The sequence below is a fragment of the Rheinheimera marina genome (assembly GCF_042654345.1).
Lineage (GTDB): Bacteria > Pseudomonadota > Gammaproteobacteria > Enterobacterales > Alteromonadaceae > Pararheinheimera > Pararheinheimera marina.
In genome coordinates, this window is record NZ_JBHSGB010000005.1 from 1 (window position 1) to 55640 (window position 55640).

Genomic DNA, 55640 nt, shown 5'->3' on the forward strand with positions numbered 1-55640 from the left:
TCACTAAATTTTGATGTTTTCATATGCAGAATCTCCTGCGTTTATCGTACGAGAAAATTCTACTTTTGACGTCAGTTAATTTAAGGGATGATTACCGTCTATGAGTGTACCCAAAAACAGCGGGAGTTCAGAAAACCCAGTGGCCATGTCTCAGTGGAAATTACCGGGGCTAAGATTTTTTCTGCTGGCTTTACTGATGGTCTTGGGGGCAGTTAATAGCTTGCTGGACGCACTGCAGACCATCAGGATGGCGAATTTGCAGCCAGGGCAATTTCTCTCTGTTGCAGCTATAGGGCTACTGACTGTGTTGCCCGCGGTTATAGCGAACATTGTCGCGTCAAAGCACCATTTTAAATGTTATGGCTGGTCTGTTTATCAGTTAGCTGCCGATGCAGTGCTTGCAACTGGCGTATTCGCTTGGGGTTTGATGCTGTTTGGCGACCGGACAATTTATCAGGATGGGGCGTCTCATCTTTATGTTGTAACCTGGCCACTATTGCTTGGCGTGATTGCGGTCGCTCTCTATCTGGCTTGTTTACTTGTTCAACTATGTTGCTGGGTAGGGAAGAGGCGCTCGCCACCGATCTAGCCTTTATGACGGTGAAAACAAATTTGTTGGTGTAACAAGATTGGTAGCTCTTCACCGACGACGGATCGTGCCTGGAGCCATCGAGGCTGATTAACAATGGCTTTTTCTTTTGTACTCATTAAGTTAATGTAAAACCTTTGTAGATAAAATCGCTGCAGGGGCACGGGGCAAGACCTGACCCCATTCAGAAGAGCTGAGATGGAAAAGAAACCGCTTTATCGCAAGGTCAATACCAGAACACATGGCGTGCGCCACAAGGTGGGTGGAGACTTTCGCCATGACCGCCGGTCTGACAACTACGACGTAATCGGTATGGCCAGCAAAGTGCAGCGTGGCCTGGATTACACGCCGTTGTATAAGTTTTTGTTGTCCAAGGTTGGGCAAAGCTGGGCCCCTGTATACCGTGAGGCCGTCGCCCGGTTGGATAAAGAAGAGCCGATATTCTGGTTAGTCAGCCGGACACTGGACGACGGCGAGGATCTGGTTCGCGTAGGCGAAAGCTCTTATTTTAATGGGCTTTATATTGACGATAAAGGCGTCCTTCAGGTGGTAGCGCCAGAGGTCACCGCAGACAGTCTGGAGCCCAGCTGTAACTGCTGTACTCACACCTTAAATGGCGTGGTGTTTAGCAAAAAATTTGCGGGTTAATGCTGGCTGCCAGAAGCTGGGCTTTTGCTTCGCAGCAACATCTGCCGGGCTGAAATCAACAATATGCAAGGAGAACGCGACATGAAGGAACTCAAAAATTGGTGGAACTCTGTGCCGAAAAACCAAAAAGTTGGCTTGGTGCTGTTGGGGGCTTTTATCGCGGCTGTGGTGATTATGGCCTTTGGCGTGCAAATTGGCGCCTCGTTGGGCAAAGCAGTTTAGCCGTAAAGGTCCACTTGGCTGGGCACTTCAGCTTCGACACAATGGAGTAAAGAAAATTAAATACGCATGGATCCTGGTTTATTTGGCCGCATTGGTCTGGTCGGGCATTTCGCCGAAAGACCAATTCACCTGGTTTTTGGAAGTGGTGCCGGCGCTGATTGGCGGTGTTGTACTGGCGGCGACTTACAGTAGCTTTCGTCTGACACCTCTGCTTTATTTTTTTATTTTGCTGCATTGCCTGGTGCTGACGGTCGGTGGCCATTACACCTATGCCGAAGTGCCTTTTTTTGACGGTTTGTTTGGCGCCGAGCGCAATAACTACGACAAAGTCGGCCACTTCTTCCAGGGTTTTGTGCCTGCACTGCTGGCGCGGGAACTATTAATCCGCAAGGCTGTGGTGCAAGGCGCAGCGTGGCGCAACTACATCATTGTGTCGGTTTGCCTTGCCTTCAGTGCCTTTTATGAATTGATTGAATGGTGGGTGGCGCTGGCAACAGGTGAAGACGCCGAAGCCTTTTTGGGCACTCAGGGCTATGTATGGGACACCCAATCAGATATGGCGTTAGCGCTGCTTGGGGCCATTTGCGCTTTAGTGGTGCTCTCTGCTGCGCATAACAAACAGCTGCAGACACTGGCAAACCGCAGCGCCGCTTAACAGGCGCGCTGATTACTGTTTCAGGCAAAGGAGAACCCCATGGCTGTCGACGCAATAACAGAGCGCCCTTTGGCTGTGGTAGACCAACTATTGGCGCAGTATCAGCCGCAGATTGGTGATATTTTCCCTGGCTATCGAAACCATGTGTACCGGATGGTGCATTTATGCCTGGCGTGTGCCAACTACAGCACAGACGAGGTTGAAAAAATTCAGATTGCCGGGGTGTTCCATGATATCGGGCTTTGGACTGCGCAAACGCTGGATTATTTACCACCTTCGGCACAGGTTGCCGCTGATTACTTACGCAGCATTGGCAAAGCCGACTGGGTCGATGAAGTGTGCGCCATGATTGAGTTGCACCATGCGGTGCGACCGCGCGCTACCAGCCATAGCCGGCTGGTCGAGAATTTTCGCCGCGCCGACATTGCCGATTTTTCGCTGGGGCTTTTTGCGATGGGGTTGCCGCGCGGCAAAATTTCAGCGCTAAAAGCGACCTACCCAAACCAGGGCTTTCATTGGTTTTTACTAAAACGCGGCCTGACCTGGACTTTAAAGCACCCGTTAAACCCTTTACCTATGTTTCGCTGGTAGTCATTCACCACGAATCTTAAGTGACTATCTGGAGTGATTGTCGATGGATTTAATGCTGGCCAATTTAATCACCATCAGCTTTTTTGTCGGCGCCATCACCGTAGAGCGGCAGCTCTGTTTGATCAAACCAAAGCCGTCCTGCTGGGCTACGATTGCCCTGGTTGCAGGCTTGCTGCTGGCACTGTTGAGCTGTGGCGTTTTGCTCGCTTCGCTGTTGGCTGCAACCTTAGCTGAAATCTATGTAAATACCTTTAGCTACAAACTGATTCTGGTATCGCCGGTGTTGCTGTTTTATTGGAGCCGTAAGAGCTGGCAAGTGCAGCGGCAGCAGAGGGTAACGACCTGAGCAAAAGGAGAAATTGGATGAATATTAACGCGACATTGACCGGGGAACTGCTGATTCTATTTGCCCTGTGCATTGGACTTATCAGTTACCTGCTGGCCAAAGACAAAACCGACCGCCCGGGTTTGGCGGCTTTGTTAGGCGCTGTGGCGGGCTTAATGCCGCCTTTGGGGCTTATTTACCTGGCATTTTTGCTGTTTAAGCAGCCGCGGCATGCCGACGGCAATTCATAGTGTTGGTCATAGCGCTGGCCGATGAATTTGGTAAGAGGGATATCCCGATGTCAGAGCAAGCAATAATTGAGTTACTGCAGCAGCGGTTTAACCGCAAACCGCTGCCGGGGTTGACGCCCAACTGGGCTGAACTCAGCCAGCGTTTCGAGCAAAACGCTGGCAAGCTACAGGCGCTGCAGTGGATGCAGGACAGTGGCGGTGAGCCAGCGCTGATTGGGCTGGACGAGCAAAGCGGTGAGTACCTGATTGCCGATTGCAGCGCCGAAACCCCCAAAGGCCGCCGTAGCCTGTGTTATGACGACGCTGCACTGGCTGAGCGCAAAGAACATAAACCGGCCGGGTCGGCCGTGCAGCTGGCGGCTCAGTATGGCCTGACTTTGCTGACAGAGGCAGAGTACCAGCAACTGCAGCAGTTGGGGCCTTTGGATCAGAAAAGCTCCAGCTGGTTACTGACGCCGGCAGAAATACGAGCCGAAGGCGGCGCTATTTTTGGTGACTACCGCTATGGCCGGGTGTTTATTTACCACAATGGCGCGCAGTCGTATTACGCCGTGCGTGGGTTTCGTGCCATGCTAAGGCTTTAACAGGCCCAAGGAAGACGCAATGAAAGTGACACCTTACCTGCTATTTAATGGCCAATGCCTGCAAGCCCTGGAGTTTTACCAGCAGGTCTTTGGTGGTGAGCTGCAGTACACCCAGGTGGGGCAGTCCCCGATGGCGGCGATGTTCGGTGCTGATGCGCAGCATAAAGTACTGAATGGCCGTCTGGCGTCTGCAGTGCTGGATATCTCAGCGTCTGACTGGTTGCACCCCACGGAGCAGCCGGTGCAGGGCAATACTCTGAGTTTGTTTGTGTCGCAAGGAACTGCCGCGCAAAGCCGCACAATTTTTGCCAGGTTGGCAGAGCAGGGGCAAATTACCGAAGCGCTGAGCGAGCAGCCTTTTGGCCTTTATGGCGCCTGTATTGACCGTTTTGGTGTGCGTTGGATGGTGCATGCGGTGTCAGGCGTTTAAACTGGCGCATTAATTTGATTCGTTATGGGTATTCACAGATGAGCAGTACACAACCTAACAACCCTTTGCATGGCCTGACGTTGGAAGCCATTGTCAGCCGCTTAGTCGAGCATTATGGCTGGGAACAGCTGGCTGGCCTGATTAAGATTAACTGCTTCAAGGTCGACCCGTCCGTCAAATCCAGCCTGAAGTTTTTGCGCAAAACCCAATGGGCCCGCACTGAAGTGGAAGCCTTGTATGTACGGACCTTCAGCCAGGCCGCAGCCTCTCCCTGGGGCAACTAAGCACGCGCTGGCGTTTTTGCGCGCTGTGTCTGACAGGGTGAACGAACTATTCAGGAGGTGACTTATGTATCAGCTCTATGGCGCCGCAGGCTCTGGTTCTGTGGTGGTGGAAGCCGCACTTGAACTGATGCAACAGCCGTATCAGCTGGTGGATGCGCCCACCTGGGAAGGCGATCACCAGCGCGCCAAAGTGGCTCCGGTCAATCCGATGCAGCAAATCCCAGTGCTGGTGACGGCTTCGGGCGAGGTGCTGACCGAAAGTGGCGCCATTTTGTTGTGGCTGACTGAACAACACCCTCAAGCACAGCTGGCACCTTTGCCCGGTACTTTACAGCGGGCACAGTTTTTACGCTGGATGAGCTTTATTCCTGCAGCCATTTATTCGATGTATTGGGTGCGTGATGTACCACAGCGGCTGGTGGGGGAAGACCCTGCCGCGCAGCAAGGGGTGCTGGACAGAACCGCCGAACGTATTGCGTATTGCTGGCAGCAAATGGCCAGCCAGTTAAACCCGGGCCAATTTTTATTGGGTGATCAGCTGACAGTACTGGATTTGTATGTGGCAGTGGCCAGCCGCTGGACGCCCAGGCGCGAACGTTTTTATCAGGTGGCGCCGAACCTGGCGGATGTAGTGCGCCGGGTTGATGCGTTGCCGCAGTTGCAGTCACTGTGGGCACGTCGGTTTCCGTTCTAAGGTGTAAACCTTAGCTTTTGTTTTGTGTCTCCGGGTGTCGCTTGCAGCGCCCGGGGAGGACGATTTAGTTTTATGTCGATGGCGAGGATGTAATGGACGCTTTTGGGGTGTTGCAGTTCTGGACATTTTTAGCCGGGCTGATTGTGATTATTTTAATGCCGGGGCCAAACAGTTTGTTTGTGCTGAAAACCAGCATCAGCCAGGGCCCAGCCAAGGCCTGGCAGGCGCTGGCCGCGGTGTTGATTGGCGATGGGGTGTTGATCTTTTTATCTTACCTCGGCGTGGCGTCGCTGTTGGCTGCGTCACCGCAGGCTTTTACGCTGCTGCGTTATTTAGGCGCCGCCTATTTGTTGTACCTGGGTGTACAAATTCTGCTGAGCCTGCGCCGGGCAGCGCCAGAGCAGCAACAAGTGCTGCCAAAAGCCGGTTCTGTGTTTCGTAAATCACTGCTGCTGAGCCTGACCAACCCGAAGGCCATTTTGTTCTACCTGTCGTTTTTTATTCAGTTTATTGACGCCAGTTACAGCCCGGCCTGGGTGCCTTATCTGGCGCTGGCTGTGGTGCTGGAGCTGGTCAGTCTGGCGTATTTAACCCTGCTGATTTACGCCGGTGCGGCCATTGCGGGGTTCTTCCGCCATCAGCCAAAAGTCGGGCAGGCCGGTAACCTGGCATTGGGGCTGTTGTTTACTGGCTTCGCCGTGCGGCTGGTGATGGTGTAAGCACCTATGAGGCAACTCTGGACAGATTTGACACGGTTAAACCGGGCTGAACGGGCGTGGTTAGTGGGCTTCAGCCTGCTGGTGCTGGCGGCCACCTGTTATTTCAGTGCGACGGGCACGGACTGGAATTCGTCGTATTCCATTGTGCTGAACTGGCTGATTAGCCCAATAAGCGCCATCAGTGGCGTATTTTGTGTGGTGCTGGTGGCCAAGGGGCTTATTTCCAACTGGGTCTGGGGTTTGCTCAGCTGCGCCTGTTATGGCCTGGTGGCCTGGACCTCTGGCTATTACGGCGACTGGCTGCTGAACTGGTTTTATTTTGTGCCGTCGCAGTTTTTTGTCTGGTGGTGCTGGAAAACCCAACTGAACAGCGACACCCAACTGGTACGGATGCGTTCTTTAGGCAAACACAGCTTGTGGCTGACGCCGCTGGTGCTGCTCAGCATTGGCCTGACCGGCTGGTTTTTAACCCAGGTGGATGGCTTTTTAAGTACGGCGCTGGCGCGTAATTCGATGATTTATCAGCAGCTGGCTGGGTATACCGGTTTTGCACTGACAGGCCCCTTGCTGGACGCCAGTACCGTGGTGTTTCAGGTAGCGGCGCAGCTTTTGATGATCCGCTTTTTTGCCGCTCAGTGGACCTTTTGGTTGCTCACCAACTTACTGAACATTCTGGCCTGGTCTGTGGTGCTGCTGACCACGGCAGACAGTGCGCCTTATGCGGTGCCGACCTTGCTGATGTGGATCGCGTTTTTTATTAATTCAGTGTACGGTGCGATTAACTGGAGCAGAGGAGCTGTGCAGCAAAAATGAAGGTTGGGGTTTTTCCGGGAAAATTTTTACCACCACACCGTGGCCATTTAACCGCGATATTGCGTGCACACGCCATGTGTGATCGGCTTTACGTGGTGCTGAGTGAACATCAGACCGAAGACAAGCTGCTGTGCGAGCAGGCCGGTTGCTCCTATATTCCGGGTGTACTGCGCCAACGCTGGCTGGCGCAGGAGCTGGTGGGCTTAGGCATTCAGATTATCTTGCTGGACGAAAGCGCCATTCCTGCCTTTCCGCATGGCTGGGCTCAGTATGCCGCGCTCTTGACAGCGGCGGTACCTGAACCTGTTAGCGTGATTTTTGGTGGCGAAGAAAGTTACCGCCAGGGCCACAGCCAGTATTTCCCTGGCATCGATTACCAGTTGATTGACCCGCAGCGCACCCAATGGCCAATCAGCGGCACTGCCATCCGGCAGCAGCCGTATTTGCACTGGGACTATATTGCCGGCGCAGCGCGGCCATTTTTCGCCCGTAAAGTGCTGATCTCAGGCCCGGAAAGCTGTGGCAAAACCACCTTAACCCGCAAACTGGCCAAAGTGTATTGCACTTCCTGGTCGGAAGAGCTGGGCCGCGATTACCAGGAACAGGTGGTGGCGGGCAATGGCGACTTATTTAACCTGGAAGACTTTAACCGTATTGCCCATTTGCAGTACGAGCAGGACCAAAAGGCACTGCGTAGCGCCAACAAAGTGTGCTTTTTTGACACTGATGCGGTGGTGACGGCCTTTTTCAGCGAACAAATGCTTGGTGTGCTCGCCAGTCGAATTGAGAGTTTTATCGACCCGTCACAGTACGATTTAGTCATTCTGCTCAAACCCACAGTGCCTTGGGTGGCGGATGGCATGCGGGAGTTGGGTGACCCGGCGATTCGGCAGCAGGCTTTTGAGCAGTTGCTGGCCTTGTACCTGAAATACGGCTTTAAACCTGAACAGCTGTTGGTAGTCGAGTCGCCGGATTATCTGGAGCGGTTGGACGCCTGCATCGCTGCCGTAGAACAGCTGCTGTATGGAGAACAAGGCAAGCCATGAGTCAAGCCATCAGTGAACAGGCGATTGCCGACGCCACAGGCCACAGCTGGGCGTATTGGCGCGATTTATTGCAAAGCCAGCAGGCTGGCTTGCTGGATCATCAGGCGATCGTCCGTTTATTGCGCGGCCAGCCCGGAGTGTCGGATTGGTGGGCGCAAATGCTGACGGTGCGGTTTGAACAAAGCATTGGCCGCCGGGTGACAGGGCAGGATTGCACCGGCCAGTTTAAGTTGTCGGTCAATAAAACCCTGGCCGGCAGCATGGACCAAGCGCTGGAGCTGTGGCTTGGCCTGGTGCAAGCCCGTAGTGAGTTTAACCAGGTGCAGATCAGCAAGCCGCCTGCGGTCAGCCAAAGTGCGAAATGGCGCTACTGGCGCTGCGCTTTGGCCGACGGCAGCCGCCTGGTGGTGCTGTTTAGTCAAAAGACTGCTGACAAAGCGCAGCTGTCGGTGCAACACGAACAACTGAAAGCCGAAGCCGAACTCGAACCCTGGCGTCAGTATTGGAAAGACTTCACCAGCGCGCTTTAACCGGCTGAAACGGGCGCAGCAATATAGAACGGGCGCAGCAAGCTACGCCCCTACGATGATAAAAATGTGTGGGCTACCACCAACCAACAAATTGGTGTAGGGGGGGTACCCCGCCCAGATTACCAAATACAGAGATAACGAGAATGACAGATTTAACCCAAGGGCCTGTCCATAAACACCTGGTCAGCATGGGCTTGCCGATGATGATTGGCATGCTGGTGCATAGCCTGTATTTGTTTGTCGATTTGTATTTTGTGTCGGCGCTGGGTGCCAGTGCGGTTGCCGCGGTAGGCGCCGGGGCGGCGCTGATGTTTTTGGTGATGGCGTTCAGCCAGGTGCTGGGCGTTGGTACGGTCAGTCTGATGGCGGTAGCGATTGGTGCCAAACGGCGGCGTAAAGCACGCCAGTTGTATCAGCAAGGCTTAACGCTGGCACTTGGCATGACGGTGCTGACGGCTCTGCTTGGGTTTGTCGGTATTGGCCACTATATGCAGCTGTTGTCGGACGATCCGGAGGTTCAGCGTCAGGGCTATGCCTTTTTGCAGGCCTATTTGCCGGGCTTGTGTATGGCGTATTTATCGACGGTATTAGGCTCGGGCCTGCGCTCTTTAGGCATTGTGAAACCTGCCATGCTGGTGCAGCTGGCCTCTGTCGGCTGCAATATTGTGCTGGCGCCGGTGTTGATTGCTGGCTGGGGCACAGGGCTGCCGCTGGGGGTGGCGGGTGCTGGCTTGGCCAGCACACTGTCCGGTATGTTGGGGTTTTACCTGCTGTATCGGTTTGTGCGGCGTGAGCAAAGCCCTATTGTGCGCGGTGCCAAGCCGACGCGTTTGTCTGCACGCTTGAGTAAACCTCTGCTAAAGGTGGGGTTTCCGGCCGGTGGTGAATACGGCATCATCTTTTTGTACAGCGCTTTTGTGTATTGGGTGATTGCCGATATGGGCACCGAAGTGCAGGCCGCTTTTGGTATTGGTTTACGTGTGGTGCAGGCACTGTCTTTGCCCGCTGTGGCGTTGTCCTTTGCGATACCGGCGGTGGCCGGGCAGAACTTCGGCGCTAAACGGCTGGACCGGGTTCGTCAGACCTTTGTGGCCGCGGCGCAAATCTCTTTTGGCCTGATGGGCTGCGCTTTGCTGATGATGCAATGGCAGGCGGAACATCTGGTGGCGTTTTTCACCTCAGACATTGCGGTGATTGCGGCGGGTACCTTGTTTGTCAAAATCAGCTCCTGGAACTTCCTGACATCATCTTTGGTGCTGTGCTGCTCGGGCATGTTTCAGGCACTGGGTAACACCTTGCCTTCGTTGCTGGCGTCATTAAGCCGTTTGCTGCTGTTTATGGGCGCAGTGCTGTTATTGCAGCAACAAGCCGGTTTTTACGCCGAGCAAATCTGGTGGACTTCGGTGGTGACTGTACTGCTGCAGGGCGTGCTGGCGCTGTACTGGCTGGACCGGCAACTACGCAAACGTGGCATTGGACTGCTGGCCAACAGCACCCCTGCACAGGGGCGCGGGTAATCGCGCCGCAATTAGTGGCTACTCTGCTGTCTTCAGCGCCTGCACAATGGCAGGGCGGATCAGTGCTTCCATCACCAGGTAACCGGCCTTGTTCGGGTGCACCTTATCTTCTGCAGTGGTGTAGTCAGGCACCTTTAAACCGCCTTCACCGTCAACCAAGGCGCTGTAATAGTCGACATAGGCCAACTGATGTTCAGCCGCGTAGTTTTTAATTTTCTGGTTTAGTGCCTGGATATCCTGTACTGGCTGTATGCCCTGACGCCACGGAAAAGAGCTGGCAGGCAACACAGAACACAAGATCACTCTGGCCCCATGCAGCTGCGCCAGTTCCGCCATCGAATAGATATTGCCAGCGGTGCTGTCCAGACTGACCGGACCGCTGTTTTGCGCCAGATCGTTGGTGCCAGCCAGGATCACCACCACTTTGGGGTTCAGTGCAATCACATCGTCGCGAAAGCGCAGCAGCATTTGATGGCTGACCTGGCCGCCGATACCGCGGCCGATATAGCCGTGGCTGGCAAAAAATTCCGGGTGTTTGACCGGCCAGAGTTCGGTAATAGAATCGCCCATAAAGACCACGCGCTGTTCACCCGTTGCCGGTTGGCCTAACTGCGCATTGGCCTGCTGGTATTTGGCATGGTTGGCATAACCGCTGACTGAAAATGGTCCGTTTGCTGCTGCCATACTGGTCACAAAAATTAAGGGTAAACAGGCGATAGCTTTTCTCACGACAAAACCCCATAAGGCAAGTTATTGAATGTTATTTCAATTTTTCAGGTATCTTGACCAATGTCAATGCCACTTATGTTGTAGCGCAGTGATAGACGCTAAACGAGTGCAATGGGCCTAAAGGGGAGTGCGATATATGAAATTCGCAGCGATTCAGAAGCCGTTCTACTGATGGAGCCGACAAGAAGAGGCGCGCAACCAGATAAATCCTCTTATTGAACAGTCTTACTGACAAGGTGTTGCTATGAAATATTTCCTCGTACTTTGTTTTATGGTGTTCTGCGCAGCCGCGCAGTCTGACGATGCAGATGGTCTTTCGAATAAAGTACTTAATCAGTACTTTAAGGATGAACTGAACTACGAAGCGTATTTCAGTAAATTTAAAACTGCTTTGTTAGCTGGCGATAAGCAACGGCTGGCATCACTGAATTTATATTTCAGCGCTAAGCCCGCCATTGAAATGCTGGATACCAACGCTGAAGCCAAACTTGTGCTGGAGCACGCTAAGGATTGCAGCCGATTGTCAAATTGGAAAAAAGCCAAAGCATCTTATTGCGTATTTCGGTTTGTCGTGGCGGCAATTTGCGGTGACGTTTTGTACTTCATTTTTGAAGCATGGCTCGAACAGTAGGTGAGCCTATAGTCAGGCTCGCTCGCGAGATTGAGTGCGAGAATTAGAAGGGGTTAACGATCTGAAGCAACAACTGGCCGTGCGTATGATCTAAGTCACAAACTTAATTAAAATGACTTATCGGTATTTGGCTATAGAATAGTCAAAAGTCACAATCTTAATTAAGTTTGTGACTCACCGAAACGCATAACCAAAAGGGCCGAAAGGCCCTTTTGTTTTAATGATTTATCCAATATGTATATGTCGACCTTAATATTGAGTGATGGGTATTATTCCGCGATGTTTTTGGTTGGGGTATAAGCCAGCAGGCGCAGGGCATTAAACACGACAATCAGTGTTGAGCCTTCATGTACTGCGACAGCTGCACCGATGCTCAGCCCCATTATGGTTGCAGGCACCAGCAATGCAACGACACCAAGGCTGACAAACACATTCTGCAGAATAATGCGCCGGGTGCGGCGGCTCAAATCGACAGCGAAAGGCAGATGGCGTAAATCGTCTGCCATCAGGGCAACATCTGCGGTTTCCAGTGCTACATCAGAGCCTGCGGCGCCCATTGCAATGCCGACACTGGCATTAGCCATGGCCGGCGCATCATTAACACCATCGCCAACCATGGCAACCTGAGTTGTTTCGCGTAACTTACGGATCGCAGAGACTTTATCCTGTGGCATTAAGTCACCCCATGCTTCATCCAGGCCAACCTCTGTCGCCACGGCCTCTGCAACCTGCTGATTATCACCGGAGATCATAATCATTCTTGAGATACCCAATTGTCGCAAGGTTGCCAGCGCCGCTTTAGCGGCAGGGCGAGGTGTATCCATCAGGCCGATTGCGCCTAAATCGCGGTCACCATGGCGTATTGCCATAACTGTACGCCCATTGTTACGCAAAGCATTAATGGCTTCTGTTGTCTGTGGGTTGAGTGGTGCGATAGCTTGACCGGTTTCTTCATTACCAAACATTTTGGCTTTGCCAATCCAGGCGGTTTTTCCATCCAGTTGTGCGCTGACCCCCAAACCGGCAAAGCTTTGCAGGTTTTCTGCCTGGGTAAGTTCTCTGCCGGCCAGCCGTTTGCTCGCATCACGGGTGATTGCTGCCGCCAGCGGATGGTCACTCAACGCTTCTACTGCGACGGCAACACGTAGTAGTTCTTCTTCTGATACACCTTGTGCCACAACAATATCAGTAATATGTGGGCGCCCTTCTGTCAGCGTGCCGGTTTTATCAAACGCCATGGCGGTTAGTGCGCCCAGCTCTTCCAATGGTGCGCCGCCTTTAATTAATACGCCGCCACGGGCAGCTCTGGCGATACCGGATAAGACAGCACTTGGTGTGGCAATGGCCAGTGCACAGGGGCTGGCGGCAACCAGTACCGCCATGGCACGGTAAAAACTATCGCGGAAAGGCTCGTCAATAACGACCCAGGCAAACAGCAATATCACGACCAGTCCCAGTACGGCGGGCACAAAAATACGCTCGAATTTATCGGTAAAGCGTTGAGTAGGGGACTTGCGTATCTCTGCTTCGCTCACCATCTTGACCACACGGGCCAGAGCGGAATCGCTGGAGCGGCTGGTCACTTCTATCTCAATGGCTCCGCCACCATTTATGGTACCGGCGAACACTTTGCTGGCGGCTTCTATAGAATCCGGGCGCTTGCGGGCAAACTCCGGATCATCAACCGGGTGTTTATCAACCGGAATACTTTCCCCGGTAACCGGCGCCTGGTTAATGCTGCTGGTGCCTTTAATCAGAAAACCGTCTGCAGGCAGGCGTTCGTTGGGGCGAACGACCACAATATCGCCCACTTCCAATGCTTCTACCGGAATTTCCAGCAGTTGCTCATTACGGCGAACCATCGCTGTTTTAGGGGCCAGCTCCGCCAGTGCTTCGATAGCCCGTTTAGCTCTGCCCATGGCGTAGTGTTCCAGCGCATGTCCCAGACTAAACAAGAACAATAACAAGGCACCTTCAGCCCAGGCACCCAAAGCAGCCGCACCAGCCGCCGCAACCAGCATCAAGGTGTCAATTTCAAAACGTTTATGGCGAAGGTTTTCAATGGCTTCACGCAGGGTAAAAAAGCCACCGAAAAAATAGGCGCTAAGGTAACAGATAAAAGGTAGCCAGGCAGGCGTACTTGCTGACACTTTACCGATAATAAAACCAGCCGCCAGCATCAAACCGCTCGCGAGTGCAAACAGAAGCTCGGTATTTTTTCCTAAAAAACTGGCATGTGAATGCGGCTCTGTCTCGGAATGAGAGTGATCTTTATGTTTATCGCTCATATCGGCTCCTTATATCTCACCTTTATACTATACCCCAGTATAGTAGTTGCTATTTTGAGCAGGATCAATTGCTGAGCAGATTTTATTTATACGCTGATAGATCATTCTGGCACTGGCTAAACAATTCAAGTTGTGTTTCTCGCATCGTGGTTTGTACGTTAAATATTGCCAGCAGGGTATGAAAAAGGTTGTCGTGGCTGGCTTTCTGTTCTGTCTGCTGCTGTATACATGAGGTGTTTACCTTTTGACCTGTGATGTAGTTTTCGGACATCCACCATAGCAGTGGTATATGTGTCTGAGCTGTGGGAGCCATCCAGTACGGTAGCCCATGCAGGTAAATGCCATTTTCGCCCAGCGATTCCCCATGATCTGAAATATACAGCATGGCAGTTTGATAGTCCTTGGCCGCTGACAGCTGATTGATAACGGTAGCCAGCAACTGGTCGGTTGCAATAATGCTGTTATCATACGCATTGATCACATCTTGCAGTGAACACAACTGTAGTTGCTTGTTTTGACATTCCGGCACAAAAGCTTTGTCGGTTATTGCACTGCGCCGGTAATACTCCGGGCCATGACTGCCCAGTTGATGAAGCACGATCAGGCGATCTTTTGGGGCGGTATTAGCCTTGCTAAGGTAAACCGGTAGCCGCTCGGTGAGTACACTGTCCAGACACTGGCCTCTGTCACAGCTGGAGTGATTTTGTTGCTCAAATAAAAACTCTGACGGTACGCGGTCGCACACGCCTTTGCAGCCTGAGTTATTATCAAGCCAAGACACTTCAACACCGGCGTGTTGCAGTATATCCAGAACATTACTGCTGTTTTTGGCAGTGCTTTCTATATAGTCAGTACGCGACAGAGCCGAAAACATACAAGGTAAAGAGTGAGCCGTAGCCGTACCGCATGATGACGCTTGTTTAAAGCTATATACAGGCAGTGCACTGAGCAGTGGGGTGGTATTTCTGACATAACCATTTAGCCCAAAGTGATCGGCTCTGGCTGTTTCTCCGACCACCAAAACAATCAGCTTGGGTTTTGTCGAGGACGTTGCCGCAGGTAGCTGTTTGGCATCGAGACCAAGCTGATTAAAACTGACCGGAAATGCCGTTTTACGGATGTTATTGGCCAACGATACGGTGGCTGACAGGGTGCTGACGGGCAGTGCCAGATAACGTACTTCGCGGAAGTTGCGAAAAAAAGGCGCTAACTGTGAGTAATTGATTGTAACAATACTGAGCAGCGTTAGTATAATCAGCAGTATTGCCGCCAGCCAGTGCAGTAAAAAGCGTTTGTTGCGCACTATTTTGGTTCGGATAACGGTAACCGCCAGCAATGGAAACAGCATCAGCTTGGTTAATTGCCACAACATCCCGCCAGACAACAACCCTTGTGCTTCAGCCGGATCGGTTTCCAGTGCATTTTGCAGCATACTTTTATCAATGACGACACCGTAACTGGTATTAAAATACAGTGCGGTTGAGCCCAGCAGAAACAGCAATAAAAATACCGGCTTTTGTACAGGCCGGAAGCTGAACAAGGTGAGTAACAGAAAATTCAGTAAGAATAATAATGATACAAGACTGAGTTGTAATGAATACTGGCCTGCTGCCCTGGCTTGTATGGCATCGAAAAAGGGCGTGTTCAGTAGTAGGGTCATTGCCAAAGCGCCGACAAAAGCAAACCAGAGCGGATGCCATAGTGGCGAGCTATGGTTAAATGCTATGGTTTGCCGGGGCAGGGGTACTGTTTGCAAATGTGCGGTGGGCGTTAGGTCTGACATAAGCTTTCCATAAGCTACTGATATGCAACGCAGCTTATGGGGCGGTTCTTAAGAAATGCTTAAATTCCTGTGGATCCTTAACAAAATATTGCTGCTACCTATAGCAGAAAGCCCTTTAAGGGCTTTCACAAGGGATATCATCGTTGTATTTACGTTCACGATACAGGTAAGAAGGGAGTTGTACCTGTGCTAAAGCCTGCTGTTGTTGCAAGGGGCTTACCGCTTCTTCAGAGAGCGTTAATTGCTGGTGTTCACGATTATAGTTGGCACTAACCGCCTTACCATCGGGTTTCAGAATAGTAAGTTTATCCTCTGTCATCAGGGCAAACAGATTGTCAAACTGTATCAGAGCCCGCCCAGAACTGGTACTGTCCAGCAGCAGATCACGTCCCGTCATCGGGTGACATGACGATATCCCTGCCATGCTAAGCAGAGTGGGAGCCAGATCAATCTGACTACTTAAGGTTGTGAGTATTTCAGGCTGAGTGTCTGCGCCCAGAATTAGTCCTGGAATGCGAAACTTTTCCACCGGGATCAGGTTACTGCCATAGACCCTGTTATCATGATCTGCTACCACCAGAAACAGCGTATCCTGCCAATAAGGGCTTTTCATTGCTTGCTCAAAAAAGCGGCCCATTGACCAGTCTGCATATTTCACTGCATTGTAAGCCGTATTTTTAGGCTCTTGGTATAGTGAAATCCGGCCGTCCGGGAATTCGAAAGGTTCATGATTGCTAGAGGAAAAGATCAGGCTGAAAAACGGTTGCTGCTGTTGATGTAGGGTCAATAACTGCTGATGTGCAGTTCTGAACAAGTCTTCATCGCTGGCTCCCCAACTACCTACCAGCACCGGATTATTGATTTTAGGTAAATCCACAATCTCCTGAAAACCATTGCCGGTAAAAAAGCTACGCATATTATCAAAGTGTGCTTCGCCACCATAAATAAACTGAGTGTGGTAGCCCTGTTTTTTTAAGATGGATGCCAGAGTGGTAAAACCTTGCTGACTGTTTGACAGCTTTACCGTGCTTTGGGCCGGTGTCGGCATAAAGCCGGCAACAACCGCTTCAATACCGCGAACTGAGCGAGTACCGGTAGCATACAGATTGTCAAACCAGATGCCTTGCTGTTTCAGCTGTTCCAGCTCTGGAGTGACCGGTGCGCCGCCGAGTGATTCAACAAAGGTGGCGCCCTGGCTTTCCATCAACACTATTACTATGTTCAGCGGTTTATTACGCTGTTTTACGGCTTGTTGCCAGTGTAAGGTTGGGTATTCTGCATTATTAAAATCATATTGCTGCAGCCAGGGCCAGTTAAGGCTTAAATTCAGCATTTGTGTCTCTGGCAGTTTACCGTACATTTCGTTGGAGCGGGCTTCATGTTTGAGGTTATACAAGGCAAATAAAACCGAATAGCCCGAGTTGATGACCAGCGAATTCACCATAGCATCAGAGGTAATTGCAAACAGCGCCGGGTTAGCAGGGCGGTGTGCTGTAGTGGAACGGATGCCGGCAAATACCATAAAAACCACCAGGGGCCACAGTAGTAAATGCTGGCGCAGTGGCCATACCTGCAATGTGTGCTTCGGTAGCCTTAGCGCCCGGTGCAGCAGTAGAGCGGCTGCGACAGTTAACACGGTTCCTGCCACCAGTGGCAATCGGAAGCCATGCCATAAGGTAGAGAAAACTTCTTTCGGGTATTTCAGATACTCAATGTACAAGCGGTTTGGCCGTATATCGTACTGCTGAATAAAGGCGGGGGTGGATAGTTCGATAAATGCAATAAGGATTAAACCCGTCAGGCACCACCAATAGCTAAAACGGAACCAGCTGTGCTGTAATCCCGGACGCGCCCAGCACAGCGACAACAGAACGGGTATTGCAGACCAGATACAAAGTAGAATCACATCGGCCCGGATCCCCTGCAGGAATATCATGTCCAGTTGGTCTGTAGGCGCTACCCTGTCATATAGCCACAGCACCAGACCGAGCCGGGCCGCACTTAATAGTACCAACCCGATAAGAATCATACGTAGTAAATAGGTGTAGGGACCGCATGTGACTTGAGGTAACACAGGGAATGTTGTTACTGACCGGTTGCTCATCGATGCTCGCTGTACTGCCAGGTAAAGTTGCACTGAGCCTAACGGACAATGCTTAAGGCTTTCTTAAGACTGGGCTATTAAGCTGTCGCCAACAATAGAGGGGGGCATATGAAATCAGAGGCTAAAGGGGTTAAACGGATCATGCTGGCCGGAGTCAATTCATGGCAAGGGCTGGCCAGTAGCTGGAGATCAGAAGCGGCAATAAGGCAGGAAATTATCTTATTACTGGTATTGCTACCTGTAGCCTTGTGGGTTGATGTATCTGCGGCTGAGCGTGCGCTATTGTTATTGAGTGCATTACTGATTCTGATCGTGGAGCTATTAAATACCGGCATTGAAGTGGTGGTGGATCGCATTGGCAGTGAATATCACGAATTAAGTGGTAAAGCGAAAGATATCGGGTCGGCAGCTGTATTAATAACGCTCGTTGCCAGTGCCGCCGTCTGGTTATGCATTTTACTCTAAGCTAGCTGGAAAAAGCCTTTATGAGATTGTTACTGGTTGAAGATGATAGCCTGCTTGCGCAGGGGTTAATAACCGCATTATCACGTATGCATTACCGGACAGAACACTGTATTACCGGTTCGCAAGCCATAGTGGCGGCAACCAGTAGCGGGTTTGATGTGATTATTCTGGATCTGGGGTTGCCAGACGGGTTGGCATTACATGTAATTAAAACCTTACGGGCTAAAAAGGTTACAACACCTATTCTGGTGCTGACGGCATGGGATCATCTTGAAACCAAGGTTGAGGCATTAAATGCCGGCGCTGATGATTATGTGCTGAAACCCTGCGATAGCAGAGAAATTGAGGCCCGTTTAAGAGTATTACTGAGGCGTTATCAGCAACGACAGCAGGACATCCTGACTTGTCAGGAAGTAGAAATGAATATGCAGCAACATCTTTGCCGCTATCAGGGGCGGGATATTGTGCTGACTTCACGTGAGTTTTTGATCCTGAAAGAGTTTATGTTACATCCGGATAAAATTCTGAGCAGACAGTATCTGGATGAGCTCAGCTCGGGCTGGACAGGTGAAACTGACAGTAACTCCATAGAGGTGCATATTCATAATATCCGTAAAAAGACTACAGCGGCGCTGATAAAAACGGTCAGAGGCGCCGGTTATATGCTGGTGAGTCATCGTGAAAATTAATAGTATCCGCCGGATGCTGTTGCTCAGTGTTAATGCGGTTATCCTGTTAATGTTACTGATTACCAGCCTGAACACATGGTTTTATGTTCATCATGAAATTGACGAGTTATTTGATGCACAGCTGGCACAGTATGCACGGTTAATTCGTCATTTAATGGTAGAGCCCAATATTCCCCTGACTGCAGATAGTAATCACGCCATTGAAATGCCATTTTTACTGGATGATGGTATAGAGCATACTGCAGCAGCAGAACGGTATTCCGAGGGGCATAAATACGAAAGTAAAATTGCAGTTCAGGTCTGGCATGAAAATGGTCAACTGTTAATCCGTTCCGGTAATGTCGGCAAAACGCCATTGTTGCCCAAACAGTCAGGTTTTCATGAGATCCGGCATAATCAATACCTGTGGATTGGCTTTAGCTTATATGTGCCTGATGAAAAAGCCTGGATCTTTACTGCGCAACGGGAAGATGTTCGGGACGAGTTAAGCTGGCATTTAACACTGAATCAGTTGTTACCGCTGGGGATAGCGATATTGCCGATAATGTTACTTGTGTGGCTGGCTGTGGAATGGGGCACGAAGCCGGTACGGGAATTATCGGAAAAGCTGGCAGAAACCAACCCTACTGAATTACAACCTATTGAGATGCCGTTACCACGAGAGTTAAAGCCATTCAAGGACGCTGTGAATAAACTTATGGCTGAGTTAAAAGCTTACCTTAAAAAAGAGAAAATGTTTATTGCAAATGTATCCCATGAGCTGAGAACGCCACTTAGCATTTTGCAAGTGCATACCGATAATCTGGAAAATGCGACCGATATTAAGGAACAACACACAGCAATACAGGCCATAGGCAAAAGCACACGCCGTCTGGCACACCTGGTTAAGCAGTTAATGGAAACAGAAAAACTGGAACATAGTATTGTACTGCAATATCAGGCAATTCAGCTTCTTAGGTTAACAGAGGATGCTCTGGCATCAATAGATTTTCAGCTAATTGACCGTGTAATCTGGGTGGTCGATATACCAAAACAACTGCAAGTACGGGTCGATCCTACATTATTTCAGGCCGCATTACGTAATTTATTGGACAATGCGGCTAAGTATGCGCCTGCTCAAAGTGAGGTCAGTATCAAGGCGCGTATAGAACAGCACGCTGTAGTGATAAGTGTGAGTAATGCAATTAATGGTGATATTACGCTTGAGCTAGCCCGATTGGGAGAGCGCTTTTTCCGGAGTTATGGTCATCAGGATGTTGCAGGCGTCGGCCTTGGATTATCGATTACCCGTAAAATTGTTCACTTACACGGCGGAAAGTTAGTTTTTTCACAAGACATAACCGGACGTTTTGTAACAGAGCTCTTTTTGCTACAAACAACATAAAATAAGAGACAGCTTTTATAGCTACAGACTTGAGAAAGATTAAAACTGACTATACTATAGGGGAGTATAGTTACGGAGTACGGTATGACTCATTCAATTACTAATAAACCCAAGTTACTGACGCGGGTACGGCGGATTAAAGGTCAGGTTGAAGGGCTGGAAAAACAGCTGCTGGCCGAAGGTGATTGTAGTAAAGTACTACAGCAAATTGCTGCGGTGCGCGGTGCTATTAATGGCCTAATGACTGAGATACTGGAACACCATATTCGTGATCATCTGGCAGGCGATAACCTGGAGCCTTTACAGCGCGACGCGGATGTAGAACAGGTTATTAGCGTATTGCGCTCGTACCTTAAAAGCTAACTTCGTTAAATTAGTAAGGCGGTCATTATTTTGATAAGCAACTACGCACTGACTAAAACACCACTAAGCAGAATGTTGATGGCATTACTGCTGGTGGTGCAATTGTTATGCGTAGTTTCCAGCGCTTTCGCTGTTGAACATTCTGCTGATGATATTCATCATCAAATATCATGGTCTGACACCAGTACGGTTGTAGCCGCAGAACAATCATCATTAACTGATGCCTCACTTCATGCAGGTTGCGACCATTGTAGTCATTGCCATGCCGCACATATTGGCTTGTTTAAACCAGCTCCGGCTTTGCCGGTAATTGGTAATGAATTGCTGGTGTCTTACTTAAATTATCTACCCTCTTCCCCTAAACGAAGCATTTACCGCCCACCCATCAGCTGATTCTGTTTTTTTGGTTTTTACATTACCTATAACAGGATTTTGCTATGTTCTTAAAAATGAATTGCAAACGCTTTGCAGCGTTAGGTTTATTGGCTGCTGGCAGTGTGCTGCTGAGCCTGACAGTAAATGCCGCTGAACCTGCAACAGCAGAGTTAACGCTGCAACAGGCAGCAAAGCGGGTGTTACAACAACATCCGCAATTACACGTATTTGATTGGCGCTTAAAAGCAGCGGCGGGTCAGCAGCAATTGGCAGAGCTAACGCCAGGCTATGAACTCGGCGTGCAGGCCGATAATGCCTTTGGCACTGGTGATATGTCGGGTGTTAAAAGCCTCGAAGTTACGGTGTCGTTGTCTTCCGTTATTGAGCTTGGCGATAAGCGCCAGGCCCGGATGGCGGTGTCCAGTGCAAATCAGGGATTATTGCTGGCGCAGCGCCAGGCCGCGAGCCTGGATTTACTGGGCGAGCTGACCCAGCGTTTTGTAACTGTGCTGACATTGCAGCAAAAAACGGCGCTGGCGGCACAAACCGTGAGTATGACTGAGCAGGCTTTAATGCTGGTGACGCAGCGGGTGCAGCGTGGTGCAGCACCGGAGGCCGAGCAACTAAGGGCGAAAGTGGCCTTTAAGCAAGCACAGTTGCAGCATGGCTTACTGCAAACCGAGCTGGATAGCAGCAAGTTGGCGCTGGTCAGTTTATGGGGGGCGGAACAAGCCGATTTTAATCAGGTTAGTGGTGATTTATTTCAGCTGGCGCAAAGCCCCTCCTTTCAAACACTTTATCAACAAGTGCTGGCGACACCCGCAGTGGAAGTTTTTGCGGCCCGGCAACGCTTGCGTGATGCTGAAGTTGTATTGGCACAAAGTCAGTCAGCCGGTGATGTACGCTGGCAGATTGGCGCCATGCGGTCACAGGAAAGCAATGACTTTGCTGTAGTTGCCGGAGTGTCAGTTCCCTTATTCAGTGAACAGCGTAATCAGGGGGCGGTCACTGCCGCCCTGGCAGAGTCTCGGGCTGAACAGTTTGAAAAGGACACAGCCTTGCTGGATTTACGCGCCCGTTTGTATCAGGCCTGGCAAACTCACCGTTACAGCAGTATGGCCGTAAAAGATATGCGGCGAGATATTTTGCCGGTGCTGGAGCAGGCACTACAACAAACTGAAGACGCATACCGCCGTGGCCGTTATGGCTATGCAGAGTGGATTTCTGCCCGTCAGGCACTACAGGACGCTCAGCTTGAGTTGGTTAATGCTGCCAGTACCGCACTGAGCAATCAGGTACTGATTGAACAGCTTGCCGGTGTTGCGCTTGCGGCATCACCTCTGGCGATAAAGACACCCACTCAGCTTATCACTACTGAATCAGGATCTTCCAAATGAAATATTCCGCGTTATTCCTTGCATTACTGATCGCTCAGGGTATGGCTGTTGTACCTGCTCAGGCCGGGCCGGGCCAAAGCCATGATGAAAAACCGAAAACGGCGCAAACAAACAGCGCTGATGCCCATGATGATAGCGGGCACGATCATGGCAGCGACCATGATGATGATCACGATGAAGCCGCAACGATTGATGCCGACATGGCAAAAAGGGTAGGGATTGAAGTGGCGACGGCAGGTGCCGGCACCATTGAACGCCATATTCCGTTATACGGTGAGCTTGTCATCCCACCTAACCGTCAGGCACAGGTGCGAGCCCGTTTTCCTGGCATGATTACCCAGATAAAGCCTGCAGTTGGCGACACAGTGAAAAAAGGTGAGGTGCTGGCGTTGGTTGAATCCAATGACAGCCTGCGCACTTATCCGGTAACGGCACCGATAGCCGGAGTGTTGTTGCAACAGTATGCCAGCCAGGGCGAATACACAGCTGGTGAAACGTTATTTTCACTGGCAGACAGCAGCATATTGTGGGCTGAGCTGAAAGTATTCCCAGCGGCAATGGATGAGATAAAAACCGGTTTGCCGGTGCATATTGAAGCTCGCGGTGGCAGGGTTGATAGTCAGATAAGCCATATTTCGCCTGCCTCCGGCCAGCCTTATGTATTGGCGCGGGTTGCACTGGATAACAGCAACGGCCATTTTTCTGCCGGAGAGCGGGTTAGTGCGCTGGTGGATGCTGAAATCATAGATGTTTCTCTGGTGATAGATAACAAGGCCTTACAGGATCTGGAAGGTAAGCAGGTGGTGTTTGTGCGCGAAGGCAACCGCTATGAACCGCGACCTCTGCAGCTAGGCCGCACCGATGGGCGCTTTACTGAAGTGCTGTCTGGTCTGCATGCTGCTGAAGAGTATGTGGTGGTAAATAGTTATCTGATTAAGGCTGAGATCGAAAAAGCCGGCGCAGCCCACGAACATTAAGATCTGCCTGGCTGTGCTTTGGTTCTGCGGCATTAAAACCCGTTCAGCATGCTCATTTACGGTATGTAAACTGCGCTGCTTCGCCAGTTTTTGCCTTGCGTAACCTTTGCTTGCCCGGGCAGGTTAAAAGGAGATAAACATGATTGAAGCTATCGTTCGTTTCTCTATTGAGCGACGGTATCTGATGCTGGGCCTGATCTTATTACTGATTGGTGCCGGGTTGTTGAGTTACCAGCGATTACCTATCGATGCAGTACCTGACATTACCAACGTACAGGTACAAATTAACACTGAAGCGCCTGGTTATTCCCCACTGGAAGCCGAACAACGGATTACCTTCGTGGTGGAAACAGCGCTTTATGGCTTGCCAAAACTAAAATATACCCGTTCGTTGTCACGTTATGGTTTGTCGCAGGTAACGGTGGTGTTTGAAGAGGGCACCGATATTTATTTTGCCCGTAACCTGCTTAATGAGCGACTTGGCAGTATCAAGAATGCGCTGCCTGCCGGGCTTGAACCGCAAATGGGACCCATTGCGACTGGCCTGGGTGAGATATTTGTTTATACCGTTGATGTTAAACCCGGCGCTACCGATGCAAATGGCAAACCTCTTGATGCTATGTATTTAAGGGAAGTGCAGGACTGGATTATCAAGCCGCAACTGGCACAAGTGCCGGGTGTGGTTGAGGTTAATACCATCGGTGGTTATGACAAACAGTACCATGTGATGCCTGATCCGGCAAAAATGCTGGCCATGGGTGTGACGTTGCCGCAATTGTCAGAGGCGCTGCTGAGCAATAATGCTAACCGTGGCGCAGGTTATATTGAGCGTAATGGTCAGCAATTGCTGGTGCGCTCGCCCAGCCAGCTGAGTTCTATCAGCAGTATTGAAAATGTGGTGGTTGCGCTGAATGGCTCAGTACCTATCCGGATAAAAGATGTGGCAGAAGTCGGGCTGGGCAAAGAGTTACGTACCGGTGCCGCCACCCGTGACGGTCACGAAACCGTCATGGGTACGGTAATGATGTTGCTGGGTGAAAACTCGCGGACCGTTGCCCGTGATGCTGCTAAAAAGCTGGAGGAGGTAAAGGCCTCCTTACCGGAAGGCGTGGTCGTTGAAGCAGTATACGACCGTACTACGCTGGTAGATAAAACTATTGTCACAGTGCAAAAAAACCTGCTGGAAGGGGCATTACTGGTGATTGTGGTGCTGTTTGTGCTGCTGGGAAATATCCGTGCGGCACTGATCACCGCTGCAGTAATCCCGCTGGCAATGCTGGCCACCATTACCGGTATGGTGCAACAAGGCGTGTCAGCAAACCTGATGAGCTTAGGTGCTCTGGACTTTGGTCTGATTGTCGATGGTGCGGTGATTATTGTGGAAAACTGTATCCGGCGTTTAGGAATGGCCCAACATCAGAGCGGGGGCTTGCTGGCACTGCGCGAACGTTTAAACGTGGTGTTTGCCGCAACGACCGAAGTGATTAAACCCAGTTTGTTTGGGGTAGCGATTATCACGGTCGTCTATATCCCGATTTTTGCCCTGACCGGTGTTGAAGGCAAAATGTTTCACCCAATGGCAGCAACGGTAGTGATGGCGTTATTGGCCGCGATGGTGCTGTCACTGACTATTGTTCCTGCTGCCGTTGCCGTGTTTATGGGCGGTAAAATCAACGAACAGGAAAGTCGGGTTATTGTGGCCGCAAAATCACTGTATCGTCCGGTGTTGCATGCCGTAATCAGGCTGCGTGTGCTGGTCGCTGGTCTGGCAACGATGCTGGTGGCGTTTTGTTTATGGCTTGCCACTACGATGGGGTCTGAGTTTATCCCGCAACTGGATGAAGGGGACATTGCACTGCATGCGATGCGGGTCACCGGTACCGGGCTGGAACAATCTGTTGATATGCAAGAAGTACTGGAACAACGGATTAAACAATTTCCGGAAGTGGATAAGGTTTTTGCCAAGATTGGTACGCCGGAGGTAGCAACCGATCCGATGCCGCCGAACGTTGCGGACAACTTTGTTATTTTAAAACCGCGCAGTGAATGGCCGGACCCGAGTAAAACCAAAGCAGCGCTTGTTGCTGAAATGGAAAAGGCGCTGGAGCAACTGCCCGGTAATAACTACGAGTTTACCCAGCCGATTCAGATGCGCTTTAACGAGCTTATTTCGGGAGTTCGTTCAGATGTTGGTATTAAAGTTTTTGGTGATGATCTGGATGTGCTGTTAAGCGTCGCGAACAGCATTGAGCAGGTTGCCAACAGTATTGCCGGCGCTGCAGATGTGAGAACCGAACAGGTGTCCGGTTTACCTGTACTGTCGGTAACACCAAAGCTAACTGAGCTATCCCGTTATGGTCTCACGGTCAGCCAGTTTCAGGATCTCATCGCTATGTCGATTGGCGGCGAAGAGGCTGGGCTAATCTATGAAGGTGACCGACGGTTTCAACTAATAGTACGTTTACCTGAGCAAATCCGTAGTGATATTGATAACCTGTCATGGTTACCTATTCCAACACCGGATGGGGGCTATGTAGCACTGAATGAAATTGCCACGCTGGATATTCAACCGGCACCGGCACAAATCAGCCGGGAAAACGGTAAGCGCCGTATTGTGGTATCAGCCAATGTGCGCGAGCGAGACCTGGGTAGCTTTGTTGCCGAGCTGAAACAACGGCTGAGTACCGATGTCACCCTGCCAGCCGGTTACTGGCTGGACTATGGCGGTACTTTTGAGCAGTTGGAATCGGCCAGCAAGCGGCTGGCTATTGTAGTACCAATAACTCTGCTGCTGATTATTGCCTTACTGGTGATGGCATTTAACTCGCTAAAAGATGCGTTAATTATCTTTAGCGGCGTACCTCTGGCGCTGACTGGTGGTGTACTGGCGCTGTGGTTGCGAGATATGCCGTTGTCTATTTCGGCAGGCGTCGGCTTTATTGCCTTGTCTGGTGTCGCGGTATTGAACGGTCTGGTGATGGTATCGTTTATGCGCCAGCTATGGCAGGAAAAAGGCGATTTGCTGTATGCCGTGGTAGAAGGGGCATTGATCCGGTTACGCCCGGTATTAATGACCGCACTGGTCGCCAGCCTGGGGTTTGTGCCAATGGCACTCAATACCGGTACCGGGGCGGAAGTACAGCGTCCACTGGCCACCGTCGTGATTGGCGGTATTATCTCGGCTACCTTGCTGACATTAGTAGTACTGCCGGCGTTATACCACTGGCTGCATCGGAATGATAAAAGGTTAGCTGATTAAATCGTTGCGATACTTAACCAAGCCCCGTAATGAGGGGCTTGGTTGTTTTTATGCCAATATTAGTCGGGACATTAACGCGAAGCTGAAAAGCCCAAGCTCTTGGGTCATTCAGAAGCAACCTTCAATCGCTCATTCTCACAAACCAAAACCCCCTTATCACACTGCACCTGTGCCAGCTGGCCCATCCGTTCCACCGCCTGCGCTGTGGCGCGCTGAAAGCCTAACAATCCCAAAGCTGCTGAGGCGGAAAACTCTAATTTAGGCTGCCACTAAAAAAGGGATGTTTACAGAGCGAGTAAATGTTGTTTTTGTATTGCGAAATTTGGACCGTGATGGCCCTTCAATGAGAACCATTGATAGGGTGAAAGAAATATTGGCTGAAGTGGATGGTAGAATTAACGTAACTTTTGGTTTTATTAATGAGGAAAATTGCTTCGAGAAAATTGAGCTATATAACTTCTAACAAGTCAATCAACTTCGCGCTTTCGGCGCCGGACGCAGCAAGCAGCGCCGGTTATTGAAGCGTTAACGTCAGTAATTCGCTCTAAGCCGTCCATAAAACCAATTAAAATGGGAGGCGAAGAGCTGCGTTTCATATCGTAACAATCATTGCTGTGGCAGAAAGAAAAGCTATCGCCTACAGGCTGTTTTTATCCAGCCGGTGCTGTTCAAAAATCTCCAGTGCACCTTTTAAAAAACCGAACATGCCAAGCGCCAGTACTATGGTGCCGACAGATAAGTCTTTCAAAATGCCCTGGTTGCTAAAGAAATAACCGGCTAAACCCATCAATAAAAACAGCAGGATCATCACGCACATCAGGCCGATCACCAGTTTACCTTTGGCCGGGTTCTGCCAGATATTCTGCGAGAATTTGTTCTGCATTTTGCTGGTGTCCTGCAGTGAGCTGAAACTGATGCCCAACCCCATAAAAATCAGCGCTGTATTCAGACTGGTAAAAATCAGCGAGGGGTTGGCTTTCAGTGCAGTAAAACCCGCCAGGTAAGGGCTAAAGGCAAAGTACAGCGCTGCGAGCATCAGCGGGTATTGCAGGTAACTCAGGTAATGAAATGCCAGTTTTACGTTCATCGGGACGACCTTGTTGTTAGTTCAGCTGCGCTGGATTTGCTTGTTCCTTCAAGAAACCATGCTCGCCTATCCTGCGCCTTTTGTCAGCTGTAATTTTGTTGTAAATGGTTGATTAAATTTTGGCGCGGACTGAAGTAAAGCCGGGGAGAAAAAGGCGGGGTAAACCCCGCCTCTACGTTTAAACAGGTGGGGCTGCTAGGACGCAGGTTCGCTGATAAAACCCAATTTGAGTAAACCTGCTTGCTGCACGGCGGCCATCACAGTTAACACCTGCTCATAAGGCGTGGCTTTGTCGCCGCGGATATGAATTTCCGGTTGTTGTGGCAGTGCGGCCTGTTCTGCCAGTTTGACCGGCAGCGCTTCGTGGCTGATGGCGTCGTTGTTCCAGTACACACTGCCATCGGCTTTCACTGTTAAGGTGACAGTGCTGGGTTTGGTCTGGTTCTGCTCGTTGCTGACGCGGGGTAAATCCACCTTAACGCTGTGGGTGATCACCGGCACTGTAATAATAAAGATGATCAGCAGCACCAGCATCACGTCCACTAAAGGCGTCATATTGATTTCGCTCATTACCTCGTCGTCGTTGTCAAATCCGCCGCCAAAGGCCATTTATTTCGCCTCCTTCAGTGGCACCACCATCGCGCTTTTCGGCGCGGCGCCTGTTAAAAAGTAGGCATGCAACTGGTGGGCAAAACGGTTCAGTTTGGCCAACACATCTTTGTTACCGCGTTGCAGCGCGTTGTAACCCAATACGGCAGGGATAGCCACAGCCAGGCCAAAAGCCGTCATGATCAATGCTTCGCCCACCGGGCCTGCCACTTTATCAATGCTGGCCTGGCCTGAGGCACCGATACCGACTAAAGCATGGTAAATCCCCCAGACGGTGCCAAACAATCCAAGGAAAGGGGAGGTTGAGCCTACTGAGGCCAGAATGGCCAGGCCTTTTTGCATCTGCTGGGCGCTTTCATCAATAGCACCGCGCAGGCAGCTGGTCAGCCAGTCGGCGAGTGGCAAATGGCCGTGTAAGTCCTGCTGATGGCTTTGGTGGTGGTCCAGTGCGGCCTGGCCTTCGTCTGCGACGTAGCGGAACGGGTTGGCCGGGCCGCCTTGCTCAGAGGCTGAGCTTAAAATACGCAGGCCTTCGGTAAAACTTTGGGCGTGCCAGAAGTCGCGACTGGCCGCCGCCACTTTTTTCAGTCGCCATAAGTTGAGCGCACGCAGCACTATCACTGTCCAGCTGGCGACCGACATCAACAGCAACAACAGCGCCACTGTTTTAATGACAAAATCGCCTTGCGCCCAAAGCGCGGCAATGCCGTAGGGGTTTTCTTGCATCATGGCTGTTCCTGCTAACACGTCATTCATTGCTACTGTTCTCTCGATGTTTAAAATTGTTCTGACCGATCATCATTTTCCGCCGGGCGCCGGATTTAACTGAAACACCACGGGTTGGGCAAACCATAAATCCACCGCCTGGCCCAGCTCTTTGGCTGGCGTGTAGGTCCACTGCCGTACCGCATTGATGGCGGCCTGATCCAGCCGTGGGTAACCAGAACTGGTTTTTACTTTCAGCTGACCGACTTTGCCGCTTTTCAGCACCAGCACGTCCAGCACCACTGTGCCTTGCTCTTTCAGCTGGCGGGACAGTTTGGGGTAAACCGGCGCTTTGTTGACCGCTTTATTGGCTGAGGCCACAGGCGGTGTGCTGCTGGGCTCTGGCTCTGCGGCTTTTACCGGTGCAGTGGGGGCCGGTGTTGGGTCTGGCTTGCTTTCGCTTGGCTCTGGCGCACTGACAGCGCGCTCTGAGGCGGCGGCTACCGGCACTGGTTTAGGCGCTGGCTTAGGTTTTGCTTTTACCGGCTTGGGTTTGGCTGCTTTGGGTTTGGGCGGCTCTGGTTTTTTCTCCGGAATTGGCGGTTTAGGCTTAGGTGGTTCAATAGCCGGGGGCGCCGGCGGGGTCGGTACCGGAATAATCACGCCTTCAATGGCTTTGGCCACAGGTGCGGGTACCGGTGCTGAGCTAAAGCTGACCGCCGCCGTAATACCGGCCAGATGCACCACAAGCACCAAAGCTGATAGCAGAAGTGGCCGTTTCACAGTTCGGCCCACATTCTGACTAAATTATGGTAATGCGAGGTGAGGGCAACACTTTGTGTCGTCTCACCAAACTGCTGGCGCAGTGACTGAATGTTTTGGTCCAGCTCAAACAGCATTTGGCGCTGTTCGGCGGAGCGCACCATGCTCTGAGTCCAGAAAAAACTACAGACCCGTTCGCCACTGGTGACGGGCAGTACCTGGTGCAGGCTGCTGGACGGGTACAGAATGAGATCGCCAGCCGGTAGTTTGACTTCATGCAAACCGAAGGTGTCCTGAATTTGCAGCTCGCCGCCTTCGTAGTCATCCGGCTCGGATAAAAACAGGGTAGAGGACAAGTCGGTGCGCAGGCTCAGGCTGGAGCCCGGTACGCCGCGAATGGCGCCGTCGACATGCAAGCCATAATGTTCGCCGCCCTGATAGCTGTTAAATAGTGGCGGTACGGAGCGCAGCGGAATAGCCGCCGCCATAAACAAGGGGTGTTGATAAAGCGCCTGCAGAATAATGGCGCCCAGTTCACGGCCAAGCGATGAGTCGACCGGCAACTGTTTGTTGTTTTTCACTAAGGCGCCTTGGGGCCCGACGGTTTCACGGCCGTCTGTCCAGTTCACGGCAGCCAGCTGCTGCCGGAACTGCGCCACCTGGGCTTTGCTTAGTACTTCAGGTATATGCAGTAACATAAAAACCAACTCGTTGTTGTGGCGAAATGGGCGGGGTAAACCCCGCCCGCTGCCATACCGGTACCAGCCGGTGATAGTTGTTTGGGGTCACGGGCGGGTTAAAACCCGCCCCTACGCCCATTGTCGATCAGAACTTCACATTCACACCCAGACGTGCCGAGCGTGGCGTGCCCATAAAGTAACGCGAGCCGCCATTGTTCAGTGAAGACATATACTCTTCATCCAACAGGTTATAAACGTTCAGCTGGATATCCACAGTTGGCGTAATTGGGTAAGACGCCATGGCGTCCACCACCCAATAATCCGGTACTGCTGGCACCGAAGTTTTCGCCAGGTTCAGTGTGGTGCTGCTGGAACGGGAGACCGTATCGACATAACGGACGCCACCACCCAACACCAGGCCATTGCCGAAGCTGTAGCTGTTCCATACCGTCAGGGTCAGCTCAGGTGTCCACTGGATCACCCCTCCGTCTGTCGGGTTGGTGCCTGACTGGTTACCACGGGTAATTTCGCTGTCCAGGTAAGCGGCACCGGCGCTGATTTGCCAGGCGGACGTAATAGCACCGACTAAGCCCAGTTCGACACCACGGACCTGACGTTCACCCACTTGGGTGGCGGCGCCTGTCGGGTCTGTGGCAATTTCGTTTTCATTGGTGCTTTCAAATACTGCAGCGGTGACGGCCAGTTTGTTGTCCAGTAAATCCCACTTGGTGCCCAGCTCCAGGTTGGAGCCTTTTTGTGGGTCCACATTGGCGTTGTTGATATTGTTGGCTGTGGCACTTAATGCAAAGTTTGCGCCGCCCGGTGGTAACTGGGTGGTGGCATACGACAAATACAGGCTGCCGTTGCTGGCTGGTTTGTACAAAGCGCCCACTTTGTAGCTGGCCAGGTTGTCAGACGCTTTTAAAGTGCTACCCAATAAAGTACCAATAGGGATGGTCTGTGGCGTGCTGGTGCCCTGTACTGTGACCAGATCGGTCTCTGTGCTGTAGTGCTCGAAGCGGCCGCTTAAGTTCAGTTGCCATTGCTCGTTCAGGTGCAGCGTGTCCAGCACGTACAGTGCGGATGTCATGGTACTGCCTTCTGTGCTGGCGCCGGTGCGGACCGGATCGACAAAAGTGTCGCTGGTGCTTGGGTTGTACAGGTTCGCTGCACCTTGCGTGGTGCCCGTCGGCAACGCCAGCGTGAAGTTGCGCTGGCTCTCGTAAATAAACTCCAGGCCTGAGCTGATGTCATGACGGATGGCGCCGGTTTGCACGCTGGTGTTCAGCTGAGTCTGGTTGGTCAGAATTCGGTTGCGTTGATCTTTACCCTGACGTGACCGTGAAATGGTCCAGTTATTCGGATCGGCAATAGCTACAGCCGCTGCGCCAGATCCAGTGGTGGTGGTGATTGCGTTGACGCCGGTCAGCAGGTAATCCTGATCCGACTGACCAAAACGAGAGGTGTTACGCAGCACTGTGTTGTCGTTCAGGTCATGCTCAACCTTGACCGTGGCCATAGTGGCTTTGACGTCATCTTTGTCGTTGGTCGAACCATAAAAGTTGCTGGTGTCGACCGGTGCAATGATTTTGCCTGCATTTGGGCCACCATTGGGGTAGTTGGTGCTTGGGTCAGCGTCAAAGGCGGCGTTGTAGAAGCCTTCCAGGCCGACAGTTGGAATACCGCCGTCCGGAATATTGTCCTGCGACATATGGAACAGGTTCAGGTAAGTGCGGGTCGAGGTGCCAAGGCCCAACGCCAGCGAGCTGGCAAAACCGTATCTGTTGTCTTCGACCACATCACGGCCAGCCACGTCAGAATCCTGTGCCAGCAGGTTAATACGCAGCGCTGAGGTGTCACCAATCTGGCGGTTCATATCTATGGTGCCGCGCTTGTAAGAGCCAGAACCTGCGGTCAGGTTAGCGACAGAAGCGTCTTCCAGCGTCGCCATTTTGCTGGCCAGGTTAATGTAACCAGAGGACGAGCCACGGCCATTGTCAGCACCGGCCGGGCCTTTGGCGATTTCGACCTGTTCAGTATTAAAGGTGTCGCGGCTGATGGTGCCTAAGTCACGGATGCCATCGACGAAAATGCTGCCCTGGGTATCAAAACCACGCATAAAAATAGAGTCGCCTGTGGCGGTGTTGCCGTTTTCACCCATCAGCATGGTAATACCCGGAGTATTACGTAACGCATCAGACAGAGTGGTGGCGGCTTGCTGCTGGATCAGTTCCTTTTTTACCACCACTATGGTTTGTGGGGTGTTCACCAGCGGCTGCGTTTGTTTGGTGGAACTAACGGTGTCTGCTTTGTATTGTGCTTCGACTTCGTCTGCACTAACCACGACTGCATCCAGTTCGGTTTGTGTTTGTTGAGCCTGCGCCACTGCAGGAATAGCCAACGCCAGAGCCGAAGCCAGCAGGGTACTGTTGAATTGAGTGACCTGCGAGTGTTTTTTTGCTTTGATAAAAGCCATCGAACAAAATCCTTGTGTGAAGTTTGTGTGAATGCAGATATGTTTTTTTGTTTACAACTTATGTTTACAAACCTGGTTCTCCGGCGCCGGAGCGGCACGATTTTATCCGTGGCAAAATACAAATGCAAACAGTTTGCATTTGCATGGCTGTGCTTTCTCAGAGGTCAGAGCGGGCATTGCAACAAAAAACAGTGGCATGCTAATGTTGAACAGATGTTAAGTTTTGGAAAATAAAGGAAAAGGATCATTTATGTTACATATCGAAGCCAGGCAGATCAGTAAAAGCTATGGCGAGGTTGCCGCAGTGCAGGCAATCAGTTTTACCATAGAGCCAGGGCAAATCTTTGCGCTGCTTGGGCCCAATGGCGCCGGTAAGTCGTCGTTAATCCGTATGCTGGTGGGACTGACCCGGCCAGACGATGGCGAGATCCTGTTGCGCCAACAGGACCAGCCACTGTCGCAGCTGCCGCAGCGCAGCTATGGCTACCTGCCAGAAGACAGAGGCCTTTACCCGGACAGAACGGTGCGGCAAAACCTGAGTTACATAGGCCAGCTTCGTGGTATTGATAAAACTGCGCTGGTGGGGCAAATCGAGCAGTGGTGCCGCCGGCTGGATTTACTCGACAAACTGGATGACAACCTGTCGAAACTGTCCAAAGGCAATCAGCAAAAGGTGCAGTTGATCAGTTGTGTGCTGCATAAACCAGCGTTGCTGATCCTGGACGAGCCGTTTTCCGGACTGGACCCGGTCAATCAGGAAAAAGTGCTGGTGATCCTGAATGAACTGCGTACTGAAGGCACCACAGTGCTGCTGAGTGCTCATCAGATGGCCTTGGTTGAACGCCTGGCCGACAAGATGTTACTGCTGAATAAAGGCCAGCAGGTGGCGCAGGGCAGTCTGGCGGAAATTCGCCAGCAACTGGCACCGGAAAAATGGTTCGCTGTTGGGCTGGCGCAGCAGCTGCATTGCTCAGAGCTGCAGGCGCTTGGCAGTGTCAGCGAGGTGGAACAGATGACCGCCACTGAGTTTAAAATTTGCCTGGCGCCCGACGCCAGCGTCAGTCAGTTATTGCAACAACTCACTGCTGTAGCAGAGCTGAGTGATTTCAGCCGGATAGAACCCGGCCTGCATCAGCTGTATCTGGCCGCCGTCGGCCAGCATGACGTGTTATTGCAATCTTCCGCCCAGGGCAACAGCAAAGGAGCCGCCGCATGACCCGCTGGACAGTCGCCGTATTTGAATTTCAACGTTATTTTAAATGGAAACAAGAGCTTGTCAGCGTCGGTCTGATGCTGCTGACCGTTGGCATTATGTCGGTCTGGCCTGCCATCAAAGGCTGGGTTGATCAGGATTACAAAGTAGCGCTGGTGTCTGAGCTGGCCGCGCCGAAAGTGCCGGGTTATGCCATTAGCCAAATTCGGCCTGATGCAACGGACAATGCCCGTGCCGGATTGGGTGAAGTTTGGGATTTACTGGTGTTGGTGGACGGTGCAGAGCTAAAGCTGGTGGCGCAAAAAAGCGCCAGCTGGCAAGACAAGCTGACACCAGAGCTGCAACGTTGGCTGCAACAGCAGCTGATCGCTGGCTTGCCGCTGGATCCTGCGCAAAAAGCTGTGGTACAGCGTTTACCCAAAGCTGAATTTGAGTTTCTGCAACAAGACAACCGGGAAGAGAGTAAACAGCAAAAGCTGCTGGGCGGCGGCATTTTAATCCTATTGTCGGTTGGCGTGTTTTCTGGTTTTGGTTTTATGTTCACCGCCATTACCAGTGAAAAACAGCAACGGGTGACCGAACAACTGTTAACCCTGATCACGCCGTCGCAGTGGATCGACGGAAAAATTCTTGGCATCTCGCTGTTTTGTCTGAAGACCATGTTAACCACAGGCTTGTTCGCTTTTGTGGTGATGCAGGCGATTCGCATGATGTCAGGCAAGGATCTGTTTGCCTTACCATTGCAGCCACTGCCCATTGTGCTGACGTTGGTGTTTGTGGCGCTGGGGCTTTTACTGATCAACAGCTTTATGGCCGGTTTTGCCGCCACTATTGATGATCCCAATCACTCCAGCCGTTCTGTGGTGATGTTTTTGCCCAGCCTGCCACTCTTTCTGGTGTTCAGTGCGATGGACAACACTGAAGGCGCACTGATGCAGTTTTTAAGCTGGTTTCCCTTAACCAGCTATGCCGCTATGCCGATGCGGCTGGCGTCCACCAGCGTGGCCTGGTGGGAGTGGCTTGGAGCTTTGCTGGTGCTGCTGGCCTTTTTGTACTGGGCCCGAGCTGCTGCCGCCCGCATCTTTGAGCTCGGCATTCGCATGTACGGCAAAGAGCCGGATTGGTCTGAGCTGTTACGGAGTTTTTTCTTATCTTCCGGCAAAGCGATCCGCTAATTGGTTGGCAGACAAAGAAATTATTGGCTGATGGCTGGTTAAAACAGTTTGAATGTTGTGGATTTAATGTATCTTAACATTCAGAGTAATGAACCGCGGCGCAGTGGCTGCACCCTGGTAAAAGCCAAGACAGGCTTTTAGCGGGCTGCAGTTGCCGCGTTGGTGGAGGACCGGAACCAGCAACGTGAGGGACTATGCCAATACAATGGAGTGAGGGATCCATAGTCCGGCAACAGGATTCAGAGCATGCCTTTATCCGCTCGGTCGAATTCAGGCTGAACTGGCAATGGGTGCTGGTGATTTGCCGTTTTGTGCCTGACCGTTATCAGCCGTCGATGTTCACTGCCATGAAGATTGATATGCCAGCATCCATTCGTTCCGCTGATAGTAAACGTCAGGCTGAATTCCTTGCCGGCAGATACGCAGCGCAGCAGGGGCTAAAGTCGATGCAGCAAGCTGGCGCTTCGATTAGCCAGATTCCCATAGGCGCAGGGCGGGACCCGCAATGGCCAGCAGGCATTCGGGGCTCGATTAGCCACAGTGGCGACAGGGTCTGTTGTTTACTTAGTCAGTCTGCTTCGGTGAAGTTTCTCGGGGTGGACCTGGAGAAAATTTTCAGTGTGGAACTGGCACAGAAGATTGGTTATGAAATTCATACAGCCGCTGAGCAGCAGCTTTTGTGCAAGGCAGGTTTGTCTCCAGCCCAGGCCAGTTCCGTTATTTTCTCAGCCAAAGAGTGCCTGTTTAAAGCCCTGTACCCGTACGCCAAAGAATTTTTCGGTTTTGAAGCGGCGTCTGTGGTGGAAGCCACGACCAGTTTTGTGTCATTAGGTTTGTCGCCTGATCTGGTGTGGTTATGGGGAGTGCCTGAACAGTTTACTGTGCACTACCAACTGCATCACGATTATCTTTTCACCAGCCTTATCGGCTGATCCACTGCTTCAGACGACAGCCGACCAGTTTCTCAGGGCGAAAAACTTGTCGTTGCGCGGTTTTTTAGTGATACCATACCAAATAAGAATACTTCGTATTATCCCAGAGGTGCCTGATGCAAAGTGTGTGGGACATTCCCAAAGGAAAAACGGCTGAGATTAGCGGGCTGGACCAAAGCCTGAGCAAAGACGTGGTGTTACGGCTGCATGATATGGGGTTTTCACCAGCACAGCAGGTTTTGTGTCTGCAACGTGGTTTTTTAGGTGGCCCTGTGGTGGTCGCTGTGGCTGATGCCGTCTTTACGCTGGAGCGTCAAATTGCCAGCTGCATTCTGATCGCGCCCGCCGCCTGATTTCAATTTCCGATAAAGCAGTTAATTTATGAAACGAATTTTATTAGTAGGTAAACCAAACTCAGGGAAAAGCCTGCTGTTTAACCAACTGACAGGGTTGCGGCAGAAGGTCGCCAATTTCCCTGGTGTGACTGTCGATGTCAAAACCGGCAAGTTTGGCCCTTACGAGTTGGTGGACCTGCCAGGTGCCTATTCAGTTCACACCTTATCGAAAGATGAAGATATTGCGATTGCCCAAATCAACCAGGCAATGGCCGACGACAACACCGCGTTATTAGTCTGTAACCTGGACGCCACCCGGTTGCAAAGCAGCCTGGTATTTGCTTTGCACATGCAGGCGTTAGCCCGGCAGCACAATAAAAATGTGGTGTTTGCGCTGAACCTGTATGACGAAATGCAGAAAATCGGCCATGTGATCGATACGGATAAGCTGAGTGAGGAACTTGGTAGCCCGGTGTATGCCGTATCGGCCCGTACGCTTTATGGCATTGCCGAATTTAAGCAGGACATTCAGGCCATTGCCGCAGGGCAGAAGCCAGTTAGCAGTGCTGTGCAAATCGACAGCTCGCCGGAACAGATCCAGCAAAAAGCCCGCGATATGGCGGCCCGTTATGGCGCCCAGGCCGATATTCTGCTGAAAAACCAAAACCGCATCGACAGTTTTATGCTGCACCATGCCTCCGGCAGTCTGGTGTTTTTGCTGGTGATGTTTTTCCTGTTCCAAAGCATTTTTACCTTTGCCGCACCTTTAATGGACGGAGTGGAAGCGGGTATTGGCGTGGTCGCTGAATGGTGTCTGAGCCTGGTGGGCGAAGGCATGGCGGCGGATTTTATCCGTGATGCGCTCTTTGGTGGCTTAGGTGCCTTTTTGGTGTTTGTGCCGCAAATTATGGTGCTGACCTTTATTATCGGCATTCTGGAGGACAGTGGCTATCTGGCACGTGCTGCACTGATTTGCCACCGGCCTTTGAGTTTCTTCGGTATTTCTGGTCGCAGCTTTGTGCCTTACCTGTCGGCGCATGCCTGTGCTATTCCGGCCATTATGGCGGCGCGCACCATCGAATCGCCGCGTAAACGCCTGATCACTATGCTGACCATCCCGCTGATGTCCTGTTCAGCCCGTCTGCCGGTTTATGCACTGTTAATTGCGGTCTTTGTACCACCGGTGCAGTACCTGGGCGGTCTGGTCAGTCTGCAGGGCATTGTGTTTTTTGCGCTCTACCTGTTTGGCATTTTAACGGCGCTTTGCATTAGCCTGCTGTTGTCCCGTACCTCAGCGGTGGAAGGCAAGCAAACGGATATGCCGTTTATTCTGGAATTGCCGTCCTACCGTCTGCCGCACTGGAAACCATTGCTGCGCCGGGTAGTGGAGAGCGGCAAACAGTTTATCAAGCGGGCTGGACCGGTGATTTTTGCTGTGTCTGTAGCGATTTGGGTACTGGGCTACTTCCCACAAAACGGTAGTTTGCAGGATTCGTACCTCGGCATGATTGGCCACTGGATTGACCCAATTTTTGCACCACTGGGTCTGGACTGGCGTTATGGCGTGGCCATTCTGATGTCTTTCCTGGCACGGGAAGTCTTTGTTGGCGCGCTGGGAACCTTGTTTGGGATTGATGCGGCCGATGAACATATTGGTGATTTAGCGTCGCAGCTGCAGGCCGACGGCCTGGCCTTAGGCGCTGGTATCGGTATTCTGCTGTTCTACGTGGTGGCGCTGCAATGTGTGGCGACTGTGGCAACGCTACGGGCAGAAACCGGTCGCAACAAGCTGGTCACCAGCGTGGTGATCGGCTATGGCTTGCTGGCCTATCTGCTGGCGTTGGCGGCTTACCAAATCATTGGCTAAGCCTGTGATGTCGGAAAAAGGGAGCCAGCGGCTCCTTTTTTTTGCATTTTTTTCAAACTCTTTTCACTCTTCGCATTTCTTAAGATTGCTTTAAGCTTCATCGCTCAGACTTGGTTCCAGTATGATAAACCGGAGTCGCTTATGAGCAGCTTGCCCTTATCGCAGACCGTACCAAGCCCAATACAGCTAACGCAGACGGCTGCCCACCAACTGTTACTGGTTGCTGTGACAGACCCTGCCCGCGACTCACTGCAAGCCTTTATTCAGCAGGGGTTTGCCGAATATTATCAAGCGTTAATTCCAGGCTTTATGCCGCAGTTGCTGGGCGTGCGCAGTGCCGGCGGCTGGCTGGCTGCGCTGGGGATCCGTTTTGCTGCGTCGGGAAAACTCTTTACCGAAGCTTATATGCAGCTGCCTGCAGAACAGGTGCTGCAGCAGCATGGTATCGAGGTGCGGCGCGCTGAAATTGCTGAAATCGGCCATTTACTGGCGGTGAACCGGCAGGCACTGATGCAGCTTTTTGTGCTGATGGCGCAGTCACTGCATCAACTGGGACTGACCCGGCTGGTGTTTAGTGCCACCCGCGAAGTGCAGCTGTTATTAAAACGTCATGGCATTGAGCTGACCGATTTAGGCGCTGCCGATCCGGCCTGTTTGGGCGATCAGGCCCGCTTATGGGGCAGCTACTATCAGACCAGTCCACGGCTTTGCACCTTGTCACTGGCACAGGTCACCAACAGATTGGAACAGGACGCCAAATTACAGGCGCTGATCCACCAGCACTGGCCTGACTTACATCATTTAGTCGCGGATTTGCAGGAGGTGCTGTGATGAAACTGCAATTGCCCGCAACTGCCCGTTTAACCCAATGGGGTGGCAATAGCCTGTCTAGCAACGAGTTGCTGCAGGAAGTAATGATTTGGCAGGAGTTGTTGTTAGGGTATGACGCCAGGCGAATTGTGCTGGAAGCAGATTCAGGCTTGCAGTGGGCTTTACTTGACCTGGCCTGCCTGGCCGCAGATCTCGTGCTGGTGCCATTGCCGACTTATCTGAGCTCGTCGCAACGAGACGCCGTGCTCGCTCAGTTACAGCCAGATTTGTTGATTAGTGATAGTCCAGAACAGCAGTCAGGCGAATTGCTGGAAGAGTACGCCGGATTGTCGCTGTACCGGCTGCCAATGCATGGCAATGCTTTGGTGCCAGCCGGTACGCAAAAAATTACCTTTACCTCGGGTTCTACTGGCCAGCCGAAAGGCGTCTGTTTGTCGGCGGAGCAGCAGCTGGATGTCGCACTCTGGCTGGCGGCCCGGGTGCAGCAGATCAGTCAGGGCACCCCACGGCATTTATGTCTGTTGCCATTACCTACGCTGCTGGAAAATATCGCCGGTATCTATGCGCCACTGCTCGAAGGTGGTGAAGTGGTGCTGGCCAAAGATGCAGAGCGGGGTTTTAGCGGCAGCCGGTTAACTGAACCGCAAAAACTGCTGGCACTGATTAGCCAGGTGCAGCCCAAAAGCCTGATCCTGGTGCCTGAGTTGCTGCAGTTTTTGCTGCTGGCCTGTCAGTCTGGCTGGCAGGCTCCGACTAGTCTGGAATTTATTGCCGTCGGCGGTGCCGTGGTGTCTCCGGCATTACTGCAAGCAGCTGCCAAAGCCGGTTTACCTGTGTATCAGGGCTATGGTTTAAGCGAATGTGCCTCTGTGGTGGCATTGTCGGTGGACCCGGCTGAGCAAGCTGGCGCGTCCGTTGGACTGCCGCTGGCTGGACGGCAAGTGCGGATAGAAGACGGCGAGTTGGTAGTGCAGACGCCATTTTTAGGTTATCTCGGTGAACCCGGCAGTGCCAGTGATGAAGTGCGGACCGGCGATCTGGCCAGCTGGGGACCCAATGGCGAACTGCTGATCACGGGCCGTAAGAAAAATCTGCTGATTAACAGCTTTGGCCGCAACATTTCACCGGAGTGGGTGGAGACCGCACTGACCAGCACAGGGGCCGTGATGCAGGCCATCCTGCTGGGCGATGGACAACCTGCTTGTGTTGCCTTGCTGTTTGCCCGACCTGAAGTCAGTGACCAGCAGTTGGCCGCTGTGGTCGACAGTGTGAACGCCCAATTGCCGGACTATGCCCGCATCGCCCGTTATAGCCGGTTAAGCCAACCTTTTTCAGTGGCTGAAGGTAGCCTGACCGACAATGGTCGGTTGCGCCGTCAGGCCATCCAACAGCTGTATTCTCAGCACATTGATCAGTTGTATTCAGGAGTACGTGATGAACTTTTATCCCTCTCTGCTTGAGCAAACCAGTGAAGAACGCGCTTACCTGTTAAGTGCATCGATGATCCAGCGCTGTTTTGCCGGTGATTTTACCCTGGACCACTATGTGGCGTTTTTGCTGCAGGCCTATCACCATGTGAAGCACACAGTGCCGTTATTGATGACTGTGGGAGGTCTGCTGAGCGAACAAAAAGAATGGCTGCGTGAAGCGGTGGCTGAATACATCGAGGAGGAGCTTGGCCACCAGGAATGGGTGCTGAACGATATTGCCGCCTGTGGTTATGACAAAGAACAGGCCCGTCACAGTGTGCCGGCTTTTGCCACTGAGATGATGGTGGCTTATGCCTACGATTCGGTGCGCCGCATCAGCCCGCTGGCGTTTTTTGGCATGGTGCTGGTACTGGAAGGTACTTCAATCGCGCTGGCCGAACGCGCAGCCAGCACCATCGCGGGTAAGCTGCAGTTACCGCGTAAGGCATTCAGCTACCTCAATTCGCATGGGGCCCTGGACCAAGACCATATCAAGTTCTTTGAAAGCCTGATGGACAAGATCACAGACCCGACCGATCAGGCGGTGATTGTGCATGCGGCCAAAGGGTTTTACCGCTTGTATGGCGATATTTTCCGTAGTCTGGAACAACCCCATGGTCTGAATACACTGGAGCAGGTGGCATGAAACTTCAGGGCAAAACGGTATTGTTAACCGGTGCCAGTGGTGGCATAGGTCAGGCTATTGCACAGCGGCTTGCTGCTGAAGGCGCGCGGCTTATTCTGACCGGGCGTGACCGGGCCTTATTAAAAACGCTGGCGCAGCAACTGCCGGGTAATGCGGTGTTTTTCGCCGGAGATTTAACTGATCCGGCCAGCCAGCAGCAACTGCATGAATTCGTCCGCAGCCAGGGCGGCATTGATGTGCTGATTAATAACGCGGGTATTTCGCAGTTTGGCCTGCTGGCCGAGCAGCAATTATCTGCACTGATGGCAGTGAACCTGATGGTGCCGATGCAGCTTTGTCAGTTGTTTGTGCCTATGCTGACGGCGCGTCGTGGTGCTGTGGTGAATATTGGCTCTGCCTTTGGTTCTATCGGCTTTCCTGGGTTTACCGGCTACTGCGCCACGAAATTTGGCCTGCGGGGTTTTACCGAAGCCCTGCAGCGGGAAACAGCAGATAGCGATCTGCAGGTGTTGTACCTGGCGCCGCGGGCTACCCGCACCAGTATTAACTCCCCGGCGGTTGACGCGCTGAATCAGGCGATGCAGCAGGGCGTCGACAGCCCTGAATTAGTGGCTCAATTACTTGTGCAACAACTGCAACAAGGTCGTAAACGTCGTTTTATCGGTTGGCCAGAGCGTTTGTTGGTGCGTCTGAATGGCCTGTGCCCAGCAATACTGGACTTTGGTCTTAAGCATAAGCTGAAACAAATCAAACACTTTGCGCTAAATAAATGACAGGAGAATCCAAGATGATGTTGAAAAAATTAGTATTGCTGACTGCATTGGCCTTTAGCGCCTTCAGCCAGGCTGACGTGCTCAGCGACATTCAACCTTTGCAGGACCGCTGGGCTGAAGTGAATTACAGCCTGACAGACAAAGCCAAAGAGCAAGCGTTCGCCGAGTTGGCCGCTCAGGCCGATCAGGTGGTGGCAAGTAACCCGCAAACTGCTGAAGCACTGATTTGGCGTGGCATTATTAAATCCAGCTATGCCGGTGTCAAAGGTGGGCTGGGCGCACTGAGCCTGTGCGAAGAATCCAAAGCCGATCTGGAAAAGGCGCTGGAACTGAACCCGGATGCGCTGCAAGGTTCTGCCTACACCAGTCTGGGTGCCTTGTACTTTAAAGTGCCTGGCTGGCCAATTGGCTTTGGCAGCGATAAAAAAGCCAGACAGTTACTGGAAAAAGCAGTAAGCTTAAACCCACAAGGCATTGATCCCAATTACTTTTATGCCGAGTTTCTTACCGAAGAACATGACTACAAAAAAGCATGGGAGCATTTGCAAACAGCCAAGCAGGCTCCGGCACGGCCAGACCGGCTGAGTGCGGACGCCGGACGCCAGCAAGAGATTGCTCAGCTGGAACAGAAGTTAGCGAAGAAACTGAAAAAACACTAAGGAGCTTGGATGCGGATTTTGCTGGTTGAGGATGATGCGGCGCTGAGTCAGGCGCTGCAACTGGCGCTGACAGAGCAGGGCTTTGTCGTCAATGCGGTCAGCACAGGCCGCGACGCGCAAATGGTGATCCGCACTTCCGACTGTGACGCGGTGATCCTGGATCTCGGCCTGCCCGATATGGATGGGCTGGAGGTACTCAAGTTTGCCCGTCAAAAAGCATCCCGCTTACCTGTGTTGGTGTTGACTGCCCGCGACGGTGTGGACGACCGCATCCGCGGGCTGGATTTAGGCGCCGACGATTACCTGGTGAAACCTTTTGCCATGGCTGAGTTATTCGCCAGGCTTCGGGTGATTGAACGTCGCCTTGGCACCGCCTCAAGCTCGATGGTGCGGGTGGGCGAGCTGTCGCTCGACAGCAGCCAGCAGCAAGTGTTTCTGGCGGAACAGCCACTTGACCTGTCCCGCCGCGAATACATGGTGCTCAAAGCGCTGATGGAATCGGCGGGGCGTATAAAAACCCGTGAACAACTGGAAGCCAGCCTTTATGCCTGGGGTGAAGAAGTCGCCAGCAATGCGCTGGAAGTGCATATTTCCAATTTGCGCAAAAAGCTGCCAAATGGCTTTATTAAAACCATCCGAGGGGTGGGCTACAGCGTAAGCCAGCACTGATGCGTTCTGTACGCCATTACCTGTTGACCATTCTGATTGCCTTGCTGACGCTGACCAGTTTTCTGGCCGCGGTGCAAAGCTATCGCCAGAGTGTTGACCGCTCCGAACAACTATTCGACCAGGACTTGCAGTTGCTTTCGGCTGCCGTCTTAGCCAATGTGGGGGCTAAAAGCCCGCAGGGGCTGGAAAGCCTGGCCATCCAGTTATGGCAGCGGCAAGAGCTGCGCTTTGCCAGCGCCTTAGCGCCACAGCACCTGATCACCCAGACCGCCGGTTTTAGCGAACAAAACTTTGTCGGCAAACGCTGGCGTGTTTACGCCCATGCTCAGGATGACTGGTGGGTGGTGGTGGCCCAGCCTTTGCAGCAGCGTCAGTCACTGGCCGACGAGATGGTGATCGCGTCTATTTACCCTGTGCTCTGGAGCTTACCCTTGCAGGCCTTGTTAATTTGGCTGGTGGTCAGCCGGGCGCTGGCGCCGCTAAAACGCTTTTCGGCGCAGCTGGCCAGCAAAAAAGCCAACGACTTAACTCCGGTCAAGCTACCCGCCGTGCCGGAAGAATTACAGCAGGTGCTCAACACCACCAATCAGCTGCTGACCCGCTTACACGATGCCTTTGAACGGGAAAAACGTTTTGCCTCAGACGTCGCGCATGAACTGCGTAACCCGCTGAGCACGCTGCAAATTAACCTGCATAATGCCTTGTCAGCCTGGCAGCAATCGGGCCAGCAGCAAGGTCAGCATTCAATGGCCCAGTTGCAGCAAGGTGTGGAACGTATGAGCCAGCTGATTGAACAGATCATGCTGCTGAACCGCACCAATCCGGAGGTGTTTCAGGCGCAAATGCAGCCGCTGGACTGGGCTGAGCTGTGCCGTGAAGTCATTGCCGAGCAATACCCGCAGCTGGAAAAAAAGCAGCAGCAAATCGAGCTGCTTGGCGAAGAGCAACTGACAGTGCGGGCCGACCCTTTTGCGTTGAAATTATTAATGAGTAACCTGCTGGGTAATGCCTGTAAATACACACCGGCAGGAGGGCAATTGCAACTGAAGTTAAGCCGGATGCCCAATATGGCACGGCTGGAAGTGGAAGATAACGGACCAGGTATGGCAGAGCAGGAATTTGAGCGGGCATTTGACCGCTTTTATCGGGTGGGTGGCGACCGGCATCAGTCAGGCACACCGGGCTCGGGCCTTGGTCTGGCCATTGTGAAAGAGCTGGTCAAACTGCATCAGGGCCGGATTTGGCTTAGTCATTCCCAGTGGCCAACAGGCCTGAAAGTGACAGTGGAGTTGCCGTTATGATCAGGCTGCAACGCCTGATGGCGTTTTTTCTGCTGCTTGCTGGTAAGGCGCTGGCTGACCCTCTGCAGTTTGAACTCGAGATCAAACAACATCTGTTCAACCCTTCGGTGTTGTACGTGCCAGCTGGGCAAAAATTCCGGCTGAAAGTCAGCAACCTGGACCCTACGCCGGAAGAATTTGAAAGCTTCAGTCTTAACCGGGAAAAGGTCATTCTGGGGCGACGCTCTGCCGTGTTGTATTTGGGGCCGTTGGAGGTTGGCGAGTACCCGTTTTTTGGTGAATTTAACCCGGACAGTGCGCAGGGCACGCTGATAGCGCTGCCGGCGGCTGAATGGGAGAAACGGGAGCCGAAGCCATGATTAACAGTCTGCTGATGTGGCTGCGGGAATTACTGCCTTTAGTGATGTTGCTCAGCTTCGCTTTGGCCTGGCTGCAACCTGGCCTGCGGGCTTTGTTGTTGCCGGTGCTGCTGCAAACGGCGCTGCTGCTGTTGCCTGCTTGGTGGTTTCTGGACCCGCTGCTCAGTAGTCTGGATGGGATGGGGCTGGATTGGAGCTATTGTCTGTTGTACGTGCTGGGGACCACGGCGTTGCTGGTCGCGGCGAGATACAGCCAGTACAGACGCCGGGCGCTGTCGCTGTCGATCACCGTTTTGTGCTGCATTCATTTATTAAACCTCAGCCTGTTTGGCAGTGGCCTTCTGCATGGCGACAGCCAGTGGCAGGCCATTGCCACCGGCACCGCTTTAGCGCTGGGGATTAATGGCAGTATTGCGGTGCTTTGGTATTACCTGCTGCTTGAGGTGTCGGTGCCGTGTCGCTGGATTTGGCGACTGGTGCTGGCGCTGCTCTGTGCCCGTCAGGCGGTGATGGCGGTGACCTTTGCCACCCAGTTGGACGTGATTAACCCCGGGCCTTTGCTGTGGGACACCGAACGCTGGCTGAACGAGTCGTCGGAGCTGGGCTATTTGTTGCAGGCGTTGCTGGGTTATGAAGCCACGCCGAGTCTGGCGCAACTGTTGGTTTTTTTGATGGCATCGCTGGCAGTACTGCTGTGGATGCGGGAGGGTTCTGATGAAGGCTAATCAGATGCTGATGGTGCTGACGCTGGCGCTATGCACAAAGCTGGCCTGGGCCGATGGTCGGGTGGTGGACAAGGTCTACCATCCCTATGTGAATGCGCTGGAGCGCGAGTTTGAATACCGCTATTTTTATCAGCGCCAATCCGACCATCCAAATAACAATGCGATGGGGCAGAAGCTCGGTTATGGTTTTTCAGTCTCGGACCGGATGGCGCTGGAATTGTACTTAAATGCGGAGCGTATCCATCCGGACGATTACCGCCTGTCTGGTTATGAAGCGGAGCTGCGCTGGATGCTGACAGAGCAGGGCCAATACAGTGCGGACTGGGCGTTGCTGTTTGAACTGGAGCGGCAAAACAACGACGACAATTATGAATTGACTACCGGTGTCTTGGTGGAAAAAGAATTCGGCCCAACCAGCCTGACCGTAAATGCCTTGTTGGTGTATGAGTGGGGCCAGACCTTAAAAGATGAAATTGAATCTGAGTTTCGCGCTCAGTACCGTTACCGTTATTTGCCAGCCCTGCAGCCTTCCATTGAGCTCTATAGTGGCGAGAAATACAAAGGTGCAGGGCCTGGTTTTATGGGGGTGCATAAATTCAGCACCATGCAACAGCTGAAGTGGGAAGCGGCCGTGGTATTTGCCATCGACAACCAAACCGTGGACAAAACCATCCGTTTTGCTCTGGAGTTTGAGTTTTGATCCAAAGTGCTGTGGTAATGCTTCAGCCTTTCATTAACCAGCAATTAGCCTGTACTCAACCGCCGATCAGGCGTGGCTCAGTCATGGCAAAAGAGGCGGTCTGGATCAGGCCGTCTCTGATTTCATAAATACAGAGCATTTCAACCTCAGCTTTGCCTTCCGGTAAATTGCGGATGATCAGTTCCTTGTCCACCACCAGATTGCCCATGACCAGCCTGTTGAGTAACCGGGCATGCAGATCGGGTTCCTGAAAACGGCTGAGCATGCGTTCACGTAGTTGCGCATGGCCCTCGGCAAAACAGTCGCCATGCAAATGAAACTGTCTGGCGTCTTTGGCGTAAGTGCCAAGCCAGGCGTCAATATCTTTGGTGTTATAAGCATCCAGCTGGCGCTGGATCAGGTCGGTTGCGTTGTGCATAGCGGGTTTCTCAATCTGAGGGGGGAGAGCCCAATGCTAACCTGGTTGTTCGCCAATGCGCAGTCATCCCAGGGAAACATTAAGTTGATAAACGCAATGACAAAATGCGGCAGAGATGGTCGCTGTTGCGTAGCTTAAGCTGGCGTTGACTGCGGTGTTGATGGGGCGCTCGCATTTCGTTAAGACCACAAAATGCAGGCCCAGGTCAGCGCGGTACACAGCATCATCACCAGCACAGTGGCGGAGCCGACGTCTTTGGCTTTACCGCTCAGCGGATGAAAATCGGCGCCGACCCTGTCCACCACAGCTTCAATGGCGGTATTGATCAGCTCCGTCACCAAAATCAGATACAAACTCAGCAGCAATACCGCCCGTTCCAGCGCGCTGACATGCAGCAGAAAAGCAACAGGCGTCAGCAGGGCAATCAGCACAATTTCCTGACGTATAGCGGCTTCCGACTGCCAGCTGCTTTTTAAGCCTTGCCAGGAATAGACAGACGCGTTCAGCACCCGGCGCAGGCCTTGTTGGTTTGGTTTCATAAGGACTCCTTTAGTTGCGCAGAGCCTAACCAGTCCGCCTTAAGGATTTCTTAAGGCTGGGGTTTTATCTTGGTGCTGTAGTAATTAACGAACTGACTTCAGATGACTCAAATAAAACAAAAAAACACCTTGGCCATGCTGTGCGGCCCTTATCTTTACCTGATGAAAATGATCCTGCTGGGTTTGGTTTTGCTGAGTGCAAGCCGCATAGGCTTGGTACTTTGGCAATCCGACCGGGTGCTGGCGGTGGCCGATATCGGCCCGATTTTTTTGCAAGGGGTAAGGGCGGACTTGATTTTGCTTTGCCTGCTTGCAGCCTTACCTGTGTTGTTGGCGCTGCCCTTAGCCCAGTCGCGCTGGCAGCACTTCTGGTTTAAAGCCACGTACCTCTGGAGCCTGCTGGCGCTGGTGGCTGTTGTGTTTCTTGAACTGTCGACTCCGGCATTTTTACAGCAATACGATATCCGGCCCAACCGCTTGTACATTGAATACCTGAAGTACCCTAAAGAAGTGTTTTCAACGTTATGGCAGGGCTTTCGCACTGTGTTGATCGCAGGTGTCGCTGCGACCCTGGCAGTGGGGTATGGCTTGGCACGCCTGTTAAAGGTCGCGCCAGCCGAACAGCAGCTGGGCTCGTTAAAACGCAGGCTGTTGTTGTGGCCATTGATGGTATTGCTGGTATTTGCCGGTATTCGTTCCACCACGGACCACAGACCGGCCAACCCGGCGTTTTTTGCCATTACCAGTGATGCCATGGTGAATTCTCTGGTGATTAACTCGGGTTATTCAGTGCTCTATGCGCTTTATTCGTTACGCCATGAAGAGCGCAGTACGGATGTCTATGGCAAGCTCGACAGCAAAACCATGCTGGAGCTGAGCCGGAACTGGCCCTGGCTGCAAAAATACAGTTTCCCCAACCCTGAATTACCTACCTTGCATTGGCAACAAGCGGCAGTGCAACGGCCAAAACCAAAGAATATTGTGATTATTCTGCAGGAAAGTCTGGGCGCTACTTTTGTACAGTCGCTCGGCGGAGCTGCGGTCACGCCTGAGCTTGAGAAGCTGAAATCAGACGGCATCTGGTTTGATAACCTCTACGCCACCGGCACCCGCTCTGTGCGCGGCATTGAAGCCGTGGTGGCCGGTTTTATGCCGACCCCGGCGCAGTCAGTGGTCAAGCTGTCGAACAGTCAGCGCGGTTTTGCTACTCTGGCGTCTGTGTTGCAACAGCAGGGCTACCAAACCCAGTTTATTTATGGTGGTGAGGCGCATTTTGACAATATGCGCAGTTTTTTTACCGGCAATGGCTTTCACCAGATTGTCGATTTACCGCAGATTAAAAACCCAGTGCTGGTCGGCAGTTGGGGCGCCAGTGATGAAGATTTGTTTAACACCGCTCATCAACAACTGACCCAGCTACATCAGCAAGACCAGCCGTTTTTCAGCCTGATTTTTACCTCCAGTAATCATGAACCGTTCGAATTCCCTGATGGCCGCATCAGTTTGTACCAAGAGCCGAAGGCCACGGCGTACAACGCCGTCAAGTATGCCGACTGGGCCATGGGGCAGTTTATCGCCAAAGCCCGGCAAAGTGAGTACTGGCAAGACACACTGTTTTTAATTGTCGCGGACCATGATAATCGGGTCTACGGCAGCAATCTGGTGCCGGTGGAGAAGTTCCGTATTCCTGGGCTGATCCTGGGTGCGGATCTTGAACCCCGCCATATCACCCCACTGGCCAGTCAGATTGATCTGGCTCCAACGTTACTCAGCCTGGCTGGCGTGTCGGCTTGCCATCCCATGCTGGGCCGCGATTTTGTCGCCGACCCCAGCAGTCCGGGCCGCGCCTTGCTGCAGTTCGATAACCTGTTTGCACTGATGACAGAGCAGCAACTGACTATTCTGAAGCCTGACGGCTCCGCAGTGGCGGCCAACTATGACCAAACCAGCCGTACGCTAAAGCTGTCGACACAGCCGGTGTCTCCTGCGGCGCAGCAACAAGCGCTGGCGCAGGTGCAGCTGCCTTCATTTCTTTATCGCGAGCAGCGCTATCCGGGGAACGCCCGCTGTGAGGCAGTCGGCGCAACGGCCTCTCGGGTGACGGCTAAATAAATTTTCTCTTAAGCATTTCTTAAGTCTGACTGAGTAGTGTGAAGGCATAGACGCAGGATCCGGAGTAACGCTTTGTCTTTGTTCAATAGAGCCCAGCTGTTTGGTCAGCTGATAGCCCTGCCAACCTTGCTGTTTACACTGTTATTCAGCCTGTTTTACGTCGCGGGGTATGACTTTTCCGTGGCTGGATTTTATTACCGGCTCGAAGGCGGGCATTGGGCGCTGCAACAGCATTGGTTGCTGCAAGATGTGCTGCATTCCAGTGCCCGTCAACTGAATACCCTGATGGTGATGGCGGTGCTTGTGATCTGCATCTGGCGGCAATTGACGGCGTCAGACCAACGCAGAGCCAGTTGTATCTTGCTGCTATCGCTGCTGCTGAGTTTCGGCCTGGTTGCGCTTATCAAAAAGGCGTTACCGGCCGCCTGCCCATGGGATTTGCAGGCATTTGGCGGCGTACAGCCGTTTAACTGGCTGTGGCATAGCCCGGCACCTGGTGCAGTACTTGGCCAATGTTTCCCGGCGGGGCATGCCAGCGCCGGCTTTGGCTGGTTGGCGCTTTATTTCTACTGGCGCGACAGTTCAGCCGCGCGGGCCAAAACCGCTCTTTTCGGAGCGCTGCTGCTGGGTACTGGTCTTGGTCTGGTGCAGCAACTGCGCGGCGCTCATTTTATTTCGCACGATATAACCAGCGCCTGGCTTTGCTGGTGTTGCTGTTCTTTTATCTACGCATTTATGGCTGATCTGCCGGGGCAGAATGCGACACAAAGCTCCTTGAGGGAAGGTTATGTCTGATTCACTACTCCGCTTTCCGGCACTGCTATGGCTAAAAAAAGAAGCGGCACCTTGTCACAGCTGGCATCCGCTGTTGTTCTCTGTGGTGGCGGCCAGTGCCATGACCTTAATGTTCAACGAGGCTTTTTTTCAGGCATTGCAACACCATATTCCGGGCCAGTTTGGCTTACAACTCAGTTTGCTGGCGCTGGTATTTTTACTGAACCTGTTGCTGGTGCTGTTGTTTGGTCAGGGGCGGGCACTGAAACCTGTGGTGCTCATGCTGTTTTTTGCCGGTGCGGCTGCGTCCTACTTTCAGCATAGTTTTGGCGTGGTGTTGGATAAAGATATGTTGCAAAACGCACTGGAAACCGACAGTGCGGAAGCTCGCGGCCTGCTGAGTCTGGATTTAATCTGGCATCTGGCTCAGTGGATGGCTTTCCCTGTACTGCTCTGTGTGGTTGCCCGTATTCAGGGGCAGAGCTGGCGGCAACGCCTGCTGCATTCGGCTGCTGCCACTGCGGTTGTGTTACTGAGTGTTGCTGCACTGGGGGCTGCGCAGTTCAGTGAACTGGCACCATTTTTCCGCAATTACCGCGATGTGAAGCATCTGGCGTTGCCGGTCAGTCCGGTGATCGCGGCAAGTTCACTGGCCGCAAAACAGTTAAAGGCGGCAGTGCCGCAGCAGTTTGAAGTATTGGCGCGAGACGCCAGCCGCCCAGCAGCCGTGGCCGGGCAAAAACCAAAGCTGCTGGTGTTGGTACTGGGTGAAACTGCGCGGGCCGATCATTTCAAGCTCAATGGTTATGAGCGTGACACCACGCCGCTACTAGACCAGTTGCCGGTTTATAGCTTTGCATCCGTGTCTTCCTGCGGCACAGCTACTGCGCATTCAGTGCCTTGTATGTTTTCAGTGCAAAACCGTGACAACTACGACGAAACCGTGGCGAAAAACAGCAGTAATGTGCTGGATATTCTGGCAGCGACCGGCGTGGATGCCTACTGGCTGGACAATAACTCAGGCTGTAAGGGCGTGTGTGACCGGCTGCCTTCCGAGTTTCTGTTTGAGCAACCCGACCCACGCTGTACGGGCGGCCAATGCCTGGACTCGGTGCTGCTGGATGCGCTAAAGCAGCAACTGTCCGTTGCACAGACGAATACAGCGGTAGACCGTATTATTGTGCTGCATCAACTGGGCAGCCATGGCCCGGAATATTTCCGCCGCAGCGCTGCCGCCGACAAGCACTTTTTACCTGAATGCACCGACAAACAAATTCAGCTCTGTGCCCCTGAGCAGATTATCAATGCCTATGACAACAGCATAGTGGCGACCGACCAGTTGCTGGCGTCGGTGATTGCCGAACTGGGTCAGCAGACGGGCTACGACAGCGCGATGTTGTATCTGTCCGACCATGGCGAATCATTGGGCGAAAACGGCGTTTATCTGCACGGCTTGCCGTATTGGATGGCGCCAGAGGCGCAAACCCATATTCCGATGATCTGGTGGATGTCTGCCGACGAAGCAGATACGGAGCTGTTGGATAAAGACTGCCTGAAGCAGCAACAGCAGCAACCACTCAGCCAGGACTACTTATTTCACACCTTGTTAGGCTTTTTTAACGTCAGTACGTCCTTGTATCAATCCAGGCTCGATTTTCTGGCACCTTGCCGCAGAGGTGATCTATGAGAATAGGGGTAGTCAGTTGTCTGTGTTTGCCCTTCGCTGCAATGGCAGCGCAACAGGAAGTTGACCTGACTGAAATGTGCCGCTTGGTCCGGCAAAAGCCAAATCCACAGATCCAGCATCAGCAAGTGCCCGCATCGGAAGATGAGCAGCCGACCATTCGGATTAAAAGGCTGCAAATTAATAACCACCCGATTTTTGATGAGACTGCAGAGGACTCATTCTGGATACACGAGTTTGCCAACTGGATGCATATCGAAACCAAAGTGTCGGCTATCCGCCGCGAGTTGCCCTTTTAAGAAGGGGATACGATTAAAGCCAGCGATTTAGCCGAAGCCGAGCGCCTGCTGCGTGACAAGTCCTATATCAATGACGCCAAAGTGCAGCGGGTTGGCGACTGTGATCAGGACGTCGAAGTGCAGGTGGATAGCTGGGATAACTGGAGCCTGTTGCCTGCAGTCGGCTTTGGTCGCAGCAGTGGCCACAATAAATATTCCTTTGGTTTTAAAGAAGATAACCTGCTGGGTTATGGTGTCCGGACGTCATTAAAGTACCAGTCTGATTACTTGCGCTCAGGTTACGAGTTAAAAGTTGAAGCGCCGTTGCAGCTGTTGTCGGATGCCAGCCCGGACCACAGCTATCTGTTGTTGGAACTGACCGACAATGATGACGGCAACACCTACCATATTGCACTCGACAAACCCTTTTATCTGGATGACAGCCTGTGGATGGCCCACACCGAGTGGCTGGATGACAGCAAGCTGGAACAGGTGTATCACAACGGCGAGCTGGAGCGTAGCTTCTTCAGTCAGCATCAGCTGGCAGAACTGTCGGGAGGCTATTTATGGCGTTTTGTCGACAACACCAGCTGGCGTGTATTGGCGGGGGTAACGCGGGAAGACTGGCAATTTGACATGCCCCAAGGGCTGGACCCGCAGGCGGCACCCGCTGACAGACGCCGCAATTTCATCTGGACTGGGCTCGAGTACAAAGAGTTTGCTTATCAGGTGCTGCAGGACCTGTATTTTATCGGCCGGCCAGAAGACATTAATCTGGGCTGGCGCGCCCAGCTGAAGCTTGGAGTGCTGACCGGTGACAGTGGCAGCAGGGTGTTAGCGGAGCTGTCCAAAGGCTGGGCCTGGCATCAGCATGTCACCCTGACACAGAATAAACTGGATTGGATAGCAGGCGTCAGCGATGGTGATTTTCATCAGTGGTCATTTCAGGTTGAAGATTACTGGCGCCTTGGTCAGAACTGGACCTGGATGAATAAGGCTGACCTGATTTCCCGCAACCGTAATTACGCCGAACAACCGCTGGAACTTGGCGGCGAAACCGGTTTAAGGGGCTACCCTGTACAATTTCAACATGGCCTGAACAGCGCAGTAGTGAGCTCTGAACTGCGCTGGTACCCACGTTGGAGCTGGCGTCAGATACTGGATTTTGGCTTTGTTGGTTTTGTCGACTACGGCCGGGCCTGGGGCGGCCGGGTGGCGTCAGGCCCGCTCGACAGCAACGCCGATTTACAGTCGGCCAATATCAGTGACCAGTGGCTTGGCAGCATAGGGGCAGGGCTGCGAATTTTCTCCAGCAAGTCGAGTAACCACCATGTGGTACACCTGGATTTATCCACTCCAATCAGTTCGGTGCCCGGAGTGGATCCCTGGGAAGTGCAGCTGATGGTGTCAGACCGATTCTAATCTGAGCGACGCTGACGGCTTTTGCTTGTTCTGCAGTGTTCAGCCCTAGCGTCGTGCATTTCTGCTGTTATAATGCGGCCCATCTATCGCTTGGTTATTACCGCATTCACAAGGACTTTTTCTATGGCGGACGTTGAACATCGCCCCAGCAATTTTATTCGTCAAATCATTGATGCAGACCTGGCTTCTGGCAAGCACAGCGCAGTGCAAACCCGTTTTCCGCCTGAGCCAAACGGTTACCTGCATATTGGTCATGCCAAATCTATTTGCCTGAACTTCGGCATTGCAGTCGACTATCAAGGCAAATGCAATCTGCGCTTTGACGATACCAACCCAGAAAAAGAAGACATCGATTACGTCAATTCCATTCAGCAGGATGTGCAGTGGCTCGGCTATAAATGGGATGGCGCTGTGCGTTATTCCTCAGACTACTTCGATACGCTGTACAGCTATGCGGTAGAGCTGATTAATAAAGGTCTGGCTTATGTCTGCTTCCTGAACGCTGAAGAGATGCGTGAGTACCGTGGCAATTTGACTCAACCAGGCCGGCATAGCCCGTACCGTGACACCAGCCCGGCAGAAAACCTGGCGTTATTTGAAAAAATGCGTGACGGTGGCTTTCAGGAAGGCGTCTGCTCGCTGCGCGCCAAAATTGATATGGCATCGCCTTTTATGTGTATGCGCGATCCGGTGATTTACCGGGTGAAATTTGCCCATCACCACCAGACCGGCGATAAGTGGTGCATTTACCCGATGTACGACTTTACTCACTGCATTTCGGATGCGCTGGAAGGCATTACCCATTCGTTATGTACGCTGGAGTTCCAGGACAACCGCCGTCTGTACGACTGGATTTTGGACAACATCACCATTGCATGTCACCCGCAACAAATCGAGTTTTCGCGTCTGAACCTGGAATACCAGGTGATGAGTAAGCGTAAGTTACTGTTTTTAGTGGAAGGTGGACATGTGTCTGGCTGGGACGATCCACGTATGCCAACCATTGCCGGTTTACGCCGTCGTGGTTACACGCCTGCATCACTGCGTGAGTTTGCCAAACGCATTGGTGTGACCAAACAAGACAACACCATTGAAATCAGTGCACTGGAATCCTGTATCCGTGAAGATCTGGACGCCAATGCACCGCGGGCTATGGCGGTGATCAACCCGCTGAAAGTGACCATCAGCAACTACCCGGCTGACCAGCTGGAGTGGTTAGAGCTGCACAATCACCCGAAAGAAGAAAGCATGGGCAGCCGTAAAGTGCCGTTTGGCAAAACCCTTTATATAGACCGGGCTGATTTCCGTGAAGAAGCCAACAAAAAATACAAACGTCTGGTCAGCGGCGGTGAAGTGCGTTTACGCGGTGCTTATGTGATGCGTGCTGACGAAGTGATCAAAGACGCTGACGGCAACATTGTCGAGCTGATTTGCTCGTACGATCCGGATACCTTGGGCGTGAACCCGGCCGACGGCCGTAAAGTACGGGGCGTGATCCACTGGGTGGAAGCGACTCAGGCATTGCCAGCTGAATTCCGCGTGTACGACCGCTTGTTCAGCGTCGCGAACCCAGCCGCGGAGGATGACTTCTTAAGTGTGATCAACCCGAACTCTCTGGTCGTAAAACAAGGTCTGGTGGAGCCGTCGCTGAAAGAGGCCAAAGCCGAACTGGCTTACCAGTTTGAGCGTGAAGGTTATTACTGTGCCGACAATAAAGACCACAGCGCCGATAAACTGGTGTTTAACCGCACTGTAGCGCTGCGCGACGGTTTTATCGAAGACTAAGCCATAACGCAGATCACGAATAAACCGGAGCAGGGCGACTTGCTCCGGTTTTTTTTATTCCCACAGCTCTAACACAGCATGTAGACTGAATAGATTAGTTTTGTTCAGCTATGGTGCTTATGTTTAAAGTCGTGGTTGCATTGATGCTGTGGAGTGCCCCGTTGTTTGCGGCTGAGCCTTTGGTACTGCGTTACCCGCAGCTGGCCGAAGTGTCCGATCAGCGTTCTGAATACCCACTGGCGTTATTGCGGCTGGCACTCGACAAAATGGCCATCAAAGCCGAGCTGCAACCAACCAGTCAGACCTTATCCAA

59 protein-coding genes (1 of these 59 running past the window's edge) are annotated in these 55640 nt (G+C 52.3%); 47 read left to right on the forward strand and 12 right to left on the reverse strand.

The annotated features are described in order from the left end of the window. The first annotated feature begins 100 nt into the window (after nt 1–100). The 16 genes from ACFO3I_RS04045 (at nt 101) to ACFO3I_RS04120 (ending at nt 9898) form a co-directional block, all read left to right on the forward strand. A complete protein-coding gene (locus ACFO3I_RS04045) occupies nt 101–589 on the forward strand; it encodes a hypothetical protein (protein WP_377331970.1) in 489 nt (162 codons plus the stop codon). Between the two features lie 198 nt (nt 590–787). Next, nucleotides 788–1237: a hypothetical protein gene (locus ACFO3I_RS04050; protein WP_377331972.1), complete on the forward strand. Its 450-nt coding sequence runs from the start codon at nt 788–790 to the stop codon at nt 1235–1237. A gap of 81 nt (nt 1238–1318) precedes the next feature. Next, nucleotides 1319–1459: a hypothetical protein gene (locus ACFO3I_RS04055; RefSeq protein ID WP_377331974.1), complete on the forward strand. Its 141-nt coding sequence runs from the start codon at nt 1319–1321 to the stop codon at nt 1457–1459. 70 nt (nt 1460–1529) lie between these two features. Beyond that, nucleotides 1530–2114, forward strand: coding sequence for a DUF2238 domain-containing protein (locus ACFO3I_RS04060; RefSeq protein ID WP_465269134.1), 585 nt, complete (start codon nt 1530–1532; stop codon nt 2112–2114). A 39-nt stretch (nt 2115–2153) separates the two neighbouring features. Continuing rightward, the gene (locus ACFO3I_RS04065) at nt 2154–2705 is read left to right on the forward strand and encodes an HD domain-containing protein (RefSeq protein WP_377331977.1); all 552 of its coding nucleotides are present in this window, start codon (nt 2154–2156) and stop codon (nt 2703–2705) included. A gap of 43 nt (nt 2706–2748) precedes the next feature. Beyond that, entirely contained in the window at nt 2749–3051 is a 303-nt protein-coding gene (locus ACFO3I_RS04070; protein WP_377331978.1) for a hypothetical protein, read from the forward strand. Nucleotides 3052–3068: 17 nt separating this feature from the next. Beyond that, nucleotides 3069–3281 (forward strand): hypothetical protein, encoded by a 213-nt coding sequence (locus ACFO3I_RS04075; RefSeq protein ID WP_377331979.1) that lies wholly within the window; start codon nt 3069–3071, stop codon nt 3279–3281. A 47-nt stretch (nt 3282–3328) separates the two neighbouring features. Continuing rightward, complete coding sequence (locus ACFO3I_RS04080; protein WP_377331980.1) at nt 3329–3865, forward strand: DUF4256 domain-containing protein; 537 nt, start codon at nt 3329–3331, stop codon at nt 3863–3865. Between the two features lie 19 nt (nt 3866–3884). Next, a complete protein-coding gene (locus ACFO3I_RS04085; protein ID WP_377331981.1) occupies nt 3885–4295 on the forward strand; it encodes a VOC family protein in 411 nt (136 codons plus the stop codon). A gap of 38 nt (nt 4296–4333) precedes the next feature. Beyond that, nucleotides 4334–4579 carry a VF530 family protein gene (locus tag ACFO3I_RS04090; protein WP_377331982.1) on the forward strand — a complete coding sequence of 82 codons (246 nt, stop codon included), beginning with the start codon at nt 4334–4336 and terminating at the stop codon, nt 4577–4579. Nucleotides 4580–4643: 64 nt separating this feature from the next. Further along, nucleotides 4644–5273, forward strand: coding sequence for a glutathione S-transferase family protein (locus tag ACFO3I_RS04095; protein WP_377331984.1), 630 nt, complete (start codon nt 4644–4646; stop codon nt 5271–5273). Nucleotides 5274–5365: 92 nt separating this feature from the next. Next, nucleotides 5366–5992, forward strand: a complete 627-nt coding sequence (gene leuE / locus ACFO3I_RS04100) for a leucine efflux protein LeuE (RefSeq protein ID WP_377331986.1) — start codon at nt 5366–5368, stop codon at nt 5990–5992. 6 nt (nt 5993–5998) lie between these two features. Further along, nucleotides 5999–6805, forward strand: coding sequence for a nicotinamide riboside transporter PnuC (pnuC, locus tag ACFO3I_RS04105; RefSeq protein ID WP_377331987.1), 807 nt, complete (start codon nt 5999–6001; stop codon nt 6803–6805). Beyond that, nucleotides 6802–7851 carry a multifunctional transcriptional regulator/nicotinamide-nucleotide adenylyltransferase/ribosylnicotinamide kinase NadR gene (gene nadR, locus ACFO3I_RS04110; RefSeq protein ID WP_377331989.1) on the forward strand — a complete coding sequence of 350 codons (1050 nt, stop codon included), beginning with the start codon at nt 6802–6804 and terminating at the stop codon, nt 7849–7851. Before pnuC ends, nadR begins: the two co-directional genes overlap by 4 nt. Next, nucleotides 7848–8381, forward strand: coding sequence for a hypothetical protein (locus tag ACFO3I_RS04115; RefSeq protein WP_377331991.1), 534 nt, complete (start codon nt 7848–7850; stop codon nt 8379–8381). The genes nadR and ACFO3I_RS04115 overlap by 4 nt, the downstream gene beginning before the upstream one ends. 143 nt (nt 8382–8524) lie before the next feature. After that, nucleotides 8525–9898: an MATE family efflux transporter gene (locus ACFO3I_RS04120; protein ID WP_377331993.1), complete on the forward strand. Its 1374-nt coding sequence runs from the start codon at nt 8525–8527 to the stop codon at nt 9896–9898. 18 nt (nt 9899–9916) lie between these two features. On the opposite strand, the gene ACFO3I_RS04125 is transcribed toward ACFO3I_RS04120, so the two are convergent. Beyond that, nucleotides 9917–10582, reverse strand: a complete 666-nt coding sequence (locus ACFO3I_RS04125; protein WP_377331995.1) for an SGNH/GDSL hydrolase family protein — start codon at nt 10580–10582, stop codon at nt 9917–9919. Between the two features lie 289 nt (nt 10583–10871). Here ACFO3I_RS04125 and ACFO3I_RS04130 point away from each other — a divergent pair, with 289 nt between their 5' ends. After that, complete coding sequence (locus ACFO3I_RS04130; protein ID WP_377331996.1) at nt 10872–11258, forward strand: hypothetical protein; 387 nt, start codon at nt 10872–10874, stop codon at nt 11256–11258. 269 nt (nt 11259–11527) lie between these two features. Here ACFO3I_RS04130 and ACFO3I_RS04135 read toward each other — a convergent pair whose 3' ends face one another. From ACFO3I_RS04135 to ACFO3I_RS04145, 3 genes are all read right to left on the reverse strand, one after another. After that, nucleotides 11528–13546, reverse strand: a complete 2019-nt coding sequence (locus tag ACFO3I_RS04135) for a heavy metal translocating P-type ATPase (RefSeq protein ID WP_377331997.1) — start codon at nt 13544–13546, stop codon at nt 11528–11530. Nucleotides 13547–13628: 82 nt separating this feature from the next. Continuing rightward, nucleotides 13629–15329, reverse strand: coding sequence for a phosphoethanolamine transferase (locus ACFO3I_RS04140; protein WP_377331999.1), 1701 nt, complete (start codon nt 15327–15329; stop codon nt 13629–13631). Nucleotides 15330–15444: 115 nt separating this feature from the next. Beyond that, nucleotides 15445–17358, reverse strand: a complete 1914-nt coding sequence (locus ACFO3I_RS04145) for an LTA synthase family protein (protein WP_377332000.1) — start codon at nt 17356–17358, stop codon at nt 15445–15447. Nucleotides 17359–17541: 183 nt separating this feature from the next. Between ACFO3I_RS04145 and ACFO3I_RS04150 the strand changes: the two genes are divergently transcribed. The 8 genes from ACFO3I_RS04150 (at nt 17542) to ACFO3I_RS04185 (ending at nt 26342) form a co-directional block, all read left to right on the forward strand. Beyond that, a complete protein-coding gene (locus tag ACFO3I_RS04150; RefSeq protein WP_008223741.1) occupies nt 17542–17898 on the forward strand; it encodes a diacylglycerol kinase in 357 nt (118 codons plus the stop codon). Between the two features lie 20 nt (nt 17899–17918). Further along, nucleotides 17919–18587 carry a response regulator gene (locus tag ACFO3I_RS04155; protein ID WP_377332001.1) on the forward strand — a complete coding sequence of 223 codons (669 nt, stop codon included), beginning with the start codon at nt 17919–17921 and terminating at the stop codon, nt 18585–18587. Next, nucleotides 18577–19971, forward strand: a complete 1395-nt coding sequence (locus ACFO3I_RS04160) for an ATP-binding protein (protein WP_377332002.1) — start codon at nt 18577–18579, stop codon at nt 19969–19971. The genes ACFO3I_RS04155 and ACFO3I_RS04160 overlap by 11 nt, the downstream gene beginning before the upstream one ends. 84 nt (nt 19972–20055) lie before the next feature. Beyond that, entirely contained in the window at nt 20056–20334 is a 279-nt protein-coding gene (locus ACFO3I_RS04165; RefSeq protein ID WP_008984039.1) for a metal/formaldehyde-sensitive transcriptional repressor, read from the forward strand. Between the two features lie 78 nt (nt 20335–20412). Next, on the forward strand, nt 20413–20727 hold the full coding sequence (locus ACFO3I_RS04170) for a hypothetical protein (RefSeq protein WP_008984038.1): 315 nt from the start codon (nt 20413–20415) through the stop codon (nt 20725–20727). 44 nt (nt 20728–20771) lie between these two features. After that, nucleotides 20772–22106, forward strand: a complete 1335-nt coding sequence (locus ACFO3I_RS04175) for a TolC family protein (protein ID WP_377332005.1) — start codon at nt 20772–20774, stop codon at nt 22104–22106. Continuing rightward, nucleotides 22103–23083 (forward strand): efflux RND transporter periplasmic adaptor subunit, encoded by a 981-nt coding sequence (locus tag ACFO3I_RS04180; RefSeq protein WP_377332006.1) that lies wholly within the window; start codon nt 22103–22105, stop codon nt 23081–23083. The genes ACFO3I_RS04175 and ACFO3I_RS04180 overlap by 4 nt, the downstream gene beginning before the upstream one ends. Nucleotides 23084–23222: 139 nt before the next feature. After that, nucleotides 23223–26342 carry an efflux RND transporter permease subunit gene (locus ACFO3I_RS04185; protein ID WP_377332007.1) on the forward strand — a complete coding sequence of 1040 codons (3120 nt, stop codon included), beginning with the start codon at nt 23223–23225 and terminating at the stop codon, nt 26340–26342. Between the two features lie 637 nt (nt 26343–26979). Here the strand turns inward: ACFO3I_RS04185 and ACFO3I_RS04190 are convergent. The 6 genes from ACFO3I_RS04190 to ACFO3I_RS04215 all read right to left on the reverse strand — a co-directional run bounded on the left by ACFO3I_RS04190 (nt 26980) and on the right by ACFO3I_RS04215 (nt 32661). Continuing rightward, a complete protein-coding gene (locus ACFO3I_RS04190; protein WP_377332009.1) occupies nt 26980–27429 on the reverse strand; it encodes a hypothetical protein in 450 nt (149 codons plus the stop codon). A 195-nt stretch (nt 27430–27624) separates the two neighbouring features. Then, nucleotides 27625–28038, reverse strand: coding sequence for an ExbD/TolR family protein (locus ACFO3I_RS04195; RefSeq protein ID WP_377332011.1), 414 nt, complete (start codon nt 28036–28038; stop codon nt 27625–27627). After that, on the reverse strand, nt 28039–28767 hold the full coding sequence (locus tag ACFO3I_RS04200; RefSeq protein ID WP_377332012.1) for a MotA/TolQ/ExbB proton channel family protein: 729 nt from the start codon (nt 28765–28767) through the stop codon (nt 28039–28041). It lies immediately after the preceding gene. Nucleotides 28768–28836: 69 nt separating this feature from the next. Then, entirely contained in the window at nt 28837–29526 is a 690-nt protein-coding gene (locus tag ACFO3I_RS04205; RefSeq protein WP_377332014.1) for an energy transducer TonB, read from the reverse strand. Beyond that, complete coding sequence (locus tag ACFO3I_RS04210) at nt 29523–30203, reverse strand: Fe2+-dependent dioxygenase (RefSeq protein WP_377332016.1); 681 nt, start codon at nt 30201–30203, stop codon at nt 29523–29525. Before ACFO3I_RS04210 ends, ACFO3I_RS04205 begins: the two co-directional genes overlap by 4 nt. A gap of 127 nt (nt 30204–30330) precedes the next feature. Next, nucleotides 30331–32661 carry a catecholate siderophore receptor Fiu gene (locus tag ACFO3I_RS04215; RefSeq protein ID WP_377332018.1) on the reverse strand — a complete coding sequence of 777 codons (2331 nt, stop codon included), beginning with the start codon at nt 32659–32661 and terminating at the stop codon, nt 30331–30333. A gap of 250 nt (nt 32662–32911) precedes the next feature. Between ACFO3I_RS04215 and ACFO3I_RS04220 the strand changes: the two genes are divergently transcribed. The 15 genes from ACFO3I_RS04220 to ACFO3I_RS04290 all read left to right on the forward strand — a co-directional run bounded on the left by ACFO3I_RS04220 (nt 32912) and on the right by ACFO3I_RS04290 (nt 46315). Then, nucleotides 32912–33877, forward strand: coding sequence for an ABC transporter ATP-binding protein (locus ACFO3I_RS04220; protein WP_377332020.1), 966 nt, complete (start codon nt 32912–32914; stop codon nt 33875–33877). Beyond that, entirely contained in the window at nt 33874–35049 is a 1176-nt protein-coding gene (locus ACFO3I_RS04225; protein WP_377332022.1) for an ABC transporter permease, read from the forward strand. The genes ACFO3I_RS04220 and ACFO3I_RS04225 overlap by 4 nt, the downstream gene beginning before the upstream one ends. 194 nt (nt 35050–35243) lie before the next feature. After that, nucleotides 35244–35981, forward strand: a complete 738-nt coding sequence (locus tag ACFO3I_RS04230) for a 4'-phosphopantetheinyl transferase family protein (RefSeq protein ID WP_377332024.1) — start codon at nt 35244–35246, stop codon at nt 35979–35981. 116 nt (nt 35982–36097) lie between these two features. Continuing rightward, entirely contained in the window at nt 36098–36334 is a 237-nt protein-coding gene (locus ACFO3I_RS04235) for a FeoA family protein (protein ID WP_377332026.1), read from the forward strand. A 28-nt stretch (nt 36335–36362) separates the two neighbouring features. Then, entirely contained in the window at nt 36363–38183 is a 1821-nt protein-coding gene (feoB, locus tag ACFO3I_RS04240) for a ferrous iron transporter B (RefSeq protein ID WP_377332028.1), read from the forward strand. 141 nt (nt 38184–38324) lie between these two features. Next, nucleotides 38325–39014: a thermostable hemolysin gene (locus ACFO3I_RS04245; RefSeq protein WP_377332029.1), complete on the forward strand. Its 690-nt coding sequence runs from the start codon at nt 38325–38327 to the stop codon at nt 39012–39014. Then, on the forward strand, nt 39014–40474 hold the full coding sequence (locus tag ACFO3I_RS04250; protein WP_377332031.1) for an AMP-binding protein: 1461 nt from the start codon (nt 39014–39016) through the stop codon (nt 40472–40474). The genes ACFO3I_RS04245 and ACFO3I_RS04250 overlap by 1 nt, the downstream gene beginning before the upstream one ends. After that, nucleotides 40449–41129 carry a TenA family transcriptional regulator gene (locus ACFO3I_RS04255; protein ID WP_377332033.1) on the forward strand — a complete coding sequence of 227 codons (681 nt, stop codon included), beginning with the start codon at nt 40449–40451 and terminating at the stop codon, nt 41127–41129. The genes ACFO3I_RS04250 and ACFO3I_RS04255 overlap by 26 nt, the downstream gene beginning before the upstream one ends. Then, nucleotides 41126–41902, forward strand: coding sequence for an SDR family oxidoreductase (locus tag ACFO3I_RS04260; protein ID WP_377332035.1), 777 nt, complete (start codon nt 41126–41128; stop codon nt 41900–41902). Before ACFO3I_RS04255 ends, ACFO3I_RS04260 begins: the two co-directional genes overlap by 4 nt. A 14-nt stretch (nt 41903–41916) precedes the next feature. Continuing rightward, the gene (locus tag ACFO3I_RS04265; RefSeq protein ID WP_377332037.1) at nt 41917–42561 is read left to right on the forward strand and encodes a tetratricopeptide repeat protein; all 645 of its coding nucleotides are present in this window, start codon (nt 41917–41919) and stop codon (nt 42559–42561) included. Between the two features lie 9 nt (nt 42562–42570). Continuing rightward, nucleotides 42571–43230 (forward strand): response regulator, encoded by a 660-nt coding sequence (locus ACFO3I_RS04270; protein WP_377332038.1) that lies wholly within the window; start codon nt 42571–42573, stop codon nt 43228–43230. After that, nucleotides 43230–44531 carry a sensor histidine kinase gene (locus ACFO3I_RS04275; RefSeq protein WP_377332040.1) on the forward strand — a complete coding sequence of 434 codons (1302 nt, stop codon included), beginning with the start codon at nt 43230–43232 and terminating at the stop codon, nt 44529–44531. The genes ACFO3I_RS04270 and ACFO3I_RS04275 overlap by 1 nt, the downstream gene beginning before the upstream one ends. Beyond that, nucleotides 44528–44890, forward strand: coding sequence for a cupredoxin domain-containing protein (locus ACFO3I_RS04280; RefSeq protein ID WP_377332041.1), 363 nt, complete (start codon nt 44528–44530; stop codon nt 44888–44890). The genes ACFO3I_RS04275 and ACFO3I_RS04280 overlap by 4 nt, the downstream gene beginning before the upstream one ends. Beyond that, a complete protein-coding gene (locus ACFO3I_RS04285; RefSeq protein WP_377332043.1) occupies nt 44887–45615 on the forward strand; it encodes an FTR1 family protein in 729 nt (242 codons plus the stop codon). Before ACFO3I_RS04280 ends, ACFO3I_RS04285 begins: the two co-directional genes overlap by 4 nt. After that, nucleotides 45605–46315, forward strand: coding sequence for a hypothetical protein (locus ACFO3I_RS04290; RefSeq protein WP_377332045.1), 711 nt, complete (start codon nt 45605–45607; stop codon nt 46313–46315). The genes ACFO3I_RS04285 and ACFO3I_RS04290 overlap by 11 nt, the downstream gene beginning before the upstream one ends. A 55-nt stretch (nt 46316–46370) precedes the next feature. Here the strand turns inward: ACFO3I_RS04290 and ACFO3I_RS04295 are convergent, their stop codons facing one another. Both ACFO3I_RS04295 and ACFO3I_RS04300 read right to left on the reverse strand, forming a co-directional pair. Then, nucleotides 46371–46733, reverse strand: a complete 363-nt coding sequence (locus ACFO3I_RS04295) for a nuclear transport factor 2 family protein (protein WP_377332047.1) — start codon at nt 46731–46733, stop codon at nt 46371–46373. A 179-nt stretch (nt 46734–46912) separates the two neighbouring features. Further along, the gene (locus tag ACFO3I_RS04300) at nt 46913–47272 is read right to left on the reverse strand and encodes a diacylglycerol kinase (RefSeq protein ID WP_377332049.1); all 360 of its coding nucleotides are present in this window, start codon (nt 47270–47272) and stop codon (nt 46913–46915) included. A 102-nt stretch (nt 47273–47374) separates the two neighbouring features. Here ACFO3I_RS04300 and ACFO3I_RS04305 point away from each other — a divergent pair, with 102 nt between their 5' ends. The 7 genes from ACFO3I_RS04305 to ACFO3I_RS04335 all read left to right on the forward strand — a co-directional run. Continuing rightward, nucleotides 47375–49384 carry an LTA synthase family protein gene (locus tag ACFO3I_RS04305; protein WP_377332050.1) on the forward strand — a complete coding sequence of 670 codons (2010 nt, stop codon included), beginning with the start codon at nt 47375–47377 and terminating at the stop codon, nt 49382–49384. 72 nt (nt 49385–49456) lie between these two features. Next, nucleotides 49457–50179: a phosphatase PAP2 family protein gene (locus ACFO3I_RS04310; protein ID WP_377332051.1), complete on the forward strand. Its 723-nt coding sequence runs from the start codon at nt 49457–49459 to the stop codon at nt 50177–50179. Next, the gene (locus ACFO3I_RS04315; protein WP_377332053.1) at nt 50172–51845 is read left to right on the forward strand and encodes a phosphoethanolamine transferase; all 1674 of its coding nucleotides are present in this window, start codon (nt 50172–50174) and stop codon (nt 51843–51845) included. The genes ACFO3I_RS04310 and ACFO3I_RS04315 overlap by 8 nt, the downstream gene beginning before the upstream one ends. Further along, on the forward strand, nt 51842–52141 hold the full coding sequence (locus ACFO3I_RS04320) for a hypothetical protein (RefSeq protein ID WP_377332055.1): 300 nt from the start codon (nt 51842–51844) through the stop codon (nt 52139–52141). The genes ACFO3I_RS04315 and ACFO3I_RS04320 overlap by 4 nt, the downstream gene beginning before the upstream one ends. An 81-nt stretch (nt 52142–52222) precedes the next feature. After that, nucleotides 52223–53542, forward strand: coding sequence for a ShlB/FhaC/HecB family protein (locus ACFO3I_RS04325; RefSeq protein ID WP_377332056.1), 1320 nt, complete (start codon nt 52223–52225; stop codon nt 53540–53542). A gap of 123 nt (nt 53543–53665) precedes the next feature. After that, nucleotides 53666–55327, forward strand: a complete 1662-nt coding sequence (gene glnS, locus ACFO3I_RS04330) for a glutamine--tRNA ligase (RefSeq protein WP_377332058.1) — start codon at nt 53666–53668, stop codon at nt 55325–55327. A gap of 119 nt (nt 55328–55446) precedes the next feature. Beyond that, nucleotides 55447–55640 carry the beginning of a substrate-binding periplasmic protein gene (locus ACFO3I_RS04335; protein ID WP_377332059.1) on the forward strand. Its footprint extends 700 nt past the window's final position, so the window shows 194 of its 894 coding nt (coding positions 1–194); its start codon is at nt 55447–55449; its stop codon lies beyond the right edge, outside the window.

Excerpts from the sequence above, each read along its gene's own strand:
- ACFO3I_RS04280 (WP_377332041.1), top strand. The coding sequence starts at position 44,528 with ATGATCAGGCTGCAACGCCTGATGGCGTTTTTTCTGCTGCTTGCTGGT.
- ACFO3I_RS04120 (WP_377331993.1), top strand. The coding sequence starts at position 8,525 with ATGACAGATTTAACCCAAGGGCCTGTCCATAAACACCTGGTCAGCATG.
- ACFO3I_RS04065 (WP_377331977.1), top strand. The coding sequence starts at position 2,154 with ATGGCTGTCGACGCAATAACAGAGCGCCCTTTGGCTGTGGTAGACCAA.
- ACFO3I_RS04300 (WP_377332049.1), bottom strand. The coding sequence starts at position 47,272 with ATGAAACCAAACCAACAAGGCCTGCGCCGGGTGCTGAACGCGTCTGTC.
- ACFO3I_RS04050 (WP_377331972.1), top strand. The coding sequence starts at position 788 with ATGGAAAAGAAACCGCTTTATCGCAAGGTCAATACCAGAACACATGGC.
- ACFO3I_RS04080 (WP_377331980.1), top strand. The coding sequence starts at position 3,329 with ATGTCAGAGCAAGCAATAATTGAGTTACTGCAGCAGCGGTTTAACCGC.
- ACFO3I_RS04195 (WP_377332011.1), bottom strand. The coding sequence starts at position 28,038 with ATGGCCTTTGGCGGCGGATTTGACAACGACGACGAGGTAATGAGCGAA.
- ACFO3I_RS04045 (WP_377331970.1), top strand. The coding sequence starts at position 101 with ATGAGTGTACCCAAAAACAGCGGGAGTTCAGAAAACCCAGTGGCCATG.
- ACFO3I_RS04180 (WP_377332006.1), top strand. The coding sequence starts at position 22,103 with ATGAAATATTCCGCGTTATTCCTTGCATTACTGATCGCTCAGGGTATG.
- ACFO3I_RS04185 (WP_377332007.1), top strand. The coding sequence starts at position 23,223 with ATGATTGAAGCTATCGTTCGTTTCTCTATTGAGCGACGGTATCTGATG.
- ACFO3I_RS04245 (WP_377332029.1), top strand. The coding sequence starts at position 38,325 with ATGAGCAGCTTGCCCTTATCGCAGACCGTACCAAGCCCAATACAGCTA.
- ACFO3I_RS04320 (WP_377332055.1), top strand. The coding sequence starts at position 51,842 with ATGAGAATAGGGGTAGTCAGTTGTCTGTGTTTGCCCTTCGCTGCAATG.
- ACFO3I_RS04290 (WP_377332045.1), top strand. The coding sequence starts at position 45,605 with ATGAAGGCTAATCAGATGCTGATGGTGCTGACGCTGGCGCTATGCACA.
- ACFO3I_RS04250 (WP_377332031.1), top strand. The coding sequence starts at position 39,014 with ATGAAACTGCAATTGCCCGCAACTGCCCGTTTAACCCAATGGGGTGGC.
- ACFO3I_RS04260 (WP_377332035.1), top strand. The coding sequence starts at position 41,126 with ATGAAACTTCAGGGCAAAACGGTATTGTTAACCGGTGCCAGTGGTGGC.
- ACFO3I_RS04165 (WP_008984039.1), top strand. The coding sequence starts at position 20,056 with ATGACTCATTCAATTACTAATAAACCCAAGTTACTGACGCGGGTACGG.
- ACFO3I_RS04305 (WP_377332050.1), top strand. The coding sequence starts at position 47,375 with ATGACTCAAATAAAACAAAAAAACACCTTGGCCATGCTGTGCGGCCCT.
- ACFO3I_RS04275 (WP_377332040.1), top strand. The coding sequence starts at position 43,230 with ATGCGTTCTGTACGCCATTACCTGTTGACCATTCTGATTGCCTTGCTG.
- ACFO3I_RS04230 (WP_377332024.1), top strand. The coding sequence starts at position 35,244 with ATGCCAATACAATGGAGTGAGGGATCCATAGTCCGGCAACAGGATTCA.
- ACFO3I_RS04135 (WP_377331997.1), bottom strand. The coding sequence starts at position 13,546 with ATGAGCGATAAACATAAAGATCACTCTCATTCCGAGACAGAGCCGCAT.
- ACFO3I_RS04315 (WP_377332053.1), top strand. The coding sequence starts at position 50,172 with ATGTCTGATTCACTACTCCGCTTTCCGGCACTGCTATGGCTAAAAAAA.
- ACFO3I_RS04085 (WP_377331981.1), top strand. The coding sequence starts at position 3,885 with ATGAAAGTGACACCTTACCTGCTATTTAATGGCCAATGCCTGCAAGCC.
- glnS (WP_377332058.1), top strand. The coding sequence starts at position 53,666 with ATGGCGGACGTTGAACATCGCCCCAGCAATTTTATTCGTCAAATCATT.
- nadR (WP_377331989.1), top strand. The coding sequence starts at position 6,802 with ATGAAGGTTGGGGTTTTTCCGGGAAAATTTTTACCACCACACCGTGGC.
- ACFO3I_RS04170 (WP_008984038.1), top strand. The coding sequence starts at position 20,413 with ATGGCATTACTGCTGGTGGTGCAATTGTTATGCGTAGTTTCCAGCGCT.
- ACFO3I_RS04220 (WP_377332020.1), top strand. The coding sequence starts at position 32,912 with ATGTTACATATCGAAGCCAGGCAGATCAGTAAAAGCTATGGCGAGGTT.
- ACFO3I_RS04150 (WP_008223741.1), top strand. The coding sequence starts at position 17,542 with ATGAAATCAGAGGCTAAAGGGGTTAAACGGATCATGCTGGCCGGAGTC.
- ACFO3I_RS04125 (WP_377331995.1), bottom strand. The coding sequence starts at position 10,582 with ATGGCAGCAGCAAACGGACCATTTTCAGTCAGCGGTTATGCCAACCAT.
- ACFO3I_RS04210 (WP_377332016.1), bottom strand. The coding sequence starts at position 30,203 with ATGTTACTGCATATACCTGAAGTACTAAGCAAAGCCCAGGTGGCGCAG.
- ACFO3I_RS04115 (WP_377331991.1), top strand. The coding sequence starts at position 7,848 with ATGAGTCAAGCCATCAGTGAACAGGCGATTGCCGACGCCACAGGCCAC.
- ACFO3I_RS04140 (WP_377331999.1), bottom strand. The coding sequence starts at position 15,329 with ATGTCAGACCTAACGCCCACCGCACATTTGCAAACAGTACCCCTGCCC.
- ACFO3I_RS04235 (WP_377332026.1), top strand. The coding sequence starts at position 36,098 with ATGCAAAGTGTGTGGGACATTCCCAAAGGAAAAACGGCTGAGATTAGC.
- ACFO3I_RS04175 (WP_377332005.1), top strand. The coding sequence starts at position 20,772 with ATGTTCTTAAAAATGAATTGCAAACGCTTTGCAGCGTTAGGTTTATTG.
- ACFO3I_RS04075 (WP_377331979.1), top strand. The coding sequence starts at position 3,069 with ATGAATATTAACGCGACATTGACCGGGGAACTGCTGATTCTATTTGCC.
- ACFO3I_RS04200 (WP_377332012.1), bottom strand. The coding sequence starts at position 28,767 with ATGATGCAAGAAAACCCCTACGGCATTGCCGCGCTTTGGGCGCAAGGC.
- ACFO3I_RS04145 (WP_377332000.1), bottom strand. The coding sequence starts at position 17,358 with ATGATTCTTATCGGGTTGGTACTATTAAGTGCGGCCCGGCTCGGTCTG.
- ACFO3I_RS04190 (WP_377332009.1), bottom strand. The coding sequence starts at position 27,429 with ATGAACGTAAAACTGGCATTTCATTACCTGAGTTACCTGCAATACCCG.
- ACFO3I_RS04155 (WP_377332001.1), top strand. The coding sequence starts at position 17,919 with ATGAGATTGTTACTGGTTGAAGATGATAGCCTGCTTGCGCAGGGGTTA.
- ACFO3I_RS04225 (WP_377332022.1), top strand. The coding sequence starts at position 33,874 with ATGACCCGCTGGACAGTCGCCGTATTTGAATTTCAACGTTATTTTAAA.
- ACFO3I_RS04070 (WP_377331978.1), top strand. The coding sequence starts at position 2,749 with ATGGATTTAATGCTGGCCAATTTAATCACCATCAGCTTTTTTGTCGGC.
- ACFO3I_RS04090 (WP_377331982.1), top strand. The coding sequence starts at position 4,334 with ATGAGCAGTACACAACCTAACAACCCTTTGCATGGCCTGACGTTGGAA.
- ACFO3I_RS04130 (WP_377331996.1), top strand. The coding sequence starts at position 10,872 with ATGAAATATTTCCTCGTACTTTGTTTTATGGTGTTCTGCGCAGCCGCG.
- leuE (WP_377331986.1), top strand. The coding sequence starts at position 5,366 with ATGGACGCTTTTGGGGTGTTGCAGTTCTGGACATTTTTAGCCGGGCTG.
- pnuC (WP_377331987.1), top strand. The coding sequence starts at position 5,999 with ATGAGGCAACTCTGGACAGATTTGACACGGTTAAACCGGGCTGAACGG.
- ACFO3I_RS04295 (WP_377332047.1), bottom strand. The coding sequence starts at position 46,733 with ATGCACAACGCAACCGACCTGATCCAGCGCCAGCTGGATGCTTATAAC.
- ACFO3I_RS04255 (WP_377332033.1), top strand. The coding sequence starts at position 40,449 with ATGAACTTTTATCCCTCTCTGCTTGAGCAAACCAGTGAAGAACGCGCT.
- feoB (WP_377332028.1), top strand. The coding sequence starts at position 36,363 with ATGAAACGAATTTTATTAGTAGGTAAACCAAACTCAGGGAAAAGCCTG.
- ACFO3I_RS04055 (WP_377331974.1), top strand. The coding sequence starts at position 1,319 with ATGAAGGAACTCAAAAATTGGTGGAACTCTGTGCCGAAAAACCAAAAA.
- ACFO3I_RS04285 (WP_377332043.1), top strand. The coding sequence starts at position 44,887 with ATGATTAACAGTCTGCTGATGTGGCTGCGGGAATTACTGCCTTTAGTG.
- ACFO3I_RS04095 (WP_377331984.1), top strand. The coding sequence starts at position 4,644 with ATGTATCAGCTCTATGGCGCCGCAGGCTCTGGTTCTGTGGTGGTGGAA.
- ACFO3I_RS04215 (WP_377332018.1), bottom strand. The coding sequence starts at position 32,661 with ATGGCTTTTATCAAAGCAAAAAAACACTCGCAGGTCACTCAATTCAAC.
- ACFO3I_RS04265 (WP_377332037.1), top strand. The coding sequence starts at position 41,917 with ATGATGTTGAAAAAATTAGTATTGCTGACTGCATTGGCCTTTAGCGCC.
- ACFO3I_RS04270 (WP_377332038.1), top strand. The coding sequence starts at position 42,571 with ATGCGGATTTTGCTGGTTGAGGATGATGCGGCGCTGAGTCAGGCGCTG.